Origin of the sequence: Methylobacterium sp. E-066 (assembly GCF_022829635.1) — a bacterium.
In the GTDB taxonomy this organism is placed as follows: domain Bacteria; phylum Pseudomonadota; class Alphaproteobacteria; order Rhizobiales; family Beijerinckiaceae; genus Methylobacterium.
Map to the genome: position 1 here is coordinate 1 of NZ_JAKSYO010000079.1, position 56,004 is coordinate 56,004.

General features: G+C 70.9%; 50 protein-coding genes (1 of these 50 only partly in view). 20 read left to right on the forward strand and 30 right to left on the reverse strand.

The annotated features are described in order from the left end of the window. Positions 1 to 301: 301 nt before the first annotated feature. Complete coding sequence (locus tag MKL20_RS08680; protein ID WP_244036397.1) at positions 302 to 1,702, reverse strand: LysM peptidoglycan-binding domain-containing protein; 1,401 nt, start codon at positions 1,700 to 1,702, stop codon at positions 302 to 304. A 227-nt stretch (positions 1,703 to 1,929) separates the two neighbouring features. On the opposite strand from MKL20_RS08680, the gene MKL20_RS08685 reads away from it, so the two are divergent. Both MKL20_RS08685 and MKL20_RS08690 read left to right on the forward strand, forming a co-directional pair. Next, complete coding sequence (locus MKL20_RS08685; protein WP_244036342.1) at positions 1,930 to 2,526, forward strand: TIGR00730 family Rossman fold protein; 597 nt, start codon at positions 1,930 to 1,932, stop codon at positions 2,524 to 2,526. Between the two features lie 92 nt (positions 2,527 to 2,618). Beyond that, positions 2,619 to 4,385, forward strand: coding sequence for a methanol/ethanol family PQQ-dependent dehydrogenase (locus MKL20_RS08690; RefSeq protein ID WP_244036343.1), 1,767 nt, complete (start codon positions 2,619 to 2,621; stop codon positions 4,383 to 4,385). Here MKL20_RS08690 and MKL20_RS08695 read toward each other — a convergent pair. Then, positions 4,360 to 5,289 (reverse strand): LysR family transcriptional regulator, encoded by a 930-nt coding sequence (locus MKL20_RS08695; RefSeq protein WP_244036344.1) that lies wholly within the window; start codon positions 5,287 to 5,289, stop codon positions 4,360 to 4,362. The genes MKL20_RS08690 and MKL20_RS08695 overlap by 26 nt on opposite strands. Positions 5,290 to 5,381: 92 nt before the next feature. On the opposite strand from MKL20_RS08695, the gene MKL20_RS08700 reads away from it, so the two are divergent. Continuing rightward, on the forward strand, positions 5,382 to 6,251 hold the full coding sequence (locus MKL20_RS08700) for an aldo/keto reductase family oxidoreductase (RefSeq protein WP_244036345.1): 870 nt from the start codon (positions 5,382 to 5,384) through the stop codon (positions 6,249 to 6,251). Positions 6,252 to 6,255: 4 nt separating this feature from the next. Here MKL20_RS08700 and MKL20_RS08705 read toward each other — a convergent pair whose 3' ends face one another. The 5 genes from MKL20_RS08705 to MKL20_RS08725 all read right to left on the reverse strand — a co-directional run bounded on the left by MKL20_RS08705 (position 6,256) and on the right by MKL20_RS08725 (position 11,688). After that, positions 6,256 to 7,485: an ABC transporter substrate-binding protein gene (locus MKL20_RS08705; RefSeq protein ID WP_244036346.1), complete on the reverse strand. Its 1,230-nt coding sequence runs from the start codon at positions 7,483 to 7,485 to the stop codon at positions 6,256 to 6,258. Between the two features lie 134 nt (positions 7,486 to 7,619). Beyond that, a complete protein-coding gene (locus MKL20_RS08710) occupies positions 7,620 to 8,504 on the reverse strand; it encodes a 3-keto-5-aminohexanoate cleavage protein (protein WP_244036347.1) in 885 nt (294 codons plus the stop codon). A gap of 250 nt (positions 8,505 to 8,754) precedes the next feature. Next, positions 8,755 to 9,513: an SDR family NAD(P)-dependent oxidoreductase gene (locus MKL20_RS08715; protein WP_244036348.1), complete on the reverse strand. Its 759-nt coding sequence runs from the start codon at positions 9,511 to 9,513 to the stop codon at positions 8,755 to 8,757. After that, entirely contained in the window at positions 9,510 to 10,460 is a 951-nt protein-coding gene (locus tag MKL20_RS08720; RefSeq protein ID WP_313902712.1) for a 3-hydroxyacyl-CoA dehydrogenase family protein, read from the reverse strand. The genes MKL20_RS08715 and MKL20_RS08720 overlap by 4 nt, the downstream gene beginning before the upstream one ends. Before the next feature lie 202 nt (positions 10,461 to 10,662). After that, on the reverse strand, positions 10,663 to 11,688 hold the full coding sequence (locus MKL20_RS08725) for a cyclase family protein (RefSeq protein ID WP_244036350.1): 1,026 nt from the start codon (positions 11,686 to 11,688) through the stop codon (positions 10,663 to 10,665). A 318-nt stretch (positions 11,689 to 12,006) separates the two neighbouring features. On the opposite strand from MKL20_RS08725, the gene MKL20_RS08730 reads away from it, so the two are divergent. From MKL20_RS08730 to MKL20_RS08770, 9 genes are all read left to right on the forward strand, one after another. Further along, complete coding sequence (locus MKL20_RS08730; RefSeq protein WP_244036351.1) at positions 12,007 to 13,266, forward strand: ABC transporter substrate-binding protein; 1,260 nt, start codon at positions 12,007 to 12,009, stop codon at positions 13,264 to 13,266. Between the two features lie 24 nt (positions 13,267 to 13,290). Further along, positions 13,291 to 14,166, forward strand: coding sequence for a branched-chain amino acid ABC transporter permease (locus MKL20_RS08735; RefSeq protein ID WP_243965945.1), 876 nt, complete (start codon positions 13,291 to 13,293; stop codon positions 14,164 to 14,166). Between the two features lie 211 nt (positions 14,167 to 14,377). Beyond that, positions 14,378 to 15,298 carry a branched-chain amino acid ABC transporter permease gene (locus tag MKL20_RS08740; RefSeq protein WP_243965944.1) on the forward strand — a complete coding sequence of 307 codons (921 nt, stop codon included), beginning with the start codon at positions 14,378 to 14,380 and terminating at the stop codon, positions 15,296 to 15,298. Then, on the forward strand, positions 15,295 to 16,800 hold the full coding sequence (locus MKL20_RS08745) for an ATP-binding cassette domain-containing protein (RefSeq protein ID WP_244036352.1): 1,506 nt from the start codon (positions 15,295 to 15,297) through the stop codon (positions 16,798 to 16,800). Before MKL20_RS08740 ends, MKL20_RS08745 begins: the two co-directional genes overlap by 4 nt. Positions 16,801 to 17,015: 215 nt before the next feature. Next, positions 17,016 to 18,251: an acyl-CoA dehydrogenase family protein gene (locus MKL20_RS08750; RefSeq protein WP_244036398.1), complete on the forward strand. Its 1,236-nt coding sequence runs from the start codon at positions 17,016 to 17,018 to the stop codon at positions 18,249 to 18,251. Beyond that, on the forward strand, positions 18,248 to 19,306 hold the full coding sequence (locus MKL20_RS08755) for a phosphotransferase family protein (RefSeq protein ID WP_244036353.1): 1,059 nt from the start codon (positions 18,248 to 18,250) through the stop codon (positions 19,304 to 19,306). The genes MKL20_RS08750 and MKL20_RS08755 overlap by 4 nt, the downstream gene beginning before the upstream one ends. A 1-nt stretch (position 19,307) precedes the next feature. Further along, positions 19,308 to 20,090 (forward strand): SDR family NAD(P)-dependent oxidoreductase, encoded by a 783-nt coding sequence (locus MKL20_RS08760; protein ID WP_244036354.1) that lies wholly within the window; start codon positions 19,308 to 19,310, stop codon positions 20,088 to 20,090. A 241-nt stretch (positions 20,091 to 20,331) separates the two neighbouring features. Beyond that, on the forward strand, positions 20,332 to 21,102 hold the full coding sequence (locus MKL20_RS08765) for an SDR family NAD(P)-dependent oxidoreductase (RefSeq protein WP_244036355.1): 771 nt from the start codon (positions 20,332 to 20,334) through the stop codon (positions 21,100 to 21,102). Beyond that, entirely contained in the window at positions 21,099 to 22,871 is a 1,773-nt protein-coding gene (locus MKL20_RS08770) for a class I adenylate-forming enzyme family protein (protein ID WP_244036356.1), read from the forward strand. Before MKL20_RS08765 ends, MKL20_RS08770 begins: the two co-directional genes overlap by 4 nt. Here the strand turns inward: MKL20_RS08770 and MKL20_RS08775 are convergent. Continuing rightward, positions 22,838 to 23,386 (reverse strand): hypothetical protein, encoded by a 549-nt coding sequence (locus tag MKL20_RS08775; RefSeq protein ID WP_244036357.1) that lies wholly within the window; start codon positions 23,384 to 23,386, stop codon positions 22,838 to 22,840. The genes MKL20_RS08770 and MKL20_RS08775 overlap by 34 nt on opposite strands. A gap of 284 nt (positions 23,387 to 23,670) precedes the next feature. On the opposite strand from MKL20_RS08775, the gene MKL20_RS08780 reads away from it, so the two are divergent. Genes MKL20_RS08780 through MKL20_RS08790 form a run of 3 tightly spaced genes read left to right on the forward strand, consistent with a single transcriptional unit; the run spans position 23,671 to position 26,456 of the window. Further along, positions 23,671 to 23,916: a ferredoxin gene (locus MKL20_RS08780; protein ID WP_244036358.1), complete on the forward strand. Its 246-nt coding sequence runs from the start codon at positions 23,671 to 23,673 to the stop codon at positions 23,914 to 23,916. A 1-nt stretch (position 23,917) separates the two neighbouring features. Beyond that, on the forward strand, positions 23,918 to 25,192 hold the full coding sequence (locus MKL20_RS08785; protein ID WP_244036359.1) for an NAD(P)/FAD-dependent oxidoreductase: 1,275 nt from the start codon (positions 23,918 to 23,920) through the stop codon (positions 25,190 to 25,192). A gap of 10 nt (positions 25,193 to 25,202) precedes the next feature. After that, complete coding sequence (locus MKL20_RS08790; RefSeq protein ID WP_244036360.1) at positions 25,203 to 26,456, forward strand: cytochrome P450; 1,254 nt, start codon at positions 25,203 to 25,205, stop codon at positions 26,454 to 26,456. Between the two features lie 420 nt (positions 26,457 to 26,876). Here MKL20_RS08790 and MKL20_RS08795 read toward each other — a convergent pair whose 3' ends face one another. From MKL20_RS08795 to gntA, 4 genes are all read right to left on the reverse strand, one after another. After that, positions 26,877 to 27,260: a VOC family protein gene (locus MKL20_RS08795; protein WP_244036361.1), complete on the reverse strand. Its 384-nt coding sequence runs from the start codon at positions 27,258 to 27,260 to the stop codon at positions 26,877 to 26,879. 108 nt (positions 27,261 to 27,368) lie between these two features. Next, positions 27,369 to 29,108 carry a methyl-accepting chemotaxis protein gene (locus MKL20_RS08800; RefSeq protein ID WP_244036362.1) on the reverse strand — a complete coding sequence of 580 codons (1,740 nt, stop codon included), beginning with the start codon at positions 29,106 to 29,108 and terminating at the stop codon, positions 27,369 to 27,371. A 302-nt stretch (positions 29,109 to 29,410) separates the two neighbouring features. Next, the gene (locus MKL20_RS08805; RefSeq protein WP_244036363.1) at positions 29,411 to 30,007 is read right to left on the reverse strand and encodes a DUF1989 domain-containing protein; all 597 of its coding nucleotides are present in this window, start codon (positions 30,005 to 30,007) and stop codon (positions 29,411 to 29,413) included. Positions 30,008 to 30,077: 70 nt separating this feature from the next. Further along, positions 30,078 to 30,836 (reverse strand): guanitoxin biosynthesis heme-dependent pre-guanitoxin N-hydroxylase GntA, encoded by a 759-nt coding sequence (gene gntA / locus MKL20_RS08810; protein ID WP_243965925.1) that lies wholly within the window; start codon positions 30,834 to 30,836, stop codon positions 30,078 to 30,080. Positions 30,837 to 31,300: 464 nt separating this feature from the next. On the opposite strand from gntA, the gene MKL20_RS08815 reads away from it, so the two are divergent. Further along, entirely contained in the window at positions 31,301 to 31,771 is a 471-nt protein-coding gene (locus MKL20_RS08815) for a carboxymuconolactone decarboxylase family protein (protein ID WP_244036364.1), read from the forward strand. Positions 31,772 to 31,780: 9 nt separating this feature from the next. On the opposite strand, the gene MKL20_RS08820 is transcribed toward MKL20_RS08815, so the two are convergent. Beyond that, positions 31,781 to 32,563 (reverse strand): gamma-glutamyl-gamma-aminobutyrate hydrolase family protein, encoded by a 783-nt coding sequence (locus MKL20_RS08820; protein ID WP_244036365.1) that lies wholly within the window; start codon positions 32,561 to 32,563, stop codon positions 31,781 to 31,783. Between the two features lie 200 nt (positions 32,564 to 32,763). Next, complete coding sequence (bchO, locus tag MKL20_RS08825) at positions 32,764 to 33,669, reverse strand: alpha/beta fold hydrolase BchO (protein ID WP_244036366.1); 906 nt, start codon at positions 33,667 to 33,669, stop codon at positions 32,764 to 32,766. A 207-nt stretch (positions 33,670 to 33,876) separates the two neighbouring features. Between bchO and MKL20_RS08830 the strand changes: the two genes are divergently transcribed. Next, positions 33,877 to 34,023: a hypothetical protein gene (locus tag MKL20_RS08830; protein ID WP_244036367.1), complete on the forward strand. Its 147-nt coding sequence runs from the start codon at positions 33,877 to 33,879 to the stop codon at positions 34,021 to 34,023. Positions 34,024 to 34,062: 39 nt separating this feature from the next. Here MKL20_RS08830 and MKL20_RS08835 read toward each other — a convergent pair whose 3' ends face one another. The 16 genes from MKL20_RS08835 to bchF all read right to left on the reverse strand — a co-directional run bounded on the left by MKL20_RS08835 (position 34,063) and on the right by bchF (position 52,832). Next, on the reverse strand, positions 34,063 to 35,841 hold the full coding sequence (locus tag MKL20_RS08835; protein WP_244036368.1) for a magnesium chelatase subunit D: 1,779 nt from the start codon (positions 35,839 to 35,841) through the stop codon (positions 34,063 to 34,065). Between the two features lie 77 nt (positions 35,842 to 35,918). Continuing rightward, positions 35,919 to 36,935, reverse strand: coding sequence for a magnesium chelatase ATPase subunit I (bchI, locus tag MKL20_RS08840; protein ID WP_244036369.1), 1,017 nt, complete (start codon positions 36,933 to 36,935; stop codon positions 35,919 to 35,921). Positions 36,936 to 37,111: 176 nt separating this feature from the next. Next, positions 37,112 to 38,329 carry a 5-aminolevulinate synthase gene (gene hemA / locus MKL20_RS08845; RefSeq protein ID WP_243965916.1) on the reverse strand — a complete coding sequence of 406 codons (1,218 nt, stop codon included), beginning with the start codon at positions 38,327 to 38,329 and terminating at the stop codon, positions 37,112 to 37,114. Positions 38,330 to 38,440: 111 nt separating this feature from the next. Then, positions 38,441 to 39,235, reverse strand: coding sequence for a putative photosynthetic complex assembly protein PuhE (puhE, locus tag MKL20_RS08850; RefSeq protein WP_244036370.1), 795 nt, complete (start codon positions 39,233 to 39,235; stop codon positions 38,441 to 38,443). A 1-nt stretch (position 39,236) separates the two neighbouring features. Then, positions 39,237 to 40,325: a magnesium-protoporphyrin IX monomethyl ester (oxidative) cyclase gene (gene acsF / locus MKL20_RS08855; protein ID WP_243965914.1), complete on the reverse strand. Its 1,089-nt coding sequence runs from the start codon at positions 40,323 to 40,325 to the stop codon at positions 39,237 to 39,239. Beyond that, positions 40,322 to 40,618 carry a hypothetical protein gene (locus tag MKL20_RS08860; RefSeq protein ID WP_244036371.1) on the reverse strand — a complete coding sequence of 99 codons (297 nt, stop codon included), beginning with the start codon at positions 40,616 to 40,618 and terminating at the stop codon, positions 40,322 to 40,324. Before MKL20_RS08860 ends, acsF begins: the two co-directional genes overlap by 4 nt. Further along, positions 40,618 to 41,097 carry a photosynthetic complex assembly protein PuhC gene (gene puhC, locus MKL20_RS08865; RefSeq protein ID WP_244036372.1) on the reverse strand — a complete coding sequence of 160 codons (480 nt, stop codon included), beginning with the start codon at positions 41,095 to 41,097 and terminating at the stop codon, positions 40,618 to 40,620. Before puhC ends, MKL20_RS08860 begins: the two co-directional genes overlap by 1 nt. Positions 41,098 to 41,108: 11 nt before the next feature. After that, positions 41,109 to 41,765 carry a photosynthetic complex putative assembly protein PuhB gene (gene puhB / locus MKL20_RS08870; protein ID WP_244036373.1) on the reverse strand — a complete coding sequence of 219 codons (657 nt, stop codon included), beginning with the start codon at positions 41,763 to 41,765 and terminating at the stop codon, positions 41,109 to 41,111. Further along, the gene (gene puhA / locus MKL20_RS08875; protein ID WP_243965907.1) at positions 41,762 to 42,541 is read right to left on the reverse strand and encodes a photosynthetic reaction center subunit H; all 780 of its coding nucleotides are present in this window, start codon (positions 42,539 to 42,541) and stop codon (positions 41,762 to 41,764) included. The genes puhB and puhA overlap by 4 nt, the downstream gene beginning before the upstream one ends. Positions 42,542 to 42,559: 18 nt before the next feature. Then, the gene (locus MKL20_RS08880) at positions 42,560 to 43,987 is read right to left on the reverse strand and encodes a BCD family MFS transporter (RefSeq protein ID WP_243965906.1); all 1,428 of its coding nucleotides are present in this window, start codon (positions 43,985 to 43,987) and stop codon (positions 42,560 to 42,562) included. Next, positions 43,984 to 44,847, reverse strand: coding sequence for a magnesium protoporphyrin IX methyltransferase (gene bchM, locus MKL20_RS08885; protein WP_244036374.1), 864 nt, complete (start codon positions 44,845 to 44,847; stop codon positions 43,984 to 43,986). Before bchM ends, MKL20_RS08880 begins: the two co-directional genes overlap by 4 nt. After that, positions 44,847 to 45,740 (reverse strand): ferredoxin:protochlorophyllide reductase (ATP-dependent) iron-sulfur ATP-binding protein, encoded by an 894-nt coding sequence (gene bchL / locus MKL20_RS08890; RefSeq protein WP_243965903.1) that lies wholly within the window; start codon positions 45,738 to 45,740, stop codon positions 44,847 to 44,849. Before bchL ends, bchM begins: the two co-directional genes overlap by 1 nt. Continuing rightward, positions 45,737 to 49,465: a magnesium chelatase subunit H gene (locus tag MKL20_RS08895; protein ID WP_244036375.1), complete on the reverse strand. Its 3,729-nt coding sequence runs from the start codon at positions 49,463 to 49,465 to the stop codon at positions 45,737 to 45,739. The genes bchL and MKL20_RS08895 overlap by 4 nt, the downstream gene beginning before the upstream one ends. Next, positions 49,455 to 51,050, reverse strand: coding sequence for a ferredoxin:protochlorophyllide reductase (ATP-dependent) subunit B (gene bchB / locus MKL20_RS08900; RefSeq protein WP_244036376.1), 1,596 nt, complete (start codon positions 51,048 to 51,050; stop codon positions 49,455 to 49,457). Before bchB ends, MKL20_RS08895 begins: the two co-directional genes overlap by 11 nt. Positions 51,051 to 51,054: 4 nt before the next feature. Beyond that, the gene (locus MKL20_RS08905; RefSeq protein WP_244036377.1) at positions 51,055 to 52,329 is read right to left on the reverse strand and encodes a ferredoxin:protochlorophyllide reductase (ATP-dependent) subunit N; all 1,275 of its coding nucleotides are present in this window, start codon (positions 52,327 to 52,329) and stop codon (positions 51,055 to 51,057) included. After that, a complete protein-coding gene (gene bchF / locus MKL20_RS08910) occupies positions 52,326 to 52,832 on the reverse strand; it encodes a 2-vinyl bacteriochlorophyllide hydratase (RefSeq protein ID WP_244036378.1) in 507 nt (168 codons plus the stop codon). Before bchF ends, MKL20_RS08905 begins: the two co-directional genes overlap by 4 nt. A 325-nt stretch (positions 52,833 to 53,157) precedes the next feature. On the opposite strand from bchF, the gene MKL20_RS08915 reads away from it, so the two are divergent. The 3 genes from MKL20_RS08915 to MKL20_RS08925 form a co-directional block, all read left to right on the forward strand. Beyond that, positions 53,158 to 54,069 (forward strand): B12-binding domain-containing protein, encoded by a 912-nt coding sequence (locus tag MKL20_RS08915; RefSeq protein WP_244036379.1) that lies wholly within the window; start codon positions 53,158 to 53,160, stop codon positions 54,067 to 54,069. 30 nt (positions 54,070 to 54,099) lie between these two features. Then, positions 54,100 to 55,545 (forward strand): transcriptional regulator PpsR, encoded by a 1,446-nt coding sequence (ppsR, locus tag MKL20_RS08920; RefSeq protein ID WP_244036380.1) that lies wholly within the window; start codon positions 54,100 to 54,102, stop codon positions 55,543 to 55,545. A 156-nt stretch (positions 55,546 to 55,701) separates the two neighbouring features. Then, on the forward strand, positions 55,702 to 56,004 hold the 5' portion of the coding sequence (locus MKL20_RS08925) for a type II toxin-antitoxin system RelE/ParE family toxin (protein ID WP_244036381.1). Its footprint extends 66 nt past the window's final position; the window shows 303 of its 369 coding nt (coding positions 1-303); the start codon lies at positions 55,702 to 55,704; the stop codon falls past the right edge of the window.

The window sequence follows — 56,004 nt, forward strand, 5'->3', positions numbered from 1 at the left end:
GCGACAATGCGCTCACGTCGCATGGGGAGTCAGCTCACGGCCGAGCCCAGGCTGCTCCAGCCGAGCCCGAGAGCCGAAGCCGCGGACGTGGCAAGTGATTGCCGCCAAGATGTTTCTGGATCCTTCGACCCGCTTGGGGGCGCCGGGATCACGCGGTTGTTCACAGACCGGGATCTGCAAAGGCCAAGCGTCGTGAGGCAAGCGGGACACTCCGGTGCCGCAAACTCCTTGAAAGGGCTGGGTCGAGACCTTTCGGGGGTCCAGGGCAGAGCCCTGGGCGCCCCGGGATTTCAGCCCACCCTCACCCCCGCTTGTCGGTGGGCAGGATGAAGATCTGGCCCGGATAGATCCGGTCCGGGTCGCGGATCTGGGTCTGGTTGGCGTCGTAGATCACCGTGTAGCGCTCGCCGCGGCCATAGGTGCGCTGGCTGATCCGCCAGAGGTTGTCGCCCCGGGTGATCTTGGCCGTGGTGATCTCGGGCACGAACACCGCCCCGGCCCGGGCCGGGGCGCTCGTCCCCGTGGAATCTGGGCTGAGAGCGGAGGGCGTCTCCGCCGCGCCGGGGTTTTTCTCTCGCGGACGGGGTGCCCCCTGCTCGCCCCCGGAGGTGGAAGTGCCGGACGGCTCACGGCCGGTCCCCTCGCCGGCGGCGACGCGGGTCGGCTCGGGCACCGCGAACGGCACCTCGGCCCGGGCGGCGACCTTGCCGGTGCGGGGGTCGATCTGGTCGATCCGGACCTGGTACTGGCCGGCCTTCACCCCGCGCCCGATGGTGAAGCTCGCCCGGCCGTCCGGCCCGACGCTGCCCGGGGCGATCAGTGTGTCGTTGAGGTAGAGCCGCAGCTTCGCGCCCGGCGTGCCGGTCGCGGTGACGAACAACCGGCCGTTCTCCTGCACGTCGACGCTGACGATCTGGGCGGCCTGCGCCTTGCCGGTGGCCGCGACCGCGGCTTTTCCGGGGGGCGCCGTCTTCGCCGTCTTCGCCTCCTGGGCGCCGGTCCGCGCCGCCGGCTCGGGGGCGTCCGGCTGCGACAACACCACGGTGGCGGCGTCCGGTGCGGTCAGCGCCACCAGGGGCTGGCGGTCGCGGCCCGGGGCCACGTCGACCGCCACGCTCTGGCGCGAGTCGGCGGCGCGGCCGTCCTTGGTGGTCATGCGCAGCCGGAGGGCGCTGGAGCCCGCCGGCAGCGCCGGCGGCACCAGGGCGAACTGGCCGTTCGCGTCGGCTTTGGCCCGGGCCACGGCTTTGCCGTCGACCAGCATCTCGATCACGGCCTCCGGTGCGCCGCGCCCGGCCACCACCGCGTCGCCGTTGGGTTCGACCCGGACGATGTCGAAGCGCGGCACCTCGGCGGCGTCGGGCTCGGCCGGCTTGCCCGCGGGGCTCCCGATCCCGGCCGACGGGGCCGCGCCCGGTGCCGGGTCGGCCGAGGAGCGTGCGGCGGATCGGGTCTCGCCAGCTTTGGGTGCGCCCGTCGTGTCGTCGCGAAAATCGATCGCCGGCACGCCGGATTGCGCCGTCGCCCCGGGCTCCGCCAGGCTGCCATGCGGCGCGGGGGCCGTGGCGGCGGGGGGCTCCGGCTCGTGCCGGTCGATCATCCGCCGCAGGGACTCGCCGCCGAACAGGGCCAGCACGAGGCCGAGGCCGCCGAGGAGGCCGGCGAGCGCCAGGGCGAGACTGCGCCGCACCTGTCTCGACATCGCCACGGAGGCCTCCCTGCTCTGCCGTCCGCTCGGCGAATGGGCCGCCTGCCCGCTCAAAAACCGTCGACTGCGGCGCCCATAATACCGTACATGGTCCCGACACCAAGCCGTCCCGCCGCTTCGGCGGGTGAATCCCACGCGAATTCAGCAGTTTGGCGCGTGGAGCGCCGGGCGCGGGGCTCTTTTTCGACGGCTCGCAACGGTTGCGTGATGGAGGGCGCCGGATGGCCCCGGTGAGGACAGTCTGTGTCTATTGCGGCTCCGGCTTCGGCGGAGACCCGGCGTTTCGCGAGGCCGCCGAGACCCTCGGCACGGCGATCGCGCAGGCCGGGATGGGCCTGGTCTATGGCGGCGGCGATGTCGGCCTGATGGGCACGGTGGCCCGCGCCGCCCTGGCGGCCGGCGGCCACGTCACCGGCATCATCCCGGACTTCCTTCAGGCGCGCGAGCACATGCTCGACGCCGTGCAGGAGACCGTGGTGGTGCCCGACATGCACACCCGCAAACGCCTGATGTTCGAGCGCTCGGACGCCTTCGTGACCCTGCCGGGCGGCATCGGCACCCTGGAGGAATTGGTCGAGCAGCTCACCTGGGCGCAGCTCGGGCAGCACCGGAAGCCGGTGGTGCTGGTCTCGGTGGCGGATTTCTGGGCGCCGCTGCTCGCCCTGTTCGAGCACATGCGCGGCCACGGCTTCATCCGCGCGGGGCTGGACCTCAGCTACAGCGTCACCAGGGACGCGGCCGCGGTGGTGCCGCTGCTGCGCGAGGCCGGCCACGAGCCGGACCCGCAGGCCGAGGAGATCGTCAAAGAGCGGATGTGAGGCCGGGCGCGGACGCTTGGCCGCGGTGGCGATCTCGGTGGCGGGTGTATGAGGCCGGCGCCGCCGCGCCAGGCGGCAGGTGGAGTCCGAGCATGCGCGTCCCGACCCTGGCGGCCCTGACCCTCGCCGGCCTCCTGGGTGCGGCGTCGGCGCAGGAAGCGCCCGTCCTCCAGACCCTGGATTACGCCAACACCCGCTATTCCGACCTCGCCCAGATCGACGCCGGCAATGTCGGGCGCCTCAAGGTCGCCTGGACCTTCTCCACCGGCGTGCTGCGCGGGCACGAGGGCGCGCCGATCGTGGTCGGGCATCGGATGTTCGTGCACACCCCGTTCCCGAACCTGGTCTACGCCCTCGATCTCGACCACGACGGCAAGATCCTGTGGCGCTACGCTCCGCGCCAGGATGCGGGCGTGATCGCGGTGATGTGCTGCGACACGGTCTCCCGCGGCCTCGCCTACGCGGATGGGCGGCTGTTCCTGCAACTCGCCGACACCACCGTGGTGGCCCTGGACCCCGAGACCGGCCGGGTCCTGTGGTCCGTGAAGAACGGCGACCCGGCCCGGGGCGAAACCAACACCGCCACGGTCCTGCCGGTCCATGGCAAGCTGATCGTCGGCATCGCCGGGGGCGAGTACGGCGCCCGCTGCCACGTCACCGCCTACGACCAGGCGAGCGGCAAGCGCCTGTGGCGCGCCTACGCCACCGGGCCGGATGCCGACATGCTGGTCGACCCGGAGAAAACCACCGCGCTCGGGCGCCCGATCGGCCGGGATTCCTCGCTCACGAGCTGGGAGGGCGACCAGTGGCGGATCGGCGGCGGCTGCAGCTGGGGCTGGTTCTCCTACGACCCGGATCTGAACCTCGTCTATTACGGCACCGGCAACCCCGCGACCTGGAACCCGGCCCAGCGCCCGGGCGACAACCGCTGGACGATGGCGGTCATCGCCCGCGACCCCGACACCGGGATGGCGCGCTGGGTCTACCAGATGACCCCCCACGACCAGTGGGACTATGACGGGGTCAACGAGATGATCCTGACCGAGCAGGTGATCGATGGCCGCCCTCGCCGGGTGCTCACCCATTTCGACCGTAACGGCTTCGGCTACACGCTCGACCGGGCCACCGGCGAGGTGCTGGTGGCCGAAAAATTCGATCCCAGCGTTAACTGGGCGCGCCGGATCGACCTGGATCGCGCCTCCCCGGGCTACGGAAGGCCGGTGATCGACACGCGCTACGCGCCGGGCGAGGCCGACGAGGAGGAGGTCACCAAGAATATCTGCCCAGGAGCGCTCGGCGCCAAGAACCAGCAGCCCGCCGCCTACTCGCCGGTCACGCGCCTGTTCTACGTGCCGACCAACCACATGTGCATGGATTACGAGGCGTTCCGGGTCAGCTACACGCCGGGCCAGCCCTATGTCGGCGCGACGCTGACCCTGCACCCGCCCGAGGGCTCCGACCGGACCGGCGCGTTCATCGCCTGGGACGGGGCGAAGGGGAACATCGCCTGGACGATCCCGGAAGCGTTCTCGGTCTGGTCCGGGGCGCTGGCGACCGCCGGCAACGTCGTCTTCTACGGCACGCTCGAAGGTTACCTGAAGGCGGTCGATGCCCGGGACGGGCACGAACTCTACCGCTTCAAGACCCCATCCGGCATCGTCGGCAACGTCACCACCTATCAGCACGGCGGCCGGCAATACGTGGCGGTGCTCTCCGGGATCGGCGGCTGGGCCGGCATCGGACTGGCCGCCGGCCTGACCGACCCGGCCGACGGCTCCGGCGCGGTCGGCGGCTATGCGGCGCTGTCGCAGTACACCGCGCCCGGCGGCCAGCTCACGGTGTTCGCGCTGCCGGAGTGAGCCCGGATGGGCGTGCCGCGATGAAATCCACGAAGGCCCGCAGCGGCGCCGGGAGGTGCCGGCGGCCGGGGAAGTAGAGGAACGGCCCGGAAAAGACCTGCCACCACGGTTCCAGCACCGGCTCCAGGGCGCCGCTGTCGAGGTGCGGGCGCAGCCAATCCTCGAACAGGTGGATGATCCCGGTGCCGGCGACGGCCGCCGCGACGGTGAGGTCGCTGGCGCCGACGCGCACGATCAGCGGGCCGGACGGATCCACGCGGACGATCTCGCCGGCGCGCTCGAACTCCCACGGTGCCGTCAGGCTGCCGCTCGGGAACCGGCCCAGCAGGCAGGCATGATCCAGGAGGTCGCGCGGATGCTCCGGGCGGCCGCGCCGGTCGAGATAAGACGGAGCCGCCGCGGTGGCGAAACGCTGCCGCCGCGGGCCGATCGGCACGGCGATCATGTCCTGCTCCAGCCGCTCGTCGTAGCGGATGCCGGCGTCGCAGCCCGCCTCCAGCACGTCGACGAAGCCGTCCTCGACCACGATTTCGAGCCGGATCTCGGGATAGGCGGCCAGGAATGGCGGCACGATCGCCGGCAGGACCAGCCGGGCAGCGCTCAGCGGCACGTTGAGCCGGAGCGGCCCGGCCGGCCGGTCGCGGAATCCGTTCACCACGTCGAGGGCGGCTTCGACCTCACCCAGCGCCGGCCCGAGCCGTTCGAGCAGGCGCGCGCCGGCCTCGGTCGGCGCGACGCTGCGGGTGGTCCGGTTCAGGAGGCGCACGCCGAGGCGTGTCTCCAGCCGGCGCACCGCCTCGCTGAGGCTCGACGCGCTGGCGCCGCTGCCACGGGCGCCTTCGCGAAACCCGCCGGCCCGCGCCACGGTCACGAAGGCCGTCAGGTCCGCGAGATCCGCCGCCATCGTTCGCCATCCCGAACAGCCCGTGCCGATGATCCCTCCTTATCCGATCAGTCGGGCGGGTCTACATCCGGGGCGGACAACGGAGACGAACCATGACCGACATCGCCAAGGCCGGAACCTTCTCGCTCGGCGACCGCACCGTGAAGCGGCTCGGATACGGCGCCATGCAGCTCGCCGGTCCCGGCGTTTACGGGCCGCCGAAGGACCGGGATGCGGCCATCGCCGTGCTGCGCGCGGCGGTGGCGCAGGGCGTCGACCATATCGACACCAGCGACTTCTACGGGCCGCACGTCACCAACCAGCTGATCCGGGAGGCGCTGCATCCCTATCCGGACGATCTCGTGATCGTCACCAAGGTCGGCGCCAAGCGCGGGGCGGATGCTTCTTGGAACCCGGCCTTCTCGGCGGAGGAGCTGACCCAGGCGGTGCACGACAACCTGCGCAACCTCGGCGTGGACGCCCTCGACGTGGTCAACCTGCGCCTGATGTTCGACGTCCATGGCCCCGCGGAGGGCGCGATCGAGGCGCCGCTGACCGTGCTGGCGGATCTGCAGCGCCGGGGCCTGATCCGGCGGATCGGCCTGAGCAACGCGACGCGGGCGCAGGTCGCCGAGGGGCGGCGCATCACCGAGATCGTCTGCGTGCAGAACCAGTACAACCTCGCGCATCGGGGCGACGATGCCCTGATCGACGAGCTGGCCACGGCCGGCACCGCCTATGTGCCGTTCTTCCCGCTCGGCGGCTTCAGCCCGCTGCAATCGACCGCCCTGTCGGAGGTCGCGGCCAGGCTCGGGGCGACGCCCATGCAGGTGGCGCTGGCCTGGCTGCTGCGCCGGTCGCCCAACATCCTGCTGATCCCGGGCACGTCCTCGCTCGGCCACCTGCGCGAGAACCTCGCGGCGGCCGACCTGACGCTGCCGGACGACGCCATGGTGGCCCTCGACGGGATCGGGGCGGCCTGACCGCCTACTTCGTCGAAAGGCCGGCCACCATCGGGCAGCCGCCCTCGCTCATTGGCCGAAAGGCCTGCTCGCCGGGGATGGTCTCCAGGAGCTTGTAGAGGTCCCAGCCGCCCTTCGACTCGGCGGGCGCCTTGGCCTCGAACAGGTACATCGGGTGGATCTTGCGCCCGTCGGGGCGGATGTAGCCCTTGCCGAACAGCGGATCGTCGGTGGGCAGCTCCTTCATCTTGGCGACCACCGCCGCGCCGTCACGCGCCGATTTCAGGGCCTCCACCGCTTTGAGGTAGTGGAGCAATCCGGCATACACGCCGGCCTGGTAGGCGGTGGGCTTCTTGCCCGGCATGCGCTGCTCGAACCGGGCCGCGAAGGCGCGGGTGCCGTCATTCATGTCCCAGTAGAACGGCGCGGTGAATTCCAAGCCCTGCGCCACCTCCAGGCCGAGCGCGTGGATGTCGGTGTCGGCGATCAGCAGGGCCGCGATCTTCTGGCCGCCCTGGCGGATGCCGAATTCATGCGCCTGCTTGATCGCGGTGGCGGCATCGAGCCCGGCATCGGCTAGGCCGATCACCTGCGCGCCCGAGCCCTGGGCCTGGAGCAGGAACGAGGAGAAATCCGGGTTCGGGAACGGCGTGCGCACGCCGCCCATGATCGTGCCGCCGTTCTTCTCCACCACCGCCTTGGTGTCGCGCTCCAGGGCGAGGCCGAAGGCGTAGTCGGCGGTGATGAAGTACCAGGTCTTGCCGCCGCGCTTGAGCAGGGCCTTGCCGGTGCCGTTGGCGAGCGCGGCGGTGTCGTAGGTCCAGTGCACGGTGTTGGGGGTGCAGGCCGGGCCGGTCAGGTCGGCGGTGCCGCCGCCGGAATTCACGAACGCCTTGTTCTTCTCCTTGGTGATCTGCGCGATGGCGAGCGCCACCGAGGAGGTCGGCACGTCGAACACCGCGTCGACCCCGTCGCGGTCGTACCATTGCCGGGCGACCGAGGCGCCGACATCGGGCTTGTTCTGGTGATCGGCGGCGACGACCTCGACCTTCAGCCCGTGCGTCTCCGGCTTGAAATCCTCCACCGCCATGCGGGCGGCCACCACCGCGCCCTCCCCGGTGGAATCGAAGTAGACGCCGGAGCGATCGTTGAGCACGCCGATCTTCACTGGCACGAGGTCGGCTGCAAGCGCCGCCCCGGCCCCGAGCGCGCAGAGAAGCCCCGTCAGTCCCGCGGCGCAGTGGCGGACCGTCATGTCTCACTCCCTGTTTTTTTGAACGCGGCGGCGTTGTTCGCCGCTCGGATATCGTCCGAATGCAGTCTAGGCGGGCCGGATCGGGGCCGATACGGGCGGGTGAGAGGATGCGGGCGATCCGTCAGCGCCGCCCCTCACCCGCGCGGCGCCAGCCCGAAGATTGCCCGCGCCTCATCCGGGCTGGCCGGCTCGCGGTCGAGATGGGCGAGCAGGCTCACCGCCTTCTCCACCAGGGCGGCGTTGCTGGGCGCGAGCACGCCCCGGGACAGGTAAAGGTTGTCCTCCAGCCCGACCCGGACGTTGCCGCCCATGCCGGCGGCGACCGCCAGGATCGGGAATTCCTCCCGGCCGATGCCGAAGGCCGACCAGATCGCGTCCTCGGGCAGTCGGGCCCGCATCGCCACCAGGGCCTCCGGTGTCGCGGGCGCGCCCCAGGGGATGCCGAGGCAGATCTGGAACAGGGGCGGCCGCGCGAGATGCCCCTCGGCGATCAGGTGCCGGGCCAGCTCGATCTGGCCGAGATCGAACACCTCGATCTCCGGCTTCACCCCGGCCGCGCGGATCTGCGCCGCCATCGCCCGCAGATGCGCGGGGGTGTTGAGGAACAGGTGCTCGCCGAAATTCATCGTGGCGATGTCGAGGGTGCAGATCTCGGGGCGTAGCGCCGAAACGTGCCGGGTGCGGGTCTCGGGCGACACGAAGGTGGTGCCGGGGCCGGCCACCGACGGGTCGAGGTCGCCGGGCACGAACCGGCCTCCGGCCCCGGTGGTGAGGTTGAGGATCACTGCCTCGTTCTTCTCGCGGATCCGCTCGACCACCTCGCGGTAATGGGCCAGCTCCATGCTGGGCGCGGCGGTCTCGGGATCGCGGACATGGATATGGACCACCGCGGCCCCGGCGGAGGCGGCCTCCAGGGCCGACTGGGCGATGGCCTTCGGGCTCACCGGCACCGCGGGGTTCTTGCGGGGCGTGTCGAACGAGCCCGTGAGGGCGCAGGTGATGACGGTCGTCCGGGACATTTTTTTTCTCCCTAGCCCTGATCCTGACGTTGCTGACCCGGAAGCCTCGGGTTTGCCGTCGGGTTCTCCCGCAAGCTTCTGATACCGCAGGATTTTCCCCTCCCCCTTGCGGGGAGGGGTTAGGGGTGGGGGTCGTGCAGACGGCACCGGGCCGCTCGATCCTGAACCACCCCCACCTCCGGCTCCTCCCCGCAAGGGGGAGGAGAGCGTGCCTTGACCCACGATGGGCGAGCTGGGGAAGCGGATCCTGCTATAGCGCCCCGCCATCGACCGTGATCGTCTCGCCGGTGATGTAGGCCGCGCCCGCGGCCAGGAAGAAAATCGTCTCGGCGATGTCCTCGGGCCGGGCCATGCGGCGCAGCATCGTGTGCTGCACGGTCGCGGCCTTGCGCGCCTCCGGCCAGGGCTCGGTCCACGGGGTGGCGACGAGGCCCGGGGCGACGGCGTTGACGCGCACATCCGGGGCGAGCGCTCGGGCTAGGCTGCGGGTCAAGTTGATCAGGCCGGCCTTGCTGGCCGAATAGGCGATCGAGGAGCCCCGCCGCCCGAGCCCGGCTACCGACGCGGTGTTGACGATCGCCCCCTGGCTTTTTTTGAGGCTTGCCGCCGCGGCCCGCGAACAGCGGTACGGGCCGATCAGGTTGGTCGCCAGGATCGTCTGCCAGAACTCTTCCGTCATGGCGTCGAGGTCCTCGAAGGCGATCGGCGCGGTGGTGCCGGAGGTCCCGGCATTGTTGACCAGCACGTCGAGGCCGCCGAGCGCCCCGATCCCGGCCGCCACCATCGCCTCGGCCGCGCCGGGCTGGGACACATCCCCGGGCAACGCCATCACGGCCAGCCCTTCGGCGGCGAGACGTTCGGCCTCCGCGGGGCCGCGGGGATCATCGGGCAGGTGGTTCAAGGCCACGCTGGCGCCGTTGCGGGCGAACAGCGTCACCGTCGCCAGCCCGATGCCCGAGGAGGCGCCGGTGACGAGGATGCGCCGTCCGGACAGGTCTGCGCCGATCATGTGCCCTCCATTCGGCCGATCCCGGCCATCGCCTTCTTGAGCGCCAGGAGCTTGCGGTCGCGCTCGCGGAACAGCGCCGCGGGCTCGCGCCCGCCCCAGTCGAAATAGCCGCGCCCCGCCATCACCCCGGTCCGGCCCTCGGCGCAGAGGGCATCCAGGGTCTCCGACCGGGTCCGGGGCGGGGGCGGTGTGTAGCTGCCGTTCGCCAGGGCGCGCCGGGTCAGGTCCAGCCCGGTGAAATCCGCCTTGGCGAGGTGGCCGAGGATCGGGATGCGCAACGACAGGCCGTAGATGATCGCGTCGTCGATCTCGCGCGGCTCGGCGATGCCCTCGTCGAGCAGTCGGAACACCTCGGCGCTGATCGCCGACTGGATCCGGTTGGCGATGTAGCCGGGGATGAAGCGCTTGAGCACGATCGGCACCTGCCCGAGGCCGAGCACCAGGTCGCGCATCGCCGCGACCACGGCCGGATCCGTGCCGGGGCCCGGCACCACGTCGACGAGGTCGACGATGTAGGGCGGCGTGTACCAGTGCATCACCAGCGCCCGCGCCTGGCGAGCCTGCGGGATCAGCGGGAAGACATCGAGGTAGCTGGTGTTGCTGGCCAGAATCGCATCGGCGGCGCAGAGCCGGTCCAGCTCGGCGAACAGGGCCCGCTTGGCTTCCGGATTCTCTGTGATCGCCTCGATGACCAGACCGGCGCCCGCCACCGCCGGCTCCAGTTCGGCCTCGACGCGGACGGCCCGGGCGAGCCGTGCGGCGTCCCACCCGTCCGGGGCGGCGCCTTCCTCCTGCAGGGTCGCCAGCGCCGATTCCATGAGACCCGGCACCCGCGCGCGGGTCTCCGCATCCGTGTCGGTGATCCGCACGCCGTGCCCGTGGAGCGCCAGCACCAGGGCGATGCCGTGGCCCATCAGGCCGCCGCCGACGATCGCGATTTCCATGATGCTGCGCGCTCCGTTCTCTTGATCCGGTCTCCCACCCACCCCCTCATCCTGAGGTGCCCGGCGATCGAAGATCGCTGGGCCTCGAAGGAGGCCTCCAGGGATCGCGCGGCTGGCTGGAGGGCTCCTTCGAGGGCTCCGCTGCGCTCCGGCACCCCAGGATGCGGTCGAGATTGGGGCTGAACCGATCCATCGTATCGCTCTCTCAGACCGTCGCGATCGGCGTCGTCGGGGAGCCGACCGCGCCGGGCAGGCGCAGCGGCGGCGCGGTGAGCAGGAAGCGGTTGCGCCCATGGGCGCGCAGCCAGTCGGCCAGCGGCGTCAGGTGCCACAGCTCGCCGAGATTGACCCCGAGCTTGAACAGACAGTGCTCGTGGAGCGGCAGGGTCGCGCAGCAGGCCGGCCCCGCCCCGGCCGGATAGGCCTCGACCGCGTAGTTGTCGGCGATCAGCGCGCACAACCCTGAGCGGGTGATCCAGTCGAGCAGCTGCGGGTCCCGGCCGTCGAGGCCGGCGCAGAGGTTGTGGACCTGTTTCGGATCGGGGTTGCCGCCCATGGCGATCAGCCGCTCGGCGAAGCCCGTATGCAGGCAGACCATGTCGCCGGGCTCGATCACGACGCCGTCGGCCTCGAGGATCCGGGCGAGCTGATCGTAGCCGACTTTGGTCTTGGCATCGCCGAGATGGGCGCGCAGGTCGATCATCACGGCTCGGCCCTGCATGCCGACCTCGGCGAGGCGCTCGATCCCGAGCTTTTTGGCCCGGGACGGCTGGTCGGCCGCCTCGGGGGTGCTCGGCCCGACGATGTCCCGGCCGCCGCGAAAACCGTTGTAGAAGGTCGGCGCCGCGCCCGCGCCGTCCGCGTCGAACAGCGAGCCGACATGGGCGAGCGAATCCCACTGCGTCGAGTATTGCAGGTGGATCAGCGCGCGGTCGTCGCAGATCACGTCGGTGGCGCCGTCGACCTCCTCGCAGACCGGGAAGTTCATGTTCGGCCGGCCGTTGGCCCGCCGGGTCGGGGTGATCTGCGGCGGGTGGCGGCGCGGGTTGAGGACGTTGCCGCCGGGCAGGTCCAAGGGCAGGCTGAGGCAGAAGGTCAGGCCCTCCCGCACCTCGGCGACGCCCTGGCGGACCTTCTCGGGGGTCAGGAGGTTCAGGCGCCCAAGCTCGTCGTCGGGGCCGAAATCCCCCCAGGTCGAGCCCGCGGGGCGCCGGGTCCAGCGCAGGCTCATGGGCGCGTCCCCCGCGCCGACAGCACGGGTCGATCCGCCGGAATCCGGGGCCGCGGTCCGGGGCGAGCCCCGGCCGCGGCCGAGCGTGCGTTCCTCACCTGTCCGTCGCCCTTCTTCGAGGCCGTCGGGCCCCGCATTTCGCGGAGCCGCCCCGAGCCTAGGCCGGTGCGGTGCGAGTCGATACCCCGTGCGGAAAACGACTTGGCCGAAACGTCACCGGCCGGTCCCGGCGCGCCCCTTGTGATCCGGCTTGGCGCGGATACAGTCTCTCCCAAGCCCGCGAATAAAAAATTCGGGCGCTGGGATGAGGAATCGCCGATGTCCGAGACCACGCGCGTCGTCGCTCGGCGTGCCCCGCTTCGGCGCACGCTGCCTGTGCTGCTCGCGGCGGGGTTGGTCCTCTCGGGACAGGCGCGCGCCGCCGACCCGATCAAGGTCGGGGTGATCGCCGAGGCGCAGTCGGTGGCCGGCGCCTCGATCCCGCAGGCGGTCCAGCTCGCGGCCGACGAGATCAATGCCAAGGGCGGCGTCGACGGGCGCCTGATCCAGGTCGTCACCTACGACGACAAGAGTTCCGCTTCGGATGCCGTCCGGGCGTTCCAGCGGGCGGTCAGCGAGGACAAGGTCAACCTCGTCATCGCCAGCTACATCTCCGAGGTGGTGCTGGCGCTGATGCCCTGGGCGGCCCGGCTCAAGACCCCGATGATCACCCCCGGGGCGGCCTCCAACGAGATCAGCGTCGCCGTCCACAAGGACTACGCGCGCAACAAGTACGTCTTCCACGGCTACCTGACCTCGCACGCCCTGGCGCAGGCGGTCTGCGACTCGGCCAAGGATGCCCTGGTCGGGCTGCTGAAGGCCAAGACCGCGGCGATCATGAGCGAGGACGCGGCCTGGACCCGGCCGCTCGACGCCGCCTACGAGGAGTGCCTGCCGAAATCCGGCCTGAAGATCGTGGAGCATGTCCGGTTCTCGCCGGATACCGGCGACTTCACCCCGATCTACAACAAGATCGAGGCGGCCAAGCCTGACCTGATCGTCACCGGCATCGCCCATGTCGGTGTGCAGCCGACCGTGCAGTGGCAGAACCAGCAGGTGCCGATCGCCATGACCGGGATCAGCGGCCAGGCGACCTCCTCGACCTTCTGGGCCAACACCAATGGCGGCACGCAGGGCGTGTTGTTCGACAGCGTCGCGCTGCCCGGTGTGGCGCTCACCGACAAGACCATCCCGTTCGCCGAGGCCTTCACCAAGCGCTTCGGCGGCGCGCCGTCCTATGCCGGCTACATGGCCTACGACGCGATGCATTACAGCGCGGAGGCGATCAAACGGGCCGGATCCACGGAAGCCGACAAGCTCGTGGACGCCCTGGAGAAGACCGACTGGGTCGGCACCGTCGGACGCCTGCAGTTCTACGGCCGGGACGAGACCTTCACCCACTCGATCAAGTACGGCCCGGGCCTGATGACCAGCGTCCTCGGCCAGTGGCAGAACGGCAAGCAGGTCGCGATCTGGCCCTCCGAGGTGGCCAACGGCAAGCTGGTCCTGCCGCCCGCGGTCAAGCCGGCGGTCCAGTAATCGCGACGCGAGAGTCCCAAAACAATGATCGGGCTCCAGATCCTCGTCGACGGCTTCGCGATCTCGGCGCTCTACGCGCTCGGCGCGATGGGCTTCACCCTGATCTTCGGCGTCTCCGGCGTGCTCAACCTCTCGCACGGCGCGCTGATGGTGATGGCCGCGGTCGCCGCCTGGGCGGCCTCGTCCCAGTTCGGCCTCGGCTCCTACGCGGGCGCCGGGATCGGCATCCTGTGCGGCCTGGCCGCCGCCCTGGTGACCTATTTCGCGATCGTCGCCCCGATCGAGCGCAGCAAGGCGATCCCGCGCGAGGAAAAAGAGATTTTCGTGCTCACCGGCACCCTGCTCTGGGGGATCATGATCCAGGAGCTGGTGGCCTACTTCTTCACCGACAACCCGAAGACGGTGCTGCCGATCGTCGAGGGCGTGATCGAGATCGCCGGGGTGCGCACTCCGAAGAACGAGATCTTCACCGCGGTGATCTGCTGGATCGTGATCGGGCTGCTGTGGGTGTTCGTGAACAAGGCGCGGGCCGGCAAGGTCCTGCTCGCCGCCTCCATGAACCCCCGCGGGGTCACGCTGCTCGGCCACGACATGGCCCGGATCTACGTCGCGGTCTGGGCGATCTACGGCCTGCTCGCCGGCATCGCCGGGGTGCTGCTCGGGATGTTTTTGGGGGTCTCGTCCTACTCGGTGGGGCCGCTCACCGCGAGCGCCTTCTCGATCGTGGTGCTGGGGGGCTTGGGCAGCGTCACCGGCTCGCTGATCGCGGCCTACGTGGTCGGCTATCTCGAGACCGCCACCGCCTACCTGATCTCTCCGGCCTACCGGGTGATTCCGGCGCTGCTGCTGCTCGTGGCGGTGATGTACCTGCGCCCGCAGGGCCTGCTGGGGCGGCGGTGATGGTTTTTTCCACCCCGCAGGTCCCCAACCCGCGCCCTCATCCTGAGGTGCCGAAGCGCAGCGGAGGCCTCGAAGGAGCCCTCCCGCCGGCCACGCGATCCCTGGAGCCCTCCTTCGAGGCCGCTGACGCGGCATCTCCGGATGAGGGGTTTGGATGGGATGGGTCTCGGCGCCGGGTGAGGCCGGTTGGTTCACTGGCGAGGCAGGCCCCATGAAGCTCCTCACCGCTCCGGGCTTCTGGGTCGCGCTCCTGGCGCTTGCCCTGGCCGCGTTCCTGCCCTGGTGGGTCTCCGGCTACATCCTCGGGCTCCTGACCATCGCGTATTATTTCGGCGTCTTCGCCATGGCCTGGGACCTGCTGTTCGGCTTTGCCGGGGAGGTCAATTTCGGCCCGACCTTCCTGATCGGGCTCGGGGCCTACGGCGCCGGGATCCTTAACAACCGCTACGAAGTACCGATCCCCTACTGCCTGGCGGCCGGGACGGTGCTGGCGGTGGTCGGCGGGATGGCCCTGGCGCTGCCGGCCCTGAGGGTGCGGGGACCGTATTTCGGGCTGATCACCCTGGTCGCGGTGCTGCTCCTGCAGAACATGATCGTGGTGTTCTCCGGCATCACCGGCGGCGAGATCGGGCTCACGGTGCCCGACGTGATCTCCATCGACGCCGACATCAATTACTGGATCGCGCTCGGCTTCATGGCCTTCGCCGGGCTGGTGCTCACCGCCATCGCCCGCTCGCCCGTGGGGCTGATCCTCCAGGCCGCCGGCCAGGACCCGATCGTGACCGGGGCGCTCGGCTTCAACGTCGCCAAGCACAAGCTCGCGGCCTTCGCGGTCAGCGCCGCCTTCTCGGGCCTCGCGGGCGGGCTGGTGGTCTTCTACATGGGCACCGCCTCGGTCGGGACGCTGATCGACACGGCGGTGGGCGTGCAGGTGATCATCGCGGCGGTACTCGGCGGACGCCGGACCATCGTGGGCGCGGCCCTGGGGGCCGTGTTCCTGATCGCCGCGGGCGAGCTGCTGCGGCCGCTCGGGCCGCTCTCGACCTTCGTGGTCTCGGCGGTGGCGCTGCTCGTCATCCTGTTCGTGCCCTCGGGGCTCCTCGGCCTCGCATCCGTCCGGAGAGCACGATGACCGTCGCCGTCCGGCCAACGCCCCCGCGTACCGCGTCCCTCGCCGAGCCCTGCCTCACCGTGCGCGGCCTGACCAAGCGCTTCGGCGGCCTCGTCGCGGTCAAGGACATCGACCTCGACCTGCGGCCCGGCGAGATTTTGGGGCTGATCGGGCCGAACGGCTCGGGCAAGTCCACCGTGATGAAGCTGATCATGGGGCTGGAGCGGCCGAGCGCCGGCTCGATCCGCCTCGACGGCGCCGAGATCGGCGGGCTGCCGGCGCACCGGGTCGCCCGCTCCGGCATCGGCCTCGTGTTCCAGCACGCCCGGCCGCTCCAGCGGCAGACCGTGCTGGAGAATATCAGCCTCGCGCTCCTGCCCGACAGCCTGATCCGCCTGGTCGCGGATCCCCACGTGGCGCGCCGCGCGAAAGAGATCGCCGAGCGCGTCGGCCTCGGCGCCGTGGCGGATCGGCGGCCCGGCACCCTGCCCTTCGCCGATCTGCGCCGGCTGGAACTCGCCAAGGCGATCGCCCGCGATCCCCGCGTGGTGCTGGTGGACGAGCCCTTCGCGGGCCTCACCGGCGGCGAGGTCGCGGCCTTCTCGGAGCTGATCCGGGGGTTTCGCGACGAGGGCAAGGCCGTGCTCCTCGTCGACCACAACGTGAAGAGCGTCGCGGCCCTCGTGGACCGGGTGTTCGCCATGTATCTCGGCGAGCGCATCGCGGAGGGCTCGGCCGAAGCCGTGATGGCCGACCCGACCGTGCGCCGGGTCTATCTCGGCGGCAGCATCGAGACCGCGGCCCGGCCCGAAGCCGCGTTCAAGCCGGATTCGCTGCTCACAGTCGAGAATGTCGACGTGCTCTACGGCAAGGCGCAGGCGCTGCGCGGGGCCGCGATCCACGTCCACGAGGGCGAATTCGTCTCGGTGGTGGGCCTCAACGGCGCCGGCAAGACCACCCTGTTCAACGCCATCTCGGGGCTGGTCCCGCATACCGGCACGATCCGGTTCGATGGCCGGGACCTCTCACGGATGAAGCCCGCCGCGATCGCCCGGGCCGGGATCGTCCAGGTGCCCGAGACCCGCGAGCTGTTCGGCGACCTCAACGTCCGCGAGAATCTCGATCTCGGCGGCCAGCATTTCCCGAAGGCCGAGAGCGCCAAGCAGCGCGACTGGCTGTACGAGCTGTTCCCGATCCTCAAGGCCCGGGAGACCCAGACCGCCCGGACGCTGTCCGGCGGCGAGCAGCAGATGCTGACCATCGCCCGCGCCCTGATGATGCGCCCGCGCCTCCTGATCCTCGACGAGCCGACCCTGGGCCTCGCCCCGGTGATCCTAGAGCTGCTGTCGAAGGCCCTGGAGCGCCTGCGCCAGACCACGCCGATCACCGTCCTGCTCGGCGAGCAGAACGTCACCTTCGCGCTCCCCCATGCCGACCGGGTCTACGTGCTGGAACAGGCCCGCATCGTCTGGGAAGGCCCGCCGGACCGCTTCGCCGGTGAGATGGGGGCGAAGTATTTGTGATCGCTTCCGCGCATCCCACCCCTCCCCTCATCCTGAGGTGGCGAAGCGCAGCGTAGCCCTCGAAGGAGGCCTCCAGGGATCGCGAGCGGGCTGGAGGGCTCCTTCGAGGCCCGGCGATCTGCGATCGCCGGGCACCTCAGGATGAGGGGGTGGGTTGGACTGACGAGGTCATCGAGGCGGCGCATCCGGCGCTGGACCTGAGCGGAGCGGACGCCGTGGATTTCAATCTCTCCCCATCCCAGACGCACTGGCTGACCCGCGTGCGCGCCTTCATCGCCGACGCGATCCTGCCGGCCGCTGCTGCTGTGGCGGCCGAGCGGGCGGCGAGCCGCGAACCCTCGCCCACGATGGAACGGCTGAAGGACAAGGCCCGCGGGGAAGGGCTCTGGAACCTGTTCCTGCCGCCCTCCCCCGAGCACGACACGGATGACGACCGCGGCGCCGGCCTGACCAATCTCGATTACGCGCTGTGCGCCGAGGCGATGGGCAAGGTCGGGATCGCGTCGGAATGCTTCAACTGCGCGGCGCCCGATACCGGCAACATGGAGGTGCTGCATCGCTACGGCAACCCGGCCCAGAAGGCGGCGTGGCTTCGGCCGCTGATGGCCGGGGAAATCCGTTCGGCCTTCCTGATGACCGAGCCGGATGTGGCCTCCTCGGACGCCACCAACATCGAGACCGCGATCCGCCGGGACGGCGACCATTACGTCATCGACGGGCGCAAATGGTGGTCCACCGGGGTCGGCGATCCGCGCTGCAAGATCGCGATCCTGATGGGCAAGACCGATCCGGACGCCCCCCGGCACCGGCAGCAATCGCAGATCCTGGTGCCGATGGATGCACCCGGCCTGCGGGTCGAGCGCCTGCTGCCGGTGTTCGGATACGAGGACGCGCCCAAGGGCCACGGCGAGGTGGTGCTGGAGAACGTCCGCGTCCCGGCCGAGAACCTGATCCTCGGCGAGGGGTGCGGCTTCGAGATCGCGCAGGGGCGGCTCGGGCCGGGGCGAATCCACCATTGCATGCGCACCATCGGGGTCGCCGAGGCGGCGCTCGAGGCCATGGCCCGGCGCCTGGTCTCGCGGGTCGCCTTCGGCAAGCGCATCAGCGAGCAATCCGTCTGGGAGCAGCGGGTCGCCGAGGCGCGGATCGACATCGAGATGACCCGGCTGCTCTGTCTCAAGGCGGCCGACATGATGGACAAGGTCGGTGCCAAGGGCGCCAAGCTCGAGATCGCGATGATCAAGGTCGCCGCCCCGCGGATCGCCCTCAAGGTGATCGACGACGCGATCCAGGCCCATGGCGGCGCCGGCGTGTCCGAGGATTTCGGACTGGCCAAGATGTACGCCCATATCCGCACCCTGCGGCTGGCCGACGGGCCGGACGAGGTGCACAACCGCTCCATCGCCCGGCTCGAATTCGGGCGCTACACCAATGCCCGGGAGGGTGCATGAGCGGCCCCGACGCCTTCTCCGGCGTGAAGCCGGTCGAGCCGCGCCATCGGATCGACGAGGCGCAGCTGGCCGCCTGGCTCGCCGCGCATGTCCGCGACTATGCCGGGCCGCTTAACCTGCAGCAGTTCCGCGGCGGCCAGTCGAACCCGACCTACCGGCTGGAGACGCCGGGCCAGGCCTACGTGCTGCGGCGCAAGCCGTTCGGTCCGCTCCTGCCCTCCGCGCACGCGGTGGAGCGCGAGTTCCGGGTGATCGGCGCGCTCTACGGCGAGGGGTTTCCGGTTCCGCGGCCCTTCGCCCTCTGTGAGGACGAAAACATCATCGGCGCGGCCTTCTACGTGATGGAGGCGGTGGGCGGCACCGTGCACTGGGACGGCACCCTGCCCGGCCTCGACCCGCATGCCCGGCACCGGCACTACGCCACGATGATCGCCACCCTTGCCCGCCTCCACGCGATCGAGCCGGAGGCGGCGGGCCTCGCCGATTACGGAAAGCCCGGCAACTACTTCGCCCGGCAGATCGATCGCTGGACCCGCCAGTACCGCGCCGCCGAGGATGGCCGGCTGGAGGATGTCGAGCGCCTGATCGCCTGGCTGCCCCGCACCGTCCCCGAGCAGCAAGGCGCGGCCATCGTCCACGGCGATTACCGCCTCGACAACCTGATCTTCTCGCCCGATGGCGGCGTCAGCGCGGTGCTCGATTGGGAGCTGTCGACGCTGGGCGATCCGCTCGCCGATTTCAGCTACCTGCTGATGCACTGGGCTCTGCCGGCGGACGGGCGCAGTTCGCTCGGCGGTCTCGACCTGCCAACCCTCGGCATCCCGACCCGCGACGAGGCGGTGGCGCTCTATTGCCGGGCCGCGGGCCGGACTGATCTGCCCGACCTCGACTGGTACTTCGCCTACAACCTGTTCCGGCTGGTCGGCATCCTCCAGGGCGTGGCCGCTCGCGCCAAGGCCGGCAACGCCGCGAGCGAGCACGCCGCCGCCATGGCGGCGCGGGTGCCGACGCTGGCCGCCTCGGCCTGGGCCTTCGCCGAGCGCGCGGGGGCCTGAGATGGATCTCGCCGGCCGCGTTGTCGCCGTCACCGGAGCCGCAAGGGGCATCGGCCGGGCGCTCGCCGAGGCCGCGCAGGCGCGGGGCGCGATCGTCGTCGCCCTCGACCGGGACGGCGCCGGGGCGGAGGCCGTTGCCGCCCGACTCGGCGGCCGGGCCTACGCGCTGAACGTGGCGGATGCCGCGGCCGTCGCCGAGATTCTGGCCCGGATCGAGGCCGAGATCGGGCCGGTCGCGCTATACTGCTCCAATGCCGGCATCCTGGAGCGCGACCCCGATCCCGGGCTCGCGACCTCGGCCGATCCGGCAAGCTGGGAGCGCGCCTGGTCGGTGAACGTGATGGGCCATGTCCACGCGGCGCGGGTGCTGGTTCCGCTCTGGCTCGCCCGGGGCGGGGGCGCCTTCCTCGGCACCGTCTCGGCGGCCGGATTGCTGAGCCAGATCGGCAGCGCCACCTATTCGGCCACCAAGCACGCCGCCCTCGCCTTCCTGGAGCACATCGCCATCGCGCATGCCGAGGACGGCATCCGGGTCGCCGCCCTGTGCCCGCAGGGTGTCGACACCGCCATGCTCGGGGCGGCCAGCGCCGCCGCCCGCGACGGCGTGCTCGCGCCCGCCTCCGTGGCCGAGGCGGCCTTCGACGGGCTCGCGATGGGCCGGTTCCTGATCCTGCCGCATCCGCAGGTCGCGGACTACGCCCGCCGCCGGGCCGACGACCCCGAGCGCTGGCTCGCCGGCATGGCGCGCCTGCGCCGGTCGATGCTGGCGGAGTCGGAGCTGTGACGATGGCCGGCGTCGGACGATCGGACCGCCGGCCGAGCGTGGCGCGGGTCCCCTCTCCCGAGCGGGAGAGGGACAGGGTGAGGGGACAGGTCTTTCCGGAAAACGCGCACCCCTCACCCCAACCCTCTCCCGCACGGGAGAGGGGGCGCGTCGCGTCCATCGCCGGCCGACTGGTGAACTTCAGAGCCGACAGAACCGGCAGAGATGGCGCGTGCCGCCCCGTCTGGAGAAAAGCCAGCCCATGTCCCTGTTCGATCTGACCGACAAGGTCGCGCTGATCACCGGCTCGTCCCGGGGCATCGGCCGGGCGATCGCCCTGCGGATGGCCGAGCACGGCGCCCGGGTGGTGATCTCGTCGCGCAAGCGCGAGGCCTGCGACACCGTGGTGGCCGAGATCGAGGCCGCCCACGGCCCGGGCCGCGCGGTGGCGATCCCGGCCAGCATCTCCGTGAAGGCGGAGCTGGAGGATCTGGTCGCTGAGACCGAAGCCCGGCTCGGTCCGGTGGACGTGCTGGTCTGCAACGCCGCCAGCAACCCGTATTACGGGCCGCTCGCCGGCATCTCGGACGCCCAGTTCCGCAAGATCCTGGAGAACAACGTCCTGTCGAACCACTGGCTGATCCAGATGGTCGCCCCCGGCATGGTCGCGCGGCGGGACGGGGCGATCGTGATCGTCTCCTCGATCGGCGCGCTGAAGGGGTCGCCGGTGATCGGCGCCTACAACGTCTCCAAGGCCGCCGACCTTCAGCTCGCACGCAACTACGCGGTGGAATACGGCCCGGCCAATGTCCGGGTGAACTGCCTCTGCCCGGGGCTGATCCGCACCGATTTCGCCCGGGCCCTGTGGGAGGATCCCGAGATGCTGGCCTCCACCACCGACGCCGCGCCGCTTGGCCGGATCGGCGAGCCCGACGAGATCGCGGGGGCGGCCGTGTTCCTGGCCTCCCCGGCTGGCCGGTTCGTCACCGGCCAGGCGCTGGTGATCGACGGCGGCGTGACGATCGCCCGATGAACCCCGATCCCCGCCTCCCCGCCGGCTGGCCGGCCCTCTCCTTCCGCGACGCGGAAGCCCGGCTCACGGCGCCCGATGCGCCCTTCGCGATCGCCACGGTGCCGATCCGCGGCGTGCCGACCCGGATCTGGACGACCGCGCCGCCGACCCTGCGCGCCCTGTTTCGCATCGCCCGAGGGCACGGGGACAAAACCTTCGTGGTCTACCGGGACGAGCGCGTCACCTTTACAGGCTTCGCTCGCGCCGCGACCGCCCTGGCCCATGCCCTCGTGGCGGCGGGGGTCTGCAAGGGCGACCGGGTCGCGATCGCTCTGCGCAACCTGCCGGAATGGCCGGTCTGCTATTACGGCGCCCTGCTGGCCGGGGCGATCGCGACGCCGCTCAACGCCTGGTGGACCGGGCCGGAACTGGCCTACGCGCTCCAGCATTCCGGCGCACGGGTGCTGATCGCCGACGGGGCGCGGTTCGAGCGCATCGCGCTGCACCGGGCCGAGTGCCCGGCCCTGGAGCGGATTCTTGTCACGCGGATGGAGCCTGACGACCGGGCGACGCCGCTCTCCGCGGTGATCGGCCCGGTGGCGGATTGGGCCGCCCTGCCCGACCGGGCCCCGCCCGACATCGCCCTCGACCCCGAGGACGACGCGACCCTGTTCTACACCTCGGGCACCACAGGCCGGCCCAAGGGCGCGGTCGGCACGCACCGGGCGGCGGCGACCACCGTGATGGCCTATCCCTATTCCGCGTCGCGCAGTGCCCTGCGTCGGGGCGAAGCGCCGCCGAGGCCCGACCCGTCCGCGCCGCAGCGGGCCTCGCTGCTGGTGATTCCGCTGTTCCACGTCACCGGCTGCCACGCGAGCCTCGGGGCGGCGCTCTATGGCGGCCATCGCCTGGTGATGATGCATCGCTGGGACGCCCACGAGGCCCTCGACCTGATCGACCGGGAGGGCTGCACCGGCGCCGGCGGCGTGCCGACCATCGCCTGGCAGCTCGCGACTGCCGCCCGGGAGGCAGGCCGGCCCCTGCCAAGCCTCGATTCGGTGACCTATGGCGGCGCGCCAGCGGCCGGCGACCTGGTGCGCGCGCTCGGCGAGGCCTTCCCGAATGCGGCCCCCGCCACCGGCTGGGGCATGACCGAGACCTCGGCGACTTTCACCCATCACCAAGCCGAGGATTATCGCGCCCATCCCGAATCCTGCGGTCCGCCCCTCCCGGTCTGCGAGGTGCGGATCCTCGACCCGCTCGGGCAGGATCTCCCGCCGGGCAGCGTCGGAGAACTCTGCGTGAAGGGCCCGAACGTCGTCCGCGGCTACTGGGACGACCCAAACGCCACCGCCGAAGTGCTCTCGGAGGGCTGGCTGCGCACCGGCGACCTCGCCCGCGCCGATGACGAGGGGTTCCTGACCATCGTCGACCGGATCAAGGACATGCTGATCCGCGGCGGCGAGAACATCTATTGCTGCGAGGTCGAGAACGCCCTCTACGCGCATCCAGATGTGATCGACGCCGTGGTGCTGGCCGTGCCCCACCCGACGTTGGGCGAGGAGCCCGGCGCGATCGTGGCGCTGGCCGAGGGCGCCCGGACCGGGCCGGAGGAGATCCGGGCCTTCGCGGCCGAGCGGCTCGCAGCCTTCAAGGTGCCGGTGCGCGTAATCGTCTGGGACGGGCTCCTGCCCCGCAACCCCGCCGGCAAGATCCTGCGGGCGCCGCTGCGGACGGTGTTCGCGGAGGTTTCAGCTCAGAACGGCTCGCCCTCGTCGTCCGGCCGGTAGACCCGCAGGGACCGGCCGTCCGGGAACTCCACCGAGCGGCGGCGCACGACCAGGTAGCCGGCGGCCTCCGCGGCGCGCAGGCGCTCCAGCCGCTCGTCGGCATAGCCCGGGCCGTAATTGTAGGCGCGGTAGCGCGGGTAGCCGTCCGGCAGCGGTGGAGGCGGCGGTGCGATCGCGACCATCCTGTGCGGACGGATGGGCCGAGCCGGGGCTGCGGCGACGCGCGGCCGGTGCGGGATGACGGCGACCGGCTTGAGTGCCGGGGCGGGATGGCGGGTCGCGACCCGTTTCGGGACGGCCCGAGCGGCGACCGCCTTTCGCGCCGGGGCCGCAGCGGCAGGCGTCGACGCAGGCGGCGGAACGGCTTTCTGAGCCTCGGCCGGACTCGCCGCCGGGGCCGCCTTGCGGGCCGGCGGATCGGTCCAGCCCGAGGCCTGCTCGGCCCGCGCGCCGGTCGCGCTCAGGGCGAGGGACAGGATGAGAGCGGCGAGACTCGTTCGTGCACCGTACGGCATGGTGCCCTCCTGAGATCGCGGGACTTCGGGACGGTCCGCGGGGCGGCGTGACAATAGAGCGAACCGTCGCGAAGGGGAATTCCGCCGCTTCAATTCGACGGCGATCCCCCAGGACATTTTTAGATCAGTGAATCGGTTCAGCTTCGGATCGACAATCCCTTCGTTGGGGGCGAGAATCCCGATTCACGGCCGCGATACGCCTAGCGAACTAATTCACAATCACCCTGCGACGGCGTTGCTGCAACCCTCGCGGAACCCGCCGCCTCCGCCACGGTTGCATCGGCATGTCCGTCCCCGCCGATGCGTCCTCCGGCCCAGCACCCGGCTTGCGGGTGAGCGTCGATCTCAACCTCTGCCAGGCCTATGCCCAGTGCTGCTACGCGGCGCCGCGGTCCTTCCGGATCGAGGGGCATGAAGCCCTGATCTACGATCCCGCCCCGGCCGCTGAGGATCGCGCCGACATCGAGCGGGCGCGCGTCGCCTGCCCGGTCCAGGCGATCCGGGTCGAGGATCCGGGGCGGGGCGCCTGAGATGGCACCAATGTCGGACCGTGCGGTGGTGGTGGGCGCCGGGCTCGCCGCCTTGCGCGGCGCGGAGGCGATGCGCGAGGCCGGGTTTTCCGGCCCGCTGACCATCGTCGGCGCCGAGCCGTACCGGCCCTATGACCGCCCGCCCCTCTCGAAACATGTCCTGGCCGGCGAGATCCAGGCTGATGCGACCACCCTGCCGAGCAGCCTCGGCGCGGATGTGGATTGGCGGCTCGGCAGCCCGGTCACCCGCCTCGACCGCGAATCCCGCACCCTGCATCGTGCGGATGGGGGCACCCTGCTCTACGACCGCCTGCTGATCGCCACCGGCACCCGTGCCCGGGCTTGGCCGAACCCGCATGAGGGACGGCTCTCCGGCGTGTTCACCCTGCGCGGGCGGGACGATGCCGCCGCCCTGCGGGCCGCCCTCGCCGCCGGCCCCCGGCGGGTGCTGGTGATCGGCGCCGGCTTCATCGGCTGCGAGGTCGCCAGCCTGTGCCGGCAACTCGGCCTGCCCGCGACCCTGGTCGAGCCCGGCCCGACGCCTCTGGGCCGGGTCCTCGGCAGCGCGGTCGGGGCGTTCATCGGTGCGATGCTTGAGGGCCGGGGCGTCGATCTGCGCAGCGGCAGCGAGGTCGAGTGGCTGGAGGGCGAGGGCGGCCGGTTCGTGCGCGCCCACCTGACCGACGGCACCCGTATCGATGCGGATGTGGCGGTGATCGCCCTCGGGGCCGTCCGCAACACCGAATGGCTCGACGGGTCCGGCCTTTCGGCGGATCCGGGCGGCGTCGATTGCGACGCGGCGGGCTTCGTCCTCGACACCGAGGGGCAGCCCGATCCGCGCATCGCCGCGGCCGGCGACGTTGCGCGCTTCCCCCACCCGCTCTACGGCGGCCGGCGCGTGGCGCTGGAGCATTGGAGCCACGCCGTGATGCAAGGCACCCACGCCGGACAGCTTCTGGCCGGGGCGAAGCCCGCGAGTCCCTACGCGGCGCTGCCGACCTTCTGGTCCACGCAGGGCGATGTGGTGGTCAAGTCCGCCGGCCTGACCGAGGGCGCGGATGCCGTGGCGTTCACCCAGGGCGAGCCGGGCTCCGGGCGCTTCATCGCCGTCTATGGCCGGGCGGGGCGCTGCATCGCCGCCGTATCGGTGGATTCCGCCCGCTGGCTGCCGGCCCATGCCGAGCTGGTCGCCGCCGGCGCGCCGTTCCCGCCGCAGGGGGCCGCGGCCGACCGCCCGTCGCGGGGGATCATGGTCCTCGCCCCGGGCTTTCCCTGAGGACACCCCCATGCCTGACGCCACCCTCCTCGACCAGGTCAAGGATTTCGCCAACCGGGCGGACCCCTATCCGATCTACGCCAAGCTGCGGAAGAATCCGGTCTCGCGCCAGGACGACGGGACCGAATCCGGGACCTGGGTCGCCGCGACACACGGCACGATCGCGAGCCTGCTGCAGGATCCGCGGGTCAGCTCCGAGACCCTGCCCCCGGCCGACCGGCCCCGCACCGGCAATCCCCTCACCGACCTGATCGTCAAACCGCTCAAGGACTGGATGATGGACCGGCACCGGGTCTTCATCTTCCGGGATCCGCCGGACCACGACGTCCTGCGCGCGTCCGTGATGCACCAGTTCTCCCGCGCGCGGATCCAGGCGATGCGGACCCGGTCCGAGCGGCTGGTGGCCGACCTGCTCGACGAGAAGCGTGATGCCCGGGAGATCGACGCCGTCGACGACCTCGCCTACCCGCTCCCCGTGACGGTGATCTGCGAGCTGTTCGGCGTGCCCCGGGAGGACGAGCCAAAATTCCACGGCTGGGCGACCCAGCTCGCCACGGCGCTCGAACCCGACAGCCTGTCCGACACCGAGATCCGCGCCGCGAACAGCCGGACCTTCGACGCGATCGGCGGCTACATGGCCGACCTGATCAAGGAGAAGCGCCGGCACCCGCAGGACGACATGCTCTCGGGCCTCGCCAACGAGGCGACGCCGGAGGGCGCGAAGATGGGCGATTACGACTTGGTCGCCACCTCGATCCTGATGCTGGTGGCCGGCCACGAGACCACCGTGAATCTGATCACCAACGGGCTGCTGACGCTGCTGCGCCACCCCGACGAGCTGGAGCGCCTGCGCCAGGATCCCGGCCGTGCCCCTCGGCTGATCGAGGAATTGCTGCGCTACGAGCCGCCCGTGCAGTTCCGGACCCGGAAGACGCTGTCTTCCATCGACATCGCCGGTGTCACGATCCCCGAAGGCGCCGACCTCGTCCTGCTGCTCGCTTCCGGCAACCGCGACGCCGCCATGTTCCCGGATCCCGACCGCTTCGACCCGGACCGCACCGGCACCCGCCATCTCGGCTTCGGCGGCAGCCTGCATTACTGCGTCGGGGCACCGCTCGCTCGGTTCGAGGCCGAGGCGGCGCTCACGGCGCTCGCCCGCCGGCTCAAGGCCCCCCGGCTGATCGAAGACCCGCCGCCCTACCGGTCCGGAGCCGCCCTGCGCGGGCCGGAGCACCTGCGGGTGGCGATCGACGGGATTGTTTGAGTCCTATTGGGAGGGTGCCGATCGAAGTTGAACTGCGTGCACGTTCCCTCAGCCCAGAGAGGATACGGTCTTCACGCATAGCGTTCAGGCCGGTGCGCATCCTGAAAGGACGCTCAATCCAGAGCGCGCGCCCTCCCTCCCCCGCAGAGCTACGATGTTCACACATCGGCTTGCGAAGGCTGCCACGCGCCCCCTCTCCCGTGCGGGAGAGGGTTGGGGTGAGGGACCAGGTCTGTCCGGAAAGCGCGCATCCCTCACCCTGTCCCTCTCCCGCACGGGAGAGGGGACCCGCGCCACTTCCGGGGATGTGGGAATCCGATAGCCCGCAGAGGGGGAAGGGAGAGGCGCGTGCTCACGCAGCCGTTGGCATCTTCCGTGCAAGCCGGGAGAGGCCCGTAAAGGCCTCGTTGCGCCCGTCCCTCAGATGGTAATCTCGATCGGCGTTCCGTCCGGCATGGCGATCACTGCTTCGTAGAAACCATCGCCGGTGCGGCGCGCCGGCGACGTGAGGCAGCCATCCGTGGCGCAGCGGGCCGCGAGGGCGTCGACGGCCTCGACGCTGCCGAGGGCGATCGCCACATGCGCCCAGCCGACGCGCTCGTCGTGCGTCCCGTCCGCGACCCAGGGCGCGGTCATCAGTTCGATCTGCGCGCCGTCCCCGGGCAGGGTGACGAACCGGGACACGAATCCCTTCTGCCGCTGGCTGTGGTACGGCGCGCCGATCTCGGCATCGAAATAGCGCCGCCAGAAGGCTGAGGCCGTATCCAGGTCGTGGGTCCACAGGGCGACATGGGCGAAGCGCATCGGGCCGGTCCCTTGCGAGCGTGAGCCTTCCGAAACCCGCACGGTCGCCGACCCGGCCCGGTGCCGTCTACCACCCCAAAGTTGATGCGCCCCGTCCGGTCCGCTCTCTCATGCGGCTTTGACCGCGGCCAGGAACGTGGTCACCTCCTGGCCCAGCCCCGAGGCGTAGCGCGCCAGGTCCTGCGCGGCGCTCAGCACCTGGCCTGCGGCCGCGCCGGTCTCGCCGGCGGCCTGGCGCACCTCGATGATGTCCTCGCTGACCGCCTGCGTCCCCTGCGCCGCCTGGGCGACGTTCCGGACGATCTCGCTCGTGGCCGCGCCCTGCTGTTCCATGGCCGCGGCCACGCTCAGGGCGACCGTGCGCATCGCGTCGATCGTGCCGCCGATCGTCTGGATCGACTCAACGGCGTTCCGGGTCTCACCCTGGATGGCGGCGATCTGGCCGGCGATCGTGTCGGTGGCCTTGGCGGTCTGCGCCGCCAGGGCCTTCACCTCCCCGGCGACCACGGCGAAGCCCCTGCCGGCCTCGCCGGCCCGGGCGGCCTCGATGGTCGCGTTGAGGGCGAGCAGGTTGGTCTGCCCGGCGATGCCGGCGATCAGGCCCATCACTTCGCTGATCTGGTCCGTCCCTCGGGACAGGACCTGCATCAGTTCGTTGGTGCGGGCCGCGTCCACGCTCGCCCGGTCGGCCATCGTGGAGGATTGAGCGACGCGGGACGCGATCTCCTGGATCGAGGCGGACATCTCCTCGCTGGCGGCGGCCACGGTCTGGACGTTGGCCGAAGTCTGCTCGGAACTCGCAGCGACCCGCCCGGACTGGTCGGTGGTGCGCGCGGCGGTCCGCGTCATCTCCCGGGCGGTGGCTTCCATCTCCACGGCGGCCGAAGAGAGGCTCTGCGTCAGCGCGCCGACATGCGCGTCGAACCGGCCGGTGAGTTCGTCCAGCGCCTGGGCCCGGCGCATCTTGGCGGCGGTCTCGGCGGCGGCGACCACCTCGGCTTCCCGCTTGGCGATCAGCGCGTCCTTGAACACCTGCACGGCCCGCGCCATCGCGCCGACCTCGTCGCCATGCTGCTGATCGGCGACCGGTACCGCGAGGTCGCCGCCGGCGAGCGCCCGCATCGCCTCGGTCAGGCGCACGATCGGCCGCGACAGGCCGTTGCCGATGAGCAGGAGCAGGGCCAGGACGGGGATCACTAGGCCCGCGGCCCAGAGGGCGTTGGTGAGGGCACGGTGGCGCACGGCCGCGTGGACATCGTCCCGGTAGAGGCCGGCGGCGAGGATCCAGCCCCAGGGCTTGTACACTTGCACGCTCACGACCTTCTCGACCGGCTCGGTCCCGCCGGCGCGCGGCTTCATGTAGTCGACGAAGCCGGAGCCGTCGCGCTTGGCCACCTCGACGATCTCGGCGAAGTAGCGCTTCCCGCCCGGCATGTCGGTCTGGTCCAGAACCACCTTGCCGACATTCTTGGCGTTGAACGCGTTGGCGATCAGCCGGCCTTCCGTGTCGAGGACGAAGAAGTAATCCGCCTCTCCGAATCGCAGCGCGCTGACAGCCTCGAGGGCGGCCTTCTGAGCCTGATCGACCGGCATCCGGCCCGAGGAGGCCAGCGCCGCGTAATGGACCAGCAGGCTCTGTGCGACGTCGGCGAGGTTCTTGGTCATGAGCGCGCGGTCTTCGAGCGCCGAGGACCTTGTGTCGACGTAGTTCAGGCCGGTGAGGGCGCCGACCGCCGCCAGAACCAGGGCCATCACCGCCGCCAGCTTGTGGCTCAGCCTGACGTTGGAGAGGCTCCACCGGGGCGCGGAATGGCCCCCGGGCGAGCGGTCGGTCTGCGAGCGTGTCATCGGGGCACCGGGAAGGAGACGGGCAGGCCGTCGAGAGCTGTCAGCGTCGAGCGCGCTGCCGCATGCGGCGACTCGTACGCCCCGGCGCTGTTCCACGGCGACGTTTAAACACAAGATTGGTAAACGCAAACTACACGCCGATCGTCAGCAACAGATTTTTGACGGGTCTCAGCGGGAACGTGTCTTGCGATGCCTATTCGGAAGTCATCCCGTGCGAAGATTAGGTTGTTCTTGGATGCGCTCAGCCAAAAAATACAAAATTCAGCGCTATCTTATCGGCGGCGTCAGCTATGAGAGATGGGCTAAGCTTCGATCCGATAGTGGATCGGCTTGAAGCTGCCGTTGTTCGACTGCAGCGCCGAGCAGGCGGTCAGGCCGATGATGAGGTCGGTCTCCGCGGTGAACACGATCCGGTCGCCGGCCCGACTCAGCGGCGGCTCGACCGTCAGCGCCCCGGTGATGCCGTCGATCGGCACGTTCATGAAGCAGTTGAACGCCACCGGGATCGCGTCCGGCGCGATGCCGTAGGGCGCGAGCGCCGCCGCCAGATTGCCGAAGCAGCCGCGATGCGGGTCCGTGTCGCCGTAGATGATCCGGAACGTGTCGGCCGAGCACGGCGTCAGCAAGAAATCGTGGCGCCCGACCGTGTCCTCGACGATGCGCAGCAGCACGTTCGAGCGGTTGGAGTAGAGCGGGTCGCCGGTGGTCAGGTAGATCCGGCTGGCATAGTCGAGGGTCCGCCCGGACGAGATCACCTCGGCCGTATCGTGGCGGTTATAGGCGACGAGGTCGGCCACCTGCTCGCCGCGCGGGTCGATCACCGTCAGGCGCTGCCCCCGGTCGAGGGTGAAGGCGACGCCTGAGCGCGGCTCGATCTGCTGCACGTCGGCCCGGTCCATGATGTCTCCGCTCCCGTTTCGGTCCGGCTGGAAACGCGGCAGGGGCCGCCGCGATCCAGCGGCGGTTGTCTCAGGCGCCGTTCGTCGGGAAGATGGGATCGAGCGGCGAAGCCAGCGGATGCCAGTCGTCGGTGGCCGGCGTCGCCGGAGCCGCAGGCCGGCCCTGCATCGGACAGCGCCACTCCTCGCCGACCACGCGGCCGCTGTACTGGCGGGCCTCGGAGGTCTCGCCGTGGCGCGCCAGCATCGGATTGAGACTGCCGGCCAGGGCCTCGTCGCGCTCGAGGATCGAGGCGCGCAGCTTCTCGTAGCGGCCCTCGGCGCGCAGGCGCTCGAACTGGGCGTGCAGGTTGAACACCAGCACCGGCGAGGAGAATTGCCGCGCGGGCCGGCTCGCGTTCGGGTGCAGCCCGACCACGAAGAACGCCTCGCCGCCGAAGCTCAGTGAGAAATGCGGGTTGTCGGGATCATCCGCGACGCGCGCATCGTGCGGTTGGCCGAGCCAGGCATCCTTGTCGGTGAGCGATTGCGCCCGCGCCCAGAGGTTCTGCTCGAACGCCTCCTCCGAGAGGTCGCCGGGTCCCTCGAACACGACGGCGAAGCTCTGGAACAGGTCGGGGGTCTCCCGGTAGCGCGCCACGAAGGCGAGCAGGGCCGGGTAGATCCGCATGTCGTCCCAGCCCGAGGTGATGTCCCGGGCCACGACGATCTTCATGCGCCCCCGCGACAGGGCCGACTTGGCGCCGACGCAGGGAAAGGGGGGATTCCGGATGAAGTCGCGAAAGGCCTGGGCGCGCGGATGCTCTTGGTCGTCGCGGGGAAACTGCATGCGGTCGATGGCTCAAGATCTGCGCAGGTGTGCCTCAGGAGGAGGCAACCGCTGTTCGGGACTCGGGCAACCCCCCTTCCAAGGATGCTGTTCCCGGCTGCGACAGGTCGTCCGGGGAAAAGGTGAATCGCGCAGCGTCGCGACAAGAATCGTCGCCGCGTTCGGAAGACCTGCCCCAATGTTCACCGTCCGTCCGAACATAGATTAAGGTCGGTAAGACTCGGCGGGTGCGCTCACGAATGCTGCGAGACCGGGCTCGTGACTTCGCCGGACGATTCGCCACCGCGATCCAGTTCGGTGGCAACCGCCGAAGCGCGCCGCTGCGGCGGCTGGAGACTCATCGAAGTCTGGCGCTAAGAATTTCCCGTCCCGACGCTTATGATCGGTGGGATCGGCAACCCGCGTAGAGGCCTAGCGTCGCCGATCGCCCAGGATTGAGCCTGCATCGGGCGGGGAGAACTTCCATGACGCAGAGATTGGATTATCAGGTCATCTCACCGGCGGGTATCAAATCCCTCGGCGGTGTCTACGCTTACGTGGCACAATGCGGCCTGCCCGCATCGTTGATTGAGTTGGTCTATCTGCGCATTTCGCAAATAAACAACTGCGCCTACTGTCTCGACATGCACACCCGTACCCTCATCGAGAAGGGCGAGACACCGCAAAAGCTGGCGCTCGTCCAGGCCTGGGCCGAAGCCGGACCGGTCTTCACCGCACGCGAGACAGCGGCCCTCGCCTGGGCCGAGACCGTGACGCGCGTGGCTCAGACCAACGTGCCCGACAGCGCCTACGAGGCTGCTCGGTCTGTGTTCGACGAGAAGGAACTGGTCGATCTGACGATCGCGATCAGCCTGATGAACGCCTACAATCGCATGGCGATCAGCTTCCGGAATACGCCCCAGGAAAGCCGGGTACGCCAAGCCTCCGCCGGGTGATGGTCCAGTTCAGCGCCAGCTGCCCGCCTCGGCATGCCGTCGCGCCGCTGCGGCCCCGAACGCCTCGAACAGCGCCCGGTTGATCGGGTTCGTCGCGGCGTCGTGCTCCGGGTGCCATTGCACGCCCAGGGCGAAGCCCGGCGCATCGGCGATGCGGATCGCCTCGATCGTGTCGTCCTCGGCGATGCCCTCGATCACGATGCGGGCGCCCGGCTCCAGGATGCCCTGGCCGTGGAGGGAGTTCACCCGGATCGTCTCGCACCCGAGCAGCCGGGCGAAGGCGCCGCCCGGCGTCAGGCGGACCGCGTGGCGCTCCGCGAACACCACCTCGATGTCCGGGTGGATCTCGCCGTTCTCGAGCCGCGGCATGCGGTGGTTGAGGCGACCGGGTATGTCGCGGATCTCCGGGTGCAGGCTGCCGCCGAAGGCGACGTTCATCTCCTGGAAGCCGCGGCAGATGCCGAACAGCGGCACGCCCCGCGCCACGCAGGCCTCGATCAGCGGCAGCGCCACCGCGTCGCGGGCTTCGTCGTAGGGCTCGTGCGCCGGGTGCGGCTCGGTCCGGAAGTGGGTCGGATGGACGTTGGCGCGCCCGCCCGTGAGCAGCACGCCGTCCACCACGTCGAGCAGGTCGCCGAGATCGGTGACCGCCGGACAGCCGGCGAACATCAGCGGCAGGGCGCCGGCCACCTCCGCCAGCGCGCGGAGGTTGTTCTCGCCGACGATCTGGGCCGTGAACCGGTTGTCGAGCAGGCGCGCGTTTCCGACGACGCCGATCACGGGTCTCGCCATCGTCCCGACAACTCCTCGTTCCGGCTTCGCCGCAGGTCCCGCACCTTGCGGTTGGCACTAGAGCCGTTCCCGATCGCGTTGCAATCGGGCTCGACTCTCAGCCCTTGATGTGACGCGCTCGCTGACGCCGAACCGGTATCCACTTCGGCGGCAAGCGCTCTACGACCCAGGCAAAGCCGGCGCCAGTCCCGCCGGGCGCGTCAGGCTTCGAGGATGCCGAGGGTTCGGGCCTCCTCGAACAGCACCTCGGCGACGCGCTCGGGCGCTTCTTCGTGGGCGAGATGGCCGAGCCCCCGGATCAGGGCGACCCGGGCGTCGGGCAGGCGGTCGCGCAGGGTGAAGGCGGTGTCCGGCAGGATCGCCCGGTCGTAGCCGCCGACGATCAGCAGGGTGCGGGTCGTCAAGCCCGGCAGGGCCCGGTGCAGCCCGGCGAGGTCCCAGTTCGCCATCATGCCGAGCGCCCCGCGGACATGGCCGGCCCGGGCGAACAGCCGCCGGTAGAGATCGACGCCCTGCGGATCGAGGCGCGAGCCGGTCCCCTCGATCAGTCGCTTGGCCGCCGACCGGTCCGCCGTCCAGGCGAAGATCCTCGGGGTGAACGGGTTGAGGAACAGCAGCCGGGCCATGCCGGGGAACAGCAGGCTCGCCGCCCCCGGCAGCGGCGCCAGCGCGCCGTTGAAGGCCGCCAGCAGCCGCGGGGCAATCGCGCCGTCGAGGCACATCCGCGCCAGCACCGCCGCCCCGGCCGAGTGACCGGCGGCCACGATCGGCGAGCGCCCGAGCGCCGCCACGAGGCCCGCTACGGCCCGGGCCATGCCGGGCAGCGACAGGTCGGCATCCGCCAGGGGATCGGTGAAGCCGTGGCCCGGCAGGTCCGGGGCGATCACGAAGAAGTTTTGGGCCAGGAGCGGCGCCAGCCCGCGCCAGGAATGGGTCGCGGCCCCGGTCCCATGCAGGAGCAGGAGCACCGGCGCCTCGGGCCGGCCGAATTCCTGGACATGCCAGCGCAGGCCCGCCGCCTCCACGAAGCGGCTCGCCTCCCGGTGCGGCCAATCCCGGCCCTCGACCGCCCAGTCGGGCCGGTCCGCGTCGCGCGGGCTCAGCACCGGCTTGCATCCTGCGGTGCACCAAATCGGGGGGCGGGCCACGCGCCTGCGCTATCGTGCCGGGTTGGAAGTATTTCGTAAGACATTGAGAATGCATGCGGAAACCGCATGCCACCGCTGCCGCAGACCGGATTGCTGCGACGCAACAATGGGGGCATCACAGGGGCGAACGCAGGCACCGCGCATCTCTCACCGTTGGAACCGGCCATGATCGTCTTCACCTCCTCGACCCATCACTTCGCCGGCTCGACCGCGGGCCGCTGGAATTTCCGCGGCCTGTTCCGCGAGATGTTGAACGCCTGGATGTCCCACAACCAGCGCGTCGCCGATCTCGGCGCCGGCTACCACCTCTGATCCGCAACACGGTCGGCTCCGCCCGGCCCCTTACCAAGCTCAGAGCGCGGCCCGCACCGCCGCGCTGAGCAGGCCGGCATCGGCCCGGGGCAGTACGAGGTAACGGGCGGCCATCGCGTCGGCGACCGCGCGGGCGCCTTCGCCACGGGCGCCGGTATCGATCACCAGGGCCGGCATCCCGGCCGCCCTGAGCGCGCGAGCCGCCTGCAGGGCCTCCGCGCCGGCCCGGGCCCGGCCGCCCTCCCCCGAGCGCGCGACGTTGGCGCGCCCATCCGTCAGCAGCACGATCACCGGCCGGCTGCCGCTCCGGCGCACGCCGAGGGCCACGCTCAGCGCCGCGTCGATCCCGGCCGCCAGCGGCGTCCCGCCCCCGCCCGGCAGGCCCGAGAGGCCGCGCTTCGCCCGGGTCAGCGAGCGGGTCGGCGGCAGGACCAGCTCCGCACCCGCCCCGCGGAACGCCACGAGCGCCACCCGGTCGCGCCGGACATAAGCCTCGGCCAGCAGCAGCTCGACCGCGCCCTTGGCCTCGGCCAGCCGCTCCAGGGCAGCCGAGCCCGAGGCGTCGACGCAGAACACCGTGGTGGTCTCGGTCCGCTGCCGCAGGATCCGGATCCGCAGATCGTCCCGGCGGACCACGATCGGGCGGGTTTCGCCGGCCGCGCGCCGCAGGGCCTGCCAGGGGGCCGCCGCGCGGAGGGTCGCCAGCAGGTCGAGGCGCCCGCGCCGCGGGTCGCCCCGCCGGCTGCCGATCGGGCGGCCGGTGCGCGCCGCCGCCGGCTGGCCGACCCGCCCGGCCTTCGCGGCCGAGAGGCGCACGCCCCCCGCCAGCAACTGATCGAGCAGCTTGGCGGGAATCGCTGCCCGCACCGACTCCAGCACGCGATCCTGCGCCGCGTCGGCCGGGGCCGGATCCGTTGTGTCCTCCGGGGGGCCATCCTCCGCGGGCGGCGGGGGCGGCGCCTCGGCCTCCTCCGGCATCGCCTCCTCCGGTACGGGCAGACGCGTGGCGCGCGGGGCCAGGACCAGGCGGGCGGCTGCCGTGATCGCGTCCGTGCCGACCGGCTCCTCCGCCGCCAGCGTCCGCGCCACCCGTCCCGCCAGGATCGGCCCGCGTAAGGACGCGACGCCGAGCGCCTCCGCCAGCCGGCACAGCGTGCCGAGCGGGTCGGCCTCCGGGTCGCCCGGATCAATGTCTGTCGCGACGGCAGGCGTGTCGCATTCCGCGACCCCAAGCCCGGTCAGGTCGATCCGGAAGGCGAGGCGGTCGGCCAGGGCGTCGGCGACGGTCTCGTCGCCCTCGCCCTCGTCGAGCAGCACGAGGCCGAAGCGCGCCGGGCTTTCCGAGGCGGTGCCGGTGTCGAGGGCACCCGCCAGGCGCGCCGCGATGCCGGGGGGCAGCCGCTCGGCCATAGGCACGACGATCAACCCACCATTGGCCTGCGCGAGCAATCCCGCCCGCGCCACCGGCCGGCCGGCCGCCAGGGTCGCAGCGAGGTCGAGGCCGCCCAGCAGGCTGTCGTCGCCGATCCCCGGCGGCAGCCGCCGCCAGGGCGTCCCCGGGGGAAGCATCGCCCGCAGGGTATCAAGCCAGCGCTCCCGCACCGGCCCTGGCCCGGCCCGCAACACCGCGCCGCCGAAGCCGTGCGGGTCGGTGGCGAGGAGGCGGGCGGCGCGCAGGGCGTCGGGCCAGATGTTTTGAGGCGCTTCCGCCTTCCCTCCCCCCTCTGCGGGGGAGGGTGGCCCTCGCGTCAGCGAGGGTCGGGAGAGGGGCAGCGCGACGGCAGCGGGTTTCGCACCCGACGCGCCTCTTCCGGACATGGCGCTCCCCTCTCCCCCCCTGCTGCGCAGGGTACCCTCCCCCGCAGAGGGGGGAGGGAGAGGTTGCGCCGACCCCGTCACGAAAACACCTCCGCCAGCGCCCGCTCGACCCGGGCGGTCGAGCCGGATTCGTCCAGCGGGTTGCGGCGCAGGCGGTGGCGCAGGGCGGCCGGGGCGACCCGGCGGATGTGGTCGTCCGTGACCGATTCGGCGCCGTCGAGGGCTGCCAGCGCCCGGGCGGTGCGCATCAGGGTCAGCTCGCCGCGCAGGCCGTCGGTGCCGAGCGCCAGGCAGAGCTGCGCCGCGCGCTCCAGCGCCGAATCCGGCACGTTCAGATGCGGCAGGCGCTCCCGGGCCAGCAGGATTGTCTTTCGGATCGCGGTCTCGTCACCTGCGCGGGCGGCGCAGAACCCCTCCGGGTCGCGCTCGTAGGCGTCGCGGGCGCGCACCACCGCGATCCGCGTGGCGATGTCCTGCGGGGTCGTGACCTCGCAGGCCAGCCCGAACCGGTCGAGGAGTTGCGGGCGCAGCTCCCCCTCCTCCGGGTTGCCGGAGCCGACCAGGACGAATTTTGCGGGGTGGCGCAAGCTGAGGCCCTCCCGCTCGACGGTGTTGACCCCGGAGGCCGCGACATCGAGCAAGAGATCGACCAGGTGGTCCTCGAGGAGATTCACTTCGTCAATATACAAAAAACCGCGATTGGCCCGGGCGAGCAGCCCCGGCTCGAACGCCTTCACGCCGGCCCCGAGCGCCCGCTCCAGGTCGAGGGTGCCGACCACCCGGTCCTCGGTGGCTCCGAGCGGCAGATCCACCACCGGCACCGGTTTTTTTTCGGACTTCCTCCGCGTGCCCGGCAGGCTCGCGCAGTGCGGGCAGCTCTCCGCCGGGCTGTCGGGGTCGCAATTGTACGGGCAGCCGACCACCGCCCGCATCGGCGGCAGCAGGGCGGCCAGCGCCCGGATCGCGGTGGATTTCCCCGTGCCCCGGTCGCCGAACACCAGCACGCCGCCGATGGACGGATCCACCGCGGCGATCAGCAGCGCCTGGCGCATCTCGTCCTGCGCGACGATGGCCGAGAAGGGGAAGGTTGGCACGCGCTGACTCGATGCTGCGAGGGGGCTTCCAATCCACCCCCTCATCCTGAGGTGCCGAAGCGCAGCGGAGGCCTCGAAGGAGGCCTCCAGGGATCGCGCGGCCGGTTGGAGGGCTCCTTCGAGGCCCGCTGACGCGGGCACCTCAGGATGCGGGAGCGGGTGGGAGAAGGGAACCCCTACTCCGCCGCCTTCTGCCGGAGCCCGATCCGCGCCCAGATCGTGGAGAGCGCCCCGACCAGATGCGCGATGTCCTTGTCCGTGTGCAGCGGCGAGGGGGTGATCCGCAGCCGCTCGGTGCCGCGGGCCACGGTCGGGTAGTTAATCGGCTGCACGTAGATGCCGAACTCGTCGAGCAGGGTGTCGGAGATCGCCTTACACAGCACCGGATCGCAGACCATCACCGGCACGATGTGGCTGTCGTTGGGCATCACCGGGATGTCGGCGGCTTCCAGCGCCTGGCGGACCTTGGCGACGCGCTCCTGATGGCGGGCGCGCTCGGTGCCGCTGACCTTCAGGTGGCGGATCGAGGCCGCGGCGCCCGCCGCCACCGCGGGGGGCAGCGAGGTGGTGAAGATGAAGCCCGAGGCGAAGCTGCGCACGAAGTCGCAGAGCTTCTCCGAGGCCGTGATGTAGCCGCCATGGACCGCAAAAGCCTTGCCGAGCGTGCCCTCGATCACGTCGAGGCGGTGGGCGACGCCGTCGCGCTCCGAAATGCCGCCGCCGCGGGCGCCGTAGAGGCCGACCGCGTGGACCTCGTCGAGATAGGTGAGCGCCCCGTGGGCCTCGGCCACGTCGCAGATCTCGCCGATCGGGGCGATGTCACCATCCATCGAATACACGGATTCGAACGCGACCAGCTTCGGCCGGGCCGGATCGACCAAAGCGAGCTTCCGGTTCAGGTCCTCCGGGTCGTTATGACGGAAGATGTGGCGCTCGGCCCGGGAGAACCGGATGCCCTCGATCATCGAGGCGTGGTTCTCGGAATCGGAGAACACCGCGCAGTTCGGCAGCCGCGAGGCCAGGGTCCCGAGCGCCGCCCAGTTCGAGACGTAGCCGGAGGTGAACAGCAGCGCCGCTTCCTTGCCGTGGAGGTCGGCGAGCTCGCGCTCCAGCAGCACGTGGTAGTGGTTGGTGCCGGAGATGTTGCGGGTGCCCCCGGCTCCGGCGCCGCAGCGGTCGATCGCCTCGTGCATCGCCCCGGTGACGGAGGCGTGCTGGCCCATGCCGAGATAGTCGTTGGAGCACCAGACCGTGACCGGGCGCGTGCCCGACGGGTGGTGATGCGTGGCGTGCGGGAAGTTGCCGGAATGGCGCTCGAGGTCGGTGAAGACCCGGTAGCGTCCCTCGCGGTGGAGACCGGCGATCTCGGCTCCGAAGAAGGTCTCGTAGTCCATGTCGCCTCTCCCCGATTGGTTCGCGGGTTGTCCCCGCCTGTGAGGTTCGTCCTTCGCACGAGACCAGTTCCAAAGTGGTGCGCGCGCGAAATCCCGCTGTGATGGTCGGATCTAGCCGTTGTCCCCCGGCCGCGCCGCGCCGTCCGGATTGCGCGTCGGCAGGCTCCACCGCCACAGCTCGGCCGAGGGCAGCGGCAACATCAGGAACCAATGTTCGAGCGTCGCCAGCGCCATCAGGGTCGCCAGGATTGTGAAGCCGATCAGCTCGTGCGCTAGCAGATCCGGGCTGAGCGCCGCCCGCCCGAGCAGGCCTGCCGCGATGGTCCCGAGGCTGACCGAGACCGGGAACAGCAGGTTCATCGGTTTTCGCGAGAGGTAGCAGGCCAGGTAGCCCAGATGCTCGGGCAGGAACTCGGCGTGCAGGTTGCGCACCCCGAGGAACAGGTTGAGTCGCGCCGACAGGTTCATCACCACCAGGGCGCCGTAGGTCCACAGGGCGATGGTGTTGGCCCCGCCCCAGACCAGCGCCAGGATCACCAGGCCGCCGATCACGATGGCGAATTCGTGCCACAGGCTGGTGGCGAGCGCCGCCAGGAACCGGTCGAGGCCGCGCAGGCCCGGCGCGCAGGCGGCCGGCTTCGGGCCCGACAGGAAGCCCATGTAATAGCTCATCTCCTGCCAGCCCCAGACGACCAGGGCCGCCGTGAACGCCGTGTAGGCCCCCGTCGCGCTGGTATCCTGGCTGCTGGTGCGGATCGCCACCAGCGCGCCAGCGAGCAGCAGCGTCGCGCCGGCCATGCTCCACGGATGGGTGCGCCGCGGGGCGTGGTCGAGCAGCAGGATCAGCCCGGTGGAGAACCACCAGAGCACCAGGGCATAGACGACCGGGGCGGCGTAGGTCGCCATCCTACCAGACCGGCTGGAGGCGGATATCGGCCGGCAGGGCGTTCGCCTTGACCGGCAGAAAGTAGAGCCGGACAAAGGTGGCGGCCGCGCGCAGCACCTGGATGCCGTGCTTGAGCTTGCCCAGGACGCCGCCCTGGGCCCGGGCCTCGGCGATCGCCCGGGAGCAGGCGAGCAGGGTCTCCAGCCCGGCGTGGAACTTCGGGTTGTCGAGGTCGAGCTCCAGCGGGAAGGTCTGCCGCGAGATCTCGGAGGTGATGCGGAACACCGTGTAATCGTAGTCGGTGGGATCGACCCCGAGCGCGGCGTGGAAGGCCGGGCGGTGATGGTCGCGCACGTACATCGTGGCGAACACCGCCAGCAGGAAGAACCGGATCCAGTAGCGATTGATGCCGCTGGTCAGCTTCGGGTTGGCGCGCATCAGCAGCGCGAACGCCTCGCCGTGGCGGAACTCGTCGTTGCACCACAGCTCGAACCACTTGAAGATCGGGTGGATGCGCCGCTCCGGGTGCTTCTCCAGCTCCCGGAAGATCGTGATGTAGCGGGCGTAGCCGATCTTCTCCGATAGGTACGTCGCGTAGAAGATGAATTTCGGCCGGAAGAACGTGTATTTTTTGGACTTGGTGAGGAAGCCGAGGTCCACACCGATGCCGAAATCCTTGAGCGTGTCGTTGATGAAGCCGGCGTGGCGCGCCTCGTCGCGGCTCATGAAGCCGAACAGCTCCTTGATGTCCTTGTTCTTCGCGCGTTTTCTCATCTCTGCGTAGAGCACGCAGCCGGAGAACTCGGCGGTGATCGAAGACACCAGAAAGTCCAAAAACTCCTTCCGCAGCTCGGGCTCCATCTGCGACAGGTCGCAATCGAAGTCGGCGTTGCGAGTGAAGTGGCGCTTGTTCGGGTCGGCGCGCAACTCGGCGATGAGCAGGTCCCAATCCCGGCGCACCGGCTCGACGTTGGTGCGGTCGAGCTCGTCGAAATCGGTGGTGTAGAAGCGCGGGCTCAGGAAGGTCGTCTCCTGGGCGGCCTTGGTCGATTCGTTGACCGGCGTTTTCGGAACCGGCTGGCCGGAGAGCGGCGGGACGGGAGCGTTCACAGCTTCCTCCTCTCGGAAAAACTGACTTCGTAGAGTTCGGTCAGTTCGAGATGGGCGACGAGCTTGGTCCAAACCCGCTCCAGCGGGCCGGCCCGGGTGACGGTGGCGGTGCGGCGGACGGTGAGCCGCTCGCCATAGGGTACGGAGGTCGGGGCGTCGTGGACCTGGACTTCGTCGCCGGGCTCGATCTCGAAGCCGGAATCGAGGGTGACGTGCGCGTGCAAACTCTCGGGCGTCTGCTCGATCTCGATCGTGCAGGGCACGGTGACGGTGCGGCTCCCGAACAGGCCCATCAGCGCGTCTCCGTGCTGGCGGGGACAGCGAGCAGCCGGGCGAAGGCCCCGGCGTTGGTCGGGCCGAACGCTTCGAGCGGCACCCGGCGGCCGGTGGCGTCATCGGCCAGCGCGAGGCGGCCGTCATCGTAGCGGGTCAGGCTGAACGGCTGCTCCGGGCCGAGGCCGTCGCGCTGGCGGGCCTGTGCCAGACCACGCAGGGTCCCGCGCAGAAAACCGTCCTCGCCGGGCCGGATCCAGGCGACGATCTGCCGGTCGGCAGCGTTGCGCAGGGCGATCGAGCCGTCGACCTGGTCCTCGGCGCGGAATTCGAGCCGCGTGACCGGCTTGGCCGGCGGCAGGGCGATCATGCCGATGCCCTCGCTGCGCCCGACCAGGACGGCCAGCATGGTGAAGCCCATCAGCGCGCCGGCGCCGATCATCAGCAGGGCCGGTGCCGGTCCTGCGGATCGGCCGACGCTCTCCGCCCGCTCGCCCATCGCGCCTCTCCCTATTCGGCCGCGACGAGGCGGCCGGGATTGTCTTGGACCGCCCGCGGACGCGGGACGATCATGGGCCGCACCGTCTGCGACGCCTCGGCATGGGCCTCGATCGCCCGCGCCAGCAGCGTCGCCACCGCCTCCGCATTAGGTACGGAACGCAGCATGGGCTCGGTCCGGGCGAGACGCCAGGGCCGGGCATGCGGCCACAGCTGAAGGTAGGCGATACGCAGGCCCGGCCGCAACCGGAGCGGCAGATCTCCGCTCCCGTCCGTGAAGGCACGCAACGCCGCACCCTCGACCTGCGCGAAGGGTACGTTGTGGGTCACCGGCAGGGCGATGCCGGCATGCAGGACGATCCGGCGGTCGGTGATCGTGTAGACCGCGGTGCGGTGGCTGAGCCACGCGAACAGCCAGAGCAGGGCGAGGCCGACCCCGCCGACCAGCAGGGTCAGGCCGACGGTGGTGAGCGCCGCCGCTGGCGAGCCGGCCGTGAGCCCGAAGGCCAGGGCGCAGGCGGCGAACCAGGCGGCGACCAGGCGGGCATGATAGGCGCGGACCCAGAGGCCCCCGGTGGTCGGCGCCCCCTGCCACAGGATGCGCTCGTTCGCCGGCAGCGGGCCGGGCAGACCCCGCAGGGTGCCCTCGGGGAGGAAATCGCCGCTCATAGCAGGGGCTCCGCCCGGGCCGGGGTGGCGTAGAGGGTGCCGGCGCCGAAATAGGCCATGATCCGCTCCTCCTCCAGGAAGGTGACGCTGTCGGGATCCCGGGTCGCCGGGATGTCGGCGAACTGGGCGGCGAGCAGGGCCTCGGACTTCACCGTCTTGGTGAAGCCGCCGGCCCGGCAGAAGGTGGACGGCATCAGCCGGCGGCCGCCCGTGGGCAATTCGACCTCGTAGTAGCGGATCAGCGACTCGCCGCGGTCGATCCAGACATCGCTGACGACGCCCGCCACCCCGTTATCGGTGCCGAACACGGTCATGCCGATCGGGTTCGGGCCGGCCTCGTGGATGACGAAGGCCTTGGCGACCCGCAGAGGCACGATCCGGTACTCGTCGTCCCAGGTCTTGTCGTGCACGTCGTGCCGGACCACCCAGGAGCCCGGGCCGACGCCGGCCTGAAGCGACGTGTCGGTCCGCTCGTAGGGGGCGCCCGGCCAGGGCTCGACCTTGCGGGCCGGGATGCCGGTCTCGATGTCGTCGCGGCCCTGCACCGCCTGCGGCGCGTAGGTGGTCTCGCCGCCCGGCAGGTGGAACGCCTTGGACCGTGGGATCAGGACCGGGTCCGGCGCCTTGCGGCGGCCGACGATCTCGTTCTCCAGTGGGTAGCCCTCGCGCCGGTCCTCCCGGCGCAGCCAGAACACCAGCCCGGCGAAGAAGATGAAGAAGGCGTAGAGCACGACCTGGGCGACGTCGACGTAACCCGTAATGGCGCCGGTTGGCATGGCTGTCCTCCCCGAGTCTCAGGCCGCCCGTTCGGCAAGAGTGCCGCCGAGCCGATTTTTCCCTGCTGCACGCGCGTCCTCCCGCACCAGCGGTCCCAGGGCGATCAGGGCCGCGAACAGGAGGGCGATCTCGATGTGGTAGACGATCAGGTAGCCGATCGCGGGCTCGTTCATGCCCTCGCCGAGCACCCCCGATTGGGCGATAGCGCCTCCGATGTCGCGCACCACGCCGCTGGCGGCGATCGAGATCCCCGCGGCGCTGGCCTGGACGGCGCCCCAGGCGCCGAGCGCCAGCCCGGTATCCTCGGGACCGGCCCGGTTCATCGAGGCGGTGAGCGTGCCGTGGGCGAACAGGCCGCCGCCCAATCCGATCAGGCTGACGCCCACCGCGAACAGGTCGGCCGAGGCGAGCGGCGCGGCGAAGACCACCGCCGAGAAGGCCAGGATGCCGATGCCGACGCCGACGGCCGAGACCCGGAACGGGTCGCCGCCGCGCCCGAGCCAGCGGGCGGCGATCAGCAGGCCGAGCCCGCCCCCGGCGGCGAGGAGCGCCGTCAGCGCCGTGGTCGCCCCGACCGAGAGGTGCAGGATCTGGCCGCCATAGGGCTCGAGCAGGATGTCCTGCATCGAGAACCCGGCGGTGCCGAGCCCGATCGCCACGAGGCGGCGGCGCGCAGTGCCCTGCCCGGCATAGTCGCGCCAGGAGGCGCGGAAGTCCCGCGCCGGGGCGGCCCGGCTCCGGTTCGGGTCGCGCGGCTCCTGCTTCCACAGGGCGATCCCGTTGAGCACGATGGTGACGAGCGCCGCGCCCTGGATCACTTGGATCAGCCGCACGGGTGAGAAATGCGCGAGGAACAGCCCGAACAGCAGGGCGCTCGCCATCATGCCGAACAGCAGGGCGACGCAGAGCAGCGCCACCACCTTCGGCCGGGCATGCGCGGGGGCGAGGTCGGTGGCGAGCGCGAGACCGACGGTCTGGGTGGTGTGCAGCCCGGCCCCGACCAGCAGGAACGCGAACGCCGCCGCCACATCCCCGACCCAGAGCGGGCCGGTGGTATCGCCCGACAGGATCAGCAGCGCGAACGGCATGATCGCCAGGCCGCCGAACTGGAGCAGGGTGCCGAACCAGATATACGGCACCCGCCGCCAGCCGAGCACCGAGCGGTGCGTGTCCGACCGGAACCCGACCAGGGCCCGCAACGGCGCGAAGATCAGCGGCAGGGCCAGCATCACCGCGACGATCCAGGCCGGGACGCCAAGCTCGACGATCATCACCCGGTTCAGGGTGCCGATCAGCAGCACCGCCGCCATGCCGACGGTCACTTGGAACAGAGCGAGCCGCAGCAGCCGGCCGAGCGGCAGCTCGACGGTGGCGGCATCCGCGAAGGGCAGGATCGCCGGGCCGAGGCGCATCAGGGCTTTGGTCAGGGCGCGGCCGGATCTCATGCGGCGGTCCCCCCCGTCCCGTCTATCCCCCTCATCCTGAGGTGCGGCGCAGCAGCCTCGAAGGAGCCCTCCAGGGATCGCGCAGCTGGCTGGAGGCCTCCTTCGAGGCCTCCGCTGCACTCCGGCACTTCAGGATGAGGGCGTGGTTGGGAGGCGCGGGCGGCGCGTGTCATCGCGATCGCGTTCGACAGGTAGAAGCCGCTGTTGATCCGATGGCTCTGCGCCCAGGTAAATCCGTCAAGCGCCGGTTCGGCAGCGATCCGGCGCCTGAGGCCACCCTCGGTCACCGGCACGATCGCCGGCGAGCGGTCTCCGCGGGGAAAGAACTGTCCAGCCGCGTGCATCACGGTCAGCAGGGCCGTGCGTGGCGCCACGGTGAACAGCACCGAGCCGTCTGTGCGGGCGCCCAGGACCGCGAGCGCCCGGACGATGTCGGCGGCGCGGTAATGGATCAGCGAATCCATCGCGACCACGTGGTCGAAGCGGCCGAGGCCGGGGTCGAGCATGTCGCCGACGCGGAAGTCGATCCGGCCGGGGCCGGGGATCGCTGGCAGCCGTTCCTGGGCCAGACCCACCAGGGTCGGCGAGACGTCGATGGCGACCACCTCGGCGCCGCGCCGTGCGGCTTCGACGCTGAGCGCCCCGGTGCCGCAGCCGGCGTCCAACAGGCGCAGGCCGGTCATGTCGGCGGGGAGCCAGGACAGCAGCGTCCCGCGCATCGCGTCCCGGCCGGCCCGCACGGTGGCGCGGATCCGGCTCACCGGCGCGTCGGAGGTCAGCCGCGACCAGGCCTCGACCGCGGTGCGGTCGAAGTAGGTGGTCAGTTCACCCCTGCGGGTGTCGTAGCTCGCGCCCGCCATCAATCGAATCCCAAAAATTCGAACAGGTCGCGGTCCTTCATCGGGATGGCCTCGCAAGGCTCCCCGCCGGCCCAGAGTGTCTCGGCGAGCCGCATGTACTCGGCCGTCACCGCGTCGAGTTCGGGGGAGGAGTCCATCTCGAACAGCGTCGACTTCTTGAGCCGCGAGCGGCGGACAATGTCGAGATCGGGGAAATGGGCTAGCCGCTTCAGGCCGACCGCATCGTTGAACCGGTCGATCTCGTCGGTCTTGGCGGAGCGGTTCGCGATGACGCCGCCGAGCCGCACCGGGTAGTTCTTGGCCTTGGCGTGGATCGCCGCCACGATCCGGTTCATTGCGAAGATCGAATCGAAGTCGTTGGCGGTGACGATCAGCGCCCGGTCGGCATGCTGGAGCGGCGAGGCGAAGCCGCCGCAGACCACGTCGCCGAGTACGTCGAACACGACGACGTCGGTATCCTCCAGGAGGTGGTGCTCCTTCAGGAGCTTCACCGTCTGGCCGACCACGTAGCCCCCGCAGCCGGTGCCCGCGGGCGGGCCGCCGGCCTCGACGCACATGACGCCGTTGTAGCCCTCGACTACGAAGTCCTCGACGCGCAGCTCCTCCGAGTGGAAGTTCACGGCTTCGAGGGCGTCGATCACCGTGGGGGCGAGGCGCTTGGTCAGCGTGAAGGTCGAGTCGTGCTTGGGGTCGCAGCCGATCTGCAGCACCCGCTTGCCGAGCTTCGAGAACGCCACCGACAGGTTCGACGAGGTCGTCGACTTGCCGATGCCGCCCTTGCCGTAGACCGCGAACACCTTCGCGGTCTCGATCTTCAGGTCCGGGTCGAGATCGACCTGCACGCTGCCTTCTTCCTTCCGGGCAACGACCGGGTTGCGAATGGCGATGTTCATGCGGCGACTCCTGTGGTGACGCCTTCGAGACGATCTTCCAGTTCCTCCTCGGCCCGATCGAGGGCGTCCCGCATCGCTGCGTCGGGGGTCCAGAAGCCGCGCTTGTGAGCCTCGATCAGCCGTTGGGCGACCTTGGCGGAGGCGGTGGGGTTGAGGGAGGCCATGCGCTCACGCATGGCCGGGTCGAGCACGTAGGTCTCGGTGATCCGCTCGTAGATCCAGGGCTGGACCGCGTTGGCGGTGGCCGACCAGCCGACCGTGTTGGTCAGGTGGGATTCGATCTGGCGCACGCCCTCGTAGCCGTGGCCGAGCAGGCTCTCGTACCATTTCGGGTTGAGCATGCGGGTGCGCGTCTCCAGTGCCACCTGCTCCTCCAGGGAGCGCACGCGGCCCTCGCCGCGGGTCTGGTCGCTGATGTAGATCGGCACCGCCGCGCCGCGGGCCTTCGCCACCGCCCGGCCCATGCCGCCGAGCCCGTCGAAGTAATGGTCCACCGAGGTGACGCCGACCTCGACCGAGTCGAGGTTCTGGTAGGCCATGTCCACGGAGGCGAGCACCGCCTGCATCAACGCCCGCTGCGGCGCCGGCTTGCCCGTGCGGCCATACGCGAAGCTCTTGCGGCGCGAGAAGGTCTCGCACAGCTCAGCATCGTCGTCCCACGCCCCGGAATCGACCAACTGGTTGACGTTGGCGCCGTAGGCCCCCTCGGCGTTGGAGAAGACCCGCAGCGCCGCGGTTTCCAGATCGCAGCCCTGCTCGGCCTGGATCGCCAGGGCGTGCTTCCGGACGAAATTTTTGTCTAATGGCTCGTCGGCTGTGGCGGCGAGGAAGGATGCTTCCGCGAGGAGCTTGGTCTGCAGGGGCAGCAGATCCCGAAAGATGCCTGAGAGGGTGACGACCGCGTCGATCCGCGGGCGGCCGAGGGTGTCCAGCGGGATCAGCTCGGCGCCGCTGAGCCGGCCGTAGCCGTCGAAGCGTGGGGTAGCACCGATCAGGGCCAGCGCCTGGGCGATCGGGCCGCCCTCGCTCTTGAGGTTGTCGGTGCCCCACAGGACCAGGGCGACGCTCTCCGGGCAGGGTTTCCCGTCCGCGGCGAAGCGCTCGAGAATGCGCTCGACCTGCCGGGCGCCGTCGGCCACCGCGAAGGCGGAGGGCAGGCGGTACGGATCGAAGCCGTGGATGTTGCGCCCGGTCGGAAGGATCGCGGGGTTGCGCAGCAGGTCGCCCCCGGCCACCGGCGGGATGAACCGGCCGTCGAGCGCCCGCAGCAGGGCCGGGAGCTCGTGGTCCCGCGCCAGCAAGCTGTCGGTCTGGGCGAGGACCGCGAAGGCGGCGCGGGTCTCGGGATCTGCGGACAGACCCGAGACCGCGAAGGCCGCCTCGGCGCTCTTCCCCGCGACGAGGGCTTCGATGGCGGCGCGGTCGGGCTTCAGCCCGTGCGAGGCCTCGGCCAGCGCGAGCAGCAGGTCGATCCGTTCCTCCGCCGGCACGCCTTCGCCGACCACGTGCAGCCCGTGCGGGATCAGGGTCTGCTCCAGCTCCTGCACGGCGGCCCAGAGATCCGCGACCCGGGCGCCGAGATCGCCGGTCCAGGCCGGCTCGGCCGGCACGAGATCGACGGCGGCGCCCTGCTCCTGGATCAGCCTGGCGAGGGTTTCGCGTTCCGCGACCGCTTCGAGATCGAGCCCGCGCCAGCGCTCCATGGAGCTCTTCAGGTCGAGCAGGCCGCGATAGAGCCCGGCGGTGGCCAGACTCGGGGTCAGGTAGCTCACCAGCGTCGCGGCGGAGCGGCGCTTGGCCAGCGTCCCCTCGGACGGGTTGTTGGCGGCGTAGAGGTAGATGTTGGGGAGCGCCCCGATCATCCGCTCCGGCCAGCACGCCTCGGACAGGCCGGTCTGCTTGCCAGGCATGAATTCGAGCGCCCCGTGGGTGCCGAAATGCAGCACGGCGTCGGCGGCAAAATCCTCGCGCAGGTAGCGGTAGAAGGCCGAGAATGCGTGGGTCGGCGCGAAGCCGCGCTCGAACAGCAGCCGCATCGGGTCGCCCTCGTAGCCGAAGGCCGGCTGGACGCCCACGAAGACGTTGCCGAACTGCGCGCCGAGCACGAACAGGTCGGAGCCGTTGGTCTGGTGGCGGCCGGGCGCGGGACCCCATTGGGTCTCGATCTCGGCGAGGTATCGTTCGCGCCGGACATGGTCCTCGGCCCGGATTCGGGCATGGACGTTGGCCTGGGTCCCGTAGCGCTTGGCGTTGCCGTCCAGGATTTTTTCCCGCAGGACGTCGACGCTCTCCGGGATCTCCACGGCGTAGCCCTCCGCCCGCAGACCCTTCAGGGTGTTGAGCAGTGAGGCGTAGACCGACAGGAACGCCGCCGTGCCGGTGGCGCCGGCATTGGGCGGGAAGTTGAACAGAACCACGGCGAGCTTGCGCTCGGCCTTCGGGGTGCGGCGCAGGGAGACGAGGCGCTCGACCCGCTCGGCCAGCCGCGCGACCCGCTCGGGATGGGCGCGCATGTCCCGGGCATTGTCGCTGCCCGAGGCCGAGGAGCGGCCGCCGAACACCATCGGGGCGGTGGCGCCGTCGAGTTCGGGGATCGCGACCATCATGGTCGCCTCGACTGGCGACAGGCCGCGCTCGCCCGATTCCCATTGCTCGATCGTCTGGAATTCCAGCGCCTGCGCGGCGAGGTAGGGCACGTCGAGCTGCGCCAGCATCGCCTCTGCGGCGGCGGCGTCGTTGTAGGCCGGGCCACCGACCAGCGAGAAGCCGGTGAGCGACACCAGGGCATCGATCCGGGCGCGGCCATCCCGCATGAAGAAGGCGTCCACGGCCGGACGGTTGTCGAGGCCGCTGGCGAAGGCCGGCACCACGTCGAGGCCCTTGGCCTCCAGGGCGGCGATCACCCCGTCGTAATGGGCGGTGTTGCCGGCCAGCACGTAGCTGCGCATCAGCAGCAGCCCGACCCGGCCCTTCGCACCCGTGGAGCGCGGCAGCCGGGACGGATCCTGGCCGATCCGGCCGGGCAGGCGCGGGTGGTAGAGGCCGGTCTCGGGATAATCGAGGGGCGCCGGCGCGGCCGGTCCCTCGCGCCACACCGCGCGGGTGCCGGCGGCGTAGCGGTGCACCAGGAAGCGGACCAGGGCGGCGACGTTCTCGTCCGAGCCGGCCAGCCAGTATTGCAGGGTCAGGAAATAGGCGCGCACGTCCTGCGCCGAGCCCGGGATGAAGCGCAGGATCTTCGGCAGCTTGCGCACCAGGGCCATCTGCCGGCCGGCATTGCCCTGCTGGCCGGGCTTGCCGCGCAGCTTCTTCAGGAAATCGAGGGCGCTGCGCTTGTCGCCGCTCATGTCGAAGCGGCCGAGCTTGGTCGTCTTCACCACCTCGCTCGCCGACATGCAGCCGACCATCGCGTCGCAGGCGTCGCGCCGGGCCGCGAGCGCCGGCAGGATCGCCCGGACATGCTCGTCCATGAACAGCATGGCCGAGAGCACGATGTCGGCCTGCGCGATGTCGCTCCGGCAGGCGTCGAGCGCCGACGCGTCGGTGTCCCACTCGGCCGCGGCGTGGAAGTCGAGCACCAGCCCCGGCATCTCGGAGCGCAGGCGCAGGCGCGCCCGCTCCACCGCGCTCGCCAAGTGGTTGTCGAGCGTGACGATGACGACGCGGATCGGCGGGCGGCGCGTCGAGCCGGCCTCGCGTCCGGGGGAGAGCGCTCTAGCGGCCATAATGCGCCTTGGCGTCGTAGAGGGTTTCGAGGGTGATGAGCGGCAGCCGCCGCTCACGGGCGAACTTCTCCGTGTTGCTGCGCGCTTTGCCGCGTACGAAGAACGGGATCTTCTTCAGTTCCTTCTCGGCCTCGGGCGCCCAGGGCGCGGCCGTGATCACGACGTCCTCGTCCAGGAGGTTCGGAGCGGCCGCCGGCGCCGGATCGGCCGCTTGCGCGACCTCGGGGGCCTCCGCCGTGGAGACCGCGCGCGGATTGCCGCCGAGATGCGACGGCCCGACGCCGTCGTGGAATTCGGGGTCCTCCCGGAACATGCCCAGCAGGTGCTCTTCGAGGCCCATCATCAGCGGGTGGACCAGGGTGTCGAACAGGACGTTGGCGCCCTCGAAACCCATCTGCGGGGCGTAGCGGGCCGGGAAATCCTGGACGTGGACCGGGGCGGAGATCACCGCGCAGGGGATGCCCAGCCGCTTGGCGACGTGGCGCTCCATCTGGGTGCCGAGGACCAGTTCGGGGGCGGCGGCGCGGATCGCGGCCTCGACGTCGAGATAGTCATCGGTGACCAGGGCCTCGATGCCGTGCTCGGCAGCCTCGGCCCGGACCTCGCGGGCGAATTCGCGGCTGTAGGTTCCGAGGCCGACGACGGTGAAGCCCAGTTCCCGCGCCGCCATCCGGGCGATGCCGATCGCGTGAGTCGCGTCGCCGAACACGAAGACGCGCTTGGCCGTCAGGTAGGTCGAATCGACCGAGCGCGAATACCAGGGCAGGCGCGAGCCGGGGCCGTCGAGGAACGACGCCGGATCGATACCGGCCAGAGCCGCGACCTCGGCGACGAAGCGGCGCGTCGCGCCGACCCCGAGCGGGACTTCCCGCGTGAATGGCTGCCCGAAACTTTTCTTGAGATACTCGGCCGCGCTGCGGGCCGTCTCAGGATAGAGCACGACGTTGAAGTCGGCATCCTTGAGCCGGCCGAGATCGGCCGGGCTGGCGCCGAGCGGCGCGACGACGTTCACGTCGATCCCGAGGCTGTCGAGCAGCCGGCGGATCTCGATCAGGTCGTCCCGGTGGCGGAAGCCCAGAGCCGTCGGGCCCAGGATGTTGCAGGTCGGGCGCCGGCCCGGCTCCGGTGCGGGCCGCGGTGCAGGGGCTCCGGCGAGCGCCCGGACCAGGCGATAAAACGTCTCGGACGCGCCCCAGTTTTCCTTCTTCTGATAGGCGGGCAGCTCCAGCGGGATCACCGGGATCGGCAGGTCGAGGGCCTTGGCGAGCCCGCCCGGATCGTCCTGGATCAGCTCGGCGGTGCAGGAGGCCCCGACGATCATCGCCTGCGGCTGGAAGCGCGCGTAGGCGGCGGCCACCGAGGTCTTGAACAGCTCGGCAGTGTCGCGGCCGAGATCCTGCGCCCGGAAGGTGGTGTATGTGACGGGCGGGCGCGCATCCCGCCGCTCGATCATCGTGAACAGCAGGTCCGCGTAGGTGTCGCCCTGCGGCGCGTGCAGCACGTAGTGCAGCCCGGTCATCGCGGTGGCGACGCGCATCGCGCCGATATGCGGGGGGCCTTCGTAGGTCCAGAGGGTGAGCTGCATCGCCCTACACCTCCAGCAGCGCGCGACGCCGGAGCGGGCGCGCGAACAATTCGGCGAGGTCGCCGGCCTGCTCGTAGCCCTGAACGGGCGTGAACAGCAGCTCGATCGACCACTTGGTCGAGAGGCCCTCGGCCTCCAGCGGGTTGGCGAGGCCGAGGCCGCAGACCGTCAGGTCCGGCCGCGCCGCCCGGCAGCGATCCATCTGGTCGTCGAGGCTCTGGCCTTCGGTCACGCGGGTGCCCGCCGGCAGCATCTCGATCTCGGCCGCCAGATGCGCCCGGTGCAGGTACGGGGTCCCGACCTCGACCAGCGCCACGCCGAGTTCGCGGGCGAGGAAGCGCGCCAGCGGCACTTCGAGCTGCGAATCGGGGAAGAAGAACACCCGCTTGCCGCCGAGTTTTTCGCGGTGGGGGGCGAGCGCGGTCTCGGCCCGGGCGCGCCCCGCGGCGGTCGCCGCCGCGAAGGTCGCGTCGTCCACGCCGAACGCGTCGGCAGCCGCTTGAAGCCAGCCGGTGGTGCCCTCGGCGCCGAGCGGGAACGGAGCTGCGAGCCGGTGCGCGCCGCGCTCTTCGAGGGCGCGGGCGGTGTCGGCCAGGAACGGCTGGGCCAGCAGGTAGCGGGTCCCGCGCCCGATGGCCGGCATCGCGCCGGCCCGGCGGGCCGGGAGGAACCGGACGTCGGCGATCCCCATCGCGGAGAAGATCCGAAGAAACTGGTCCTCGACCACGTCGGCGAGCGCCCCGACGATCAGGAGCGACGGCGCGGCCTCGGCCGGCGCCCGCGGCAGTTCCGGCACCAGGGCGGCGAGGCAGGCATCTTCGCCCTGCGTGAAGGTCGTCTCGATGCCGGAGCCGGAATAGTTCAGCACCCGCACCGGCGCGAGGCGCCCCGACAGGCGCTGGGCCGCCCGGGACAGGTCGAGCTTGATCACCTCGGACGGGCAGGAACCCACCAGGAACAGGAGCTTGATGTCGGGCCGGCGCTCGATCAGCCGGGTGACGACCCGGTCGAGTTCCTCGTTGGCGTCGGCGATCCCGGCCAAGTCGCGCTCGTCGATGATCGCGGTGGCGAAGCGCGGCTCGGCGAAGATCATTACCCCGGCGGCCGACTGGATCAGGTGGGCGCAGGTGCGCGAGCCGACCACCAGGAAGAAGGCGTCCTGGATCTTCCGGTGCAGCCAGACGATGCCGGTGAGCCCGCAGAACACCGCGCGCTGGCCGTTCTCCTGATGGAAATCGATACCGCCGCAGGCGGTGGGGGGCGGGACGGGCGCGTTCACGACAGCGCCTCCGCGAAATGCGGCTGGCGCGGTCCGGCGCCTTCCAGGCGGGCCGCCCGGAGCTTGAGCAGGAACTGGCCGGCATTGACCACGTAGGTCGCGTAGGCTGCCAGCGCGAGGATCAGCAGGGCCTGCCCGCCGAGGGCGCCGGTGGCGAGGGCGGCGAGGTAGGCGGTGTGGAGCGCCAGCACCAGCATGCTGACCACGTCCTCCCAGTAGAAGGCCGGGGCGAACAGCCAGCGGCCGAACACCGCCTTCTCCCAGATCGAGCCGGTGATCATGATCGCGTAGAGCGCCAGGGTCTTGACCACCACCGAGGCCTCGGCGGCCAGCTGGCCCTGCCCGGTGGCGAGCGCCCGCAGGACCAGGACCAGGCTCGCCAGGAAGATCAGGAATTGCACCGGGGCCAGCACCCCCTGCACGAGGGTCCAGGGCGAAGCGTCGCGCCGCTGCCGTTCGGCGGCCGTGTAGAGCGGTCGTGATGGCCGGTCCCCGGGACCCATGCATCCGCTCCCCTGTGCTCGGCGACGCCTAGGAGCGCCGTCGTTGACAGAGGCTAGGGCCGCAGCCCCAAAAGTGTCAAGTGCGCTTTACGCTCGAATGAGGTGACAGGGGCTTTGACATATTTTCTTTGTTCCAAGTCATTGCCAAGATCGACGACTCGGGTATCGTTCCGAACGCTGGCCTCTGGTTTTGGCAGCTCGGCTGGTTCGATCCGAGGATCTGCGGCGACGAAGACTTGAGAAGACCGGCGGGCAACGCCGCACTCGACGCGCTTGCGGAACCGCCGGCCCACCCGGGCCGGGGCCGCTTCTGGGAGGGATGCCGATGGGAGACTGGAGGCATTTCGGTGAGCGTCTGGACCCCGGGCCGATTGCCGGTGGTTGTGGCGCGATGGGCGACGGCCGGTCCGTCTTCGGCGACGGGCCGCGAGTCCGCCACCAAGCCATCCCGCGCGCCTCCTCCGACGACAAGGCGGTGCCGGATGCCCTGGCCCGCCTGGTCGAGGCGGAGATCCTGCCCCGGCTGATGCTGGCCCACCGGCCCGCCGGCCGCCGCGCCCAGCCCGACAGGGCGCCGAGCCCGGACGAGATCGCCGCCTTCAGCGCGCTCCTGCTGGCCCCCGGGCCGATCGACCTCGACGCCCAGGTCGCCGCCCTGCGCGAGGGCGGGCTGCCGCTGCCGCGCCTGCTCCTCGACCTGCTCGCCCCGGCGGCGCGCCACCTCGGCGAGCTCTGGGAAGACGACGCCTGCGATTTCCTGGCCGTGACCGAGGGGCTCGGACGGCTGCAGGCGGTGAGCCGGCGCCTCTGCGCGCAGCTCGAGGACGATTCGGTGCAGGCCAACGGCCGCAGCGTGCTGCTGCTGCCCTGCCCCGGCGAGACCCATCATTTCGGCCTGTCGATCGTCGCGAGCTTCTTTCGCGAGGCCGGCTGGGACGTGACCACCGCGATCCCCGGCCCGGAGGTCGATCCCCTGACCCTCCTGCGCTCCGAGTGGTTCGACGTGGTCGGCCTGTCGCTGTCCTGCGACGTGTTCCTGCCGGCCCTGTCCGGCACGGTGACGGATGTCCGGCGCGCTTCCAGCAACAAGGAGATCCGGGTGATCGTCGGCGGCCCGTATTTCGCCCGCTACGGCGGCGAGGCGGGCATCGTCGGCGCCGATGCCTGCGCGCCGGACGGGTTCCTGGCGCCGGCCACGGCCGAAGCGTTGCTGGACAGACGCGCCCTGGCCTGCTGAAAGGGCTGCCACATCAACCATCACAATACGGTGACCGTGACGCCCCAGCCTCACCCCACCCCGCAGTCGCCACCTCCGGCACTGCTCCAGGTGGCCGACCACCTCGACGGCGAGGCGGTCGGGCGTCTCGTCGCGGCGTCCGCCGACCTGTCCCTGGTGGTCGATGCCGACGGGGTGATCCGGGACGCGACCGCCGCGGCCGATCTCGAAGCGGAGAACATCCCCGGCTGGCTCGGGCGGCGCTGGATCGACATCGTGACGATCGAGAGCCGGCCCAAGGTCGACGCCCTGCTGCGCGACGCCCGGCCCGACGGCATCACCCGCTGGCGCCAGATCAACCACCCCTCTCCCAGCGGCATCGACCTGCCGATTCGCTACGCCTCGATCCGCTCCGGCGAGGGCGGGCCGATCGTCATCCTGGGCCGCGACATGCGGGCGGTGGCCGCGCTCCAGCGCCGGCTCACCGACGCCCAGCAGGCCCTGGAGCGCGACTACGACCGCCTCCGCGCCGCCGAGACCCGCTACCGCCTGCTGTTCCAGATCTCCGGCGAGCCGGTGCTGGTGGTCGATGCCGGCACCCGCCGGGTCGCGGAGGCGAACCCGTCCGCCGCGCGCCTGCTCGGCCGCCCGGCCAAGCGCCTGACCGGGCAGGATGCGGTCGACCTGTTCGATGCCGGCAGCGCCCGCTCCCTGGAGGCGCAGTTCGCCGCCCTGCGGGCGACCGGTCAGGCCGGAGAGGTCCGCGCCGCCCTCCAGCACGGGCGCGGCGAGGTCACGGTCGCGGTCTCGCTGTTCCGGGGCGAGGGCGGCCCGAGCGCGCTGATGCGGCTCGTGGCCGATCCGGCCGCCGCCGAATCCGGCACCGACCAGGAGGCGCCGACCCGCGCGGTGATCGAGGCGATGCCGGAAGGCTTCGTGGTCACCGATTCGGCCCGCCGGGTCCTGATGGCCAACGCCGCCTTCCTGGAACTGGCGCAGCTCGCCACCGAGAGCCAGGCCAGGGGCCGGCCCCTCGACCAATGGCTCGGCCGCGAGGATACCGAGGCGCAGGCCCTGTTCTCCAGTCTGGTCGACCACGGCTCCGTGCGCCGCTTCGCCACCGTGATCCGCGGCACCTATGGCGGCGTCGAGGATGTCGAGGTCGCCGCCGTTTCGGTGCCCGGGTCGCGTCCGTGCCTGGGCTTCGCGATCCGCTCCGCCCCGCGGCGGATCCCGGAGGGGCGACTCGCCGGCAGCCGCGACGTGCCGCGCTCGGTGGAGCAGATGGCCGAGCTGGTCGGCCGGGTCTCGATGAAGACCCTGGTCCGCGAGACCACCGACCTGATCGAGAAGCTGTGCATCGAGGCGGCCCTGCGGATCACCCGGGACAACCGTGCCTCCGCGGCCGAGATGCTCGGCCTCAGCCGCCAGGGCCTCTACGCCAAGATGCGCCGCTACGGCGTCGGCGACCTCGACGCCCCCGGCGAAGACGATTGATTTTTTTTTGGGGGGTTTGGGCGCGGCGTCTTCGGCCCCGGATGGCCCGGATGCGATGATGCGGCGGGACGGGCGGGATCTCCCGATCTCTCGCCTCATTCAGGGACGCACGTACGTCATTGACGTACGTGCGTCATTGGCATATATGGCAGCTTCATGCGGCCTCTGCATACCGTCGCCGAAACGTCCGGTTTCCTCGCTGATGCCAAGGCCGAACGGATGCCGACGGCCATTCGGCTCGCCCTGAAGAACGAACTCGCCGCCGACCCGGAGGCCGGGGATCTGATCGTTGGATCGGGAGGCGTCCGCAAGCTGCGCCTTGCCGGTCGTGGCAAGGGCAAGAGCGGCGGGTACCGCGTGCTGGCCGCCTATGTCGGCCCCGAGGCACCGGTCTACCTCCTGGCGGTTCTCAACAAGGGCGATCGCGAGACTTTCACGGACGCTGAGGTGGCCAACTTC

Coding starts and splice junctions, on each gene's coding strand:
- MKL20_RS08680 (WP_244036397.1), bottom strand. CDS start 1,702: ATGTCGAGACAGGTGCGGCGCAGTCTCGCCCTGGCGCTCGCCGGCCTC.
- MKL20_RS08685 (WP_244036342.1), top strand. CDS start 1,930: ATGGCCCCGGTGAGGACAGTCTGTGTCTATTGCGGCTCCGGCTTCGGC.
- MKL20_RS08690 (WP_244036343.1), top strand. CDS start 2,619: ATGCGCGTCCCGACCCTGGCGGCCCTGACCCTCGCCGGCCTCCTGGGT.
- MKL20_RS08695 (WP_244036344.1), bottom strand. CDS start 5,289: ATGGCGGCGGATCTCGCGGACCTGACGGCCTTCGTGACCGTGGCGCGG.
- MKL20_RS08700 (WP_244036345.1), top strand. CDS start 5,382: ATGACCGACATCGCCAAGGCCGGAACCTTCTCGCTCGGCGACCGCACC.
- MKL20_RS08705 (WP_244036346.1), bottom strand. CDS start 7,485: ATGACGGTCCGCCACTGCGCCGCGGGACTGACGGGGCTTCTCTGCGCG.
- MKL20_RS08710 (WP_244036347.1), bottom strand. CDS start 8,504: ATGTCCCGGACGACCGTCATCACCTGCGCCCTCACGGGCTCGTTCGAC.
- MKL20_RS08715 (WP_244036348.1), bottom strand. CDS start 9,513: ATGATCGGCGCAGACCTGTCCGGACGGCGCATCCTCGTCACCGGCGCC.
- MKL20_RS08725 (WP_244036350.1), bottom strand. CDS start 11,688: ATGAGCCTGCGCTGGACCCGGCGCCCCGCGGGCTCGACCTGGGGGGAT.
- MKL20_RS08730 (WP_244036351.1), top strand. CDS start 12,007: ATGTCCGAGACCACGCGCGTCGTCGCTCGGCGTGCCCCGCTTCGGCGC.
- MKL20_RS08735 (WP_243965945.1), top strand. CDS start 13,291: ATGATCGGGCTCCAGATCCTCGTCGACGGCTTCGCGATCTCGGCGCTC.
- MKL20_RS08740 (WP_243965944.1), top strand. CDS start 14,378: ATGAAGCTCCTCACCGCTCCGGGCTTCTGGGTCGCGCTCCTGGCGCTT.
- MKL20_RS08745 (WP_244036352.1), top strand. CDS start 15,295: ATGACCGTCGCCGTCCGGCCAACGCCCCCGCGTACCGCGTCCCTCGCC.
- MKL20_RS08755 (WP_244036353.1), top strand. CDS start 18,248: ATGAGCGGCCCCGACGCCTTCTCCGGCGTGAAGCCGGTCGAGCCGCGC.
- MKL20_RS08760 (WP_244036354.1), top strand. CDS start 19,308: ATGGATCTCGCCGGCCGCGTTGTCGCCGTCACCGGAGCCGCAAGGGGC.
- MKL20_RS08765 (WP_244036355.1), top strand. CDS start 20,332: ATGTCCCTGTTCGATCTGACCGACAAGGTCGCGCTGATCACCGGCTCG.
- MKL20_RS08770 (WP_244036356.1), top strand. CDS start 21,099: ATGAACCCCGATCCCCGCCTCCCCGCCGGCTGGCCGGCCCTCTCCTTC.
- MKL20_RS08775 (WP_244036357.1), bottom strand. CDS start 23,386: ATGCCGTACGGTGCACGAACGAGTCTCGCCGCTCTCATCCTGTCCCTC.
- MKL20_RS08780 (WP_244036358.1), top strand. CDS start 23,671: ATGTCCGTCCCCGCCGATGCGTCCTCCGGCCCAGCACCCGGCTTGCGG.
- MKL20_RS08785 (WP_244036359.1), top strand. CDS start 23,918: ATGGCACCAATGTCGGACCGTGCGGTGGTGGTGGGCGCCGGGCTCGCC.
- MKL20_RS08790 (WP_244036360.1), top strand. CDS start 25,203: ATGCCTGACGCCACCCTCCTCGACCAGGTCAAGGATTTCGCCAACCGG.
- MKL20_RS08795 (WP_244036361.1), bottom strand. CDS start 27,260: ATGCGCTTCGCCCATGTCGCCCTGTGGACCCACGACCTGGATACGGCC.
- MKL20_RS08800 (WP_244036362.1), bottom strand. CDS start 29,108: ATGACACGCTCGCAGACCGACCGCTCGCCCGGGGGCCATTCCGCGCCC.
- MKL20_RS08805 (WP_244036363.1), bottom strand. CDS start 30,007: ATGGACCGGGCCGACGTGCAGCAGATCGAGCCGCGCTCAGGCGTCGCC.
- gntA (WP_243965925.1), bottom strand. CDS start 30,836: ATGCAGTTTCCCCGCGACGACCAAGAGCATCCGCGCGCCCAGGCCTTT.
- MKL20_RS08815 (WP_244036364.1), top strand. CDS start 31,301: ATGACGCAGAGATTGGATTATCAGGTCATCTCACCGGCGGGTATCAAA.
- MKL20_RS08820 (WP_244036365.1), bottom strand. CDS start 32,563: ATGGCGAGACCCGTGATCGGCGTCGTCGGAAACGCGCGCCTGCTCGAC.
- MKL20_RS08830 (WP_244036367.1), top strand. CDS start 33,877: ATGATCGTCTTCACCTCCTCGACCCATCACTTCGCCGGCTCGACCGCG.
- MKL20_RS08835 (WP_244036368.1), bottom strand. CDS start 35,841: ATGTCCGGAAGAGGCGCGTCGGGTGCGAAACCCGCTGCCGTCGCGCTG.
- hemA (WP_243965916.1), bottom strand. CDS start 38,329: ATGGACTACGAGACCTTCTTCGGAGCCGAGATCGCCGGTCTCCACCGC.
- puhE (WP_244036370.1), bottom strand. CDS start 39,235: ATGGCGACCTACGCCGCCCCGGTCGTCTATGCCCTGGTGCTCTGGTGG.
- MKL20_RS08860 (WP_244036371.1), bottom strand. CDS start 40,618: ATGGGCCTGTTCGGGAGCCGCACCGTCACCGTGCCCTGCACGATCGAG.
- puhC (WP_244036372.1), bottom strand. CDS start 41,097: ATGGGCGAGCGGGCGGAGAGCGTCGGCCGATCCGCAGGACCGGCACCG.
- puhB (WP_244036373.1), bottom strand. CDS start 41,765: ATGAGCGGCGATTTCCTCCCCGAGGGCACCCTGCGGGGTCTGCCCGGC.
- puhA (WP_243965907.1), bottom strand. CDS start 42,541: ATGCCAACCGGCGCCATTACGGGTTACGTCGACGTCGCCCAGGTCGTG.
- MKL20_RS08880 (WP_243965906.1), bottom strand. CDS start 43,987: ATGAGATCCGGCCGCGCCCTGACCAAAGCCCTGATGCGCCTCGGCCCG.
- bchM (WP_244036374.1), bottom strand. CDS start 44,847: ATGGCGGGCGCGAGCTACGACACCCGCAGGGGTGAACTGACCACCTAC.
- bchL (WP_243965903.1), bottom strand. CDS start 45,740: ATGAACATCGCCATTCGCAACCCGGTCGTTGCCCGGAAGGAAGAAGGC.
- MKL20_RS08895 (WP_244036375.1), bottom strand. CDS start 49,465: ATGGCCGCTAGAGCGCTCTCCCCCGGACGCGAGGCCGGCTCGACGCGC.
- bchB (WP_244036376.1), bottom strand. CDS start 51,050: ATGCAGCTCACCCTCTGGACCTACGAAGGCCCCCCGCATATCGGCGCG.
- bchF (WP_244036378.1), bottom strand. CDS start 52,832: ATGGGTCCCGGGGACCGGCCATCACGACCGCTCTACACGGCCGCCGAA.
- MKL20_RS08915 (WP_244036379.1), top strand. CDS start 53,158: ATGGGAGACTGGAGGCATTTCGGTGAGCGTCTGGACCCCGGGCCGATT.